This window comes from Salinarimonas sp. NSM (assembly GCF_052380005.1).
In the GTDB taxonomy this organism is placed as follows: domain Bacteria; phylum Pseudomonadota; class Alphaproteobacteria; order Rhizobiales; family Beijerinckiaceae; genus Salinarimonas.
The window spans coordinates 1-52,255 of record NZ_JBQTCJ010000034.1; the positions used below are offsets into that span (position 1 = coordinate 1).

The window sequence follows — 52,255 nt, forward strand, 5'->3', positions numbered from 1 at the left end:
GAGCCGGGCGGCGTAGCCGCCCGTCGTCGCCGGTGCGGGCTTCGCGGCGGGCGCCGGGGCAGGAGCGGGTGCAGGCGCGGGTGCAGGCGAGACGGGGCGCACGGGCTCCTCGACGCCGGTGGCGACGACGGCCGGAGCGACGACCGGCGACGGCTTCGCCGGGGCGGGCGCGGGCGCCGGCGCGGGCTCCATGGGACGCTCCGGCGCACGCGCGGCGGAGGGCTCCACCGACGGCTTCGGCTCAGGCGCCAGCACCTGCGCCTCCTCCGTGCGCGGCGGCAGCGCCTCGGCGACGGGGGCGAGCGTCGCGCCGTGGTAGACCGGCGGCTCGAGCGCCGCGAGGGCGTCGTCCGGACGCTGGTCGAGATCGCCGACGACCGAATCGACCACCGTCGTTCCCATCGCGCCGAGCACCTCCGGCGGCTGCTTCCATTCGAAGGCGTCGAGCCGTCCCGTGGCGGGCGACATCGGCGCCCAGCGGTCGGACACGATGCCGTCGGCGACCCAGGCCTTGTCGCGCGGCGCGTGGACGGCGCGGGCGAGCCACTCGCGCACCTTCACCGTCGGGCCGTGCTCGGCGCGCTCGATGTCGGCCATCAGCAGGCAGACGCGCACGCTCGGGCGCTCGCCGACGAGGGGCTCGATGGTCTGGCGGGCCTTGGCGAAATCGCGCGCGTCGAGCGCGGCGCGGCCGAGCGCGAGCCGGCCCTCGACCGACCAGGTCGAGAGCGTGGCGAGCCGCTCGGCGCGCTTGAGCCGGTCGTGGGTCGAATCGCCGATGCGCAGATGCGTGTAGACGTCCGCGATCTCCGGATGCGGGGTCGTCTTCCAGGCGGTCTCGAGGATCTTCGCCGCCTTGCGCAGCTCGAGGCGCTTGGACAGGATCCGCCCCGCGAGCGCGGCGGCGGGCGTCAGGTCCGGCGCGAGGCGCAGCGCCTCCTTGGCCTTCTGCAGCGCGGTCTCCTCGTCCTTCTCGCCGCGCGAGAGGGCGTCCGCCGTGAGCAGCACCGCGCGCTGGCGCTTGGCTCCGGCCTTGTCGACGAGGCCCAGCGCCGTGCGCCGCTCGACCACGTCGAGCGCGCCCGCCCAGTCGCCGCGGGCGACGTGGGATTCGAGCACCGCCTCGTTCGCCCAGGTGGCGGCGGGGGCGAGGCGGGCGGCCTCCTGAGCATAGGCGAGGGCCGCGTCGCGGTCGTTGCGCTGGCGCGCCTCGACGTGCAGGCCGCGCAGGCCGAGGACGCGGGTCTCGTCGTTCTCGGCCATGGCGCGGAAGGCGCTCTCGGCCTCGTGACGATCGCCGCTCATCTGCGCCGCCTGGGCGCGCAGCAGGAGCACGAGGGGCTCGTCCGCACGCAGGTAGCGCTGCGCCTCGCGGGCGTAGCGGCGCGCGGCGGCCTCGTCCCCGGCGCCGACGGCGACCATGCCGCGCGAGAGCGCGACGAGGCCCTTGCGGCGCTTCCGGTTCACGGAGGCCTCGGCCATCTTCTCCGGCGCCCGGAAGAGCCAGCGGACGACCGCCTCGAGCAGCAGGAAGACGAAGACGGCGATGACGAGCAGGATCGCCGCGACCGCGAGGCCGACGGAATAGCTCACGCCGTCCCAGACGAACGCCACCCGTCCCGGCTGGTCGGCGAGCCAGATGGCGCCGGCGGCGAGCGCGGCGACGACGGCGAGGTAGAGGAGAACGCGCCACATGATCGTGTCTTCCTTACTGTGCCTGCGGCGCGAGCGCCGCGCTGGCCGCCTCGACGGCCGCCCGGGCCGCCTCGCCCGCGGCGATGCGCGCCGCCAGCAGATCGGCGAAGTCCTGTGATGCGGCGCGTCCGGCCTCGGGGAGCTCGCGCCAGGCGGCGAGCGCCGCCTCGAGCTCGCCGAGCGCCAGGGCGCGCGCGACGGTCGCGGTGGGATCGAGCGCCGGCTCGCCGGGCGCCTCCAGCCCCTCGACGGGCTCGACGCGCACGGCGCGGGCGAACAGCCCCTCGAAGAACGAGCCGACGCCGTCCTGCGTCGGGTCCTCGGGGGTGAGCGCGCGGCGCACCAGCGGGCCCGCCTCGGCGAAGGCGGCACGCAGCGCGTCGGCGGTCGGCGCGCCCGTCTCGGCGAAGGGCGCGAGGTCGGCGACGATGGCCTCGTCGATGCCGGTTTCCCGCAGCGTGCCGAGCGCGCTCGAGTAGGGCGTGCCGGCGGGGAGGGCGCTGGCGATCGCGTTCGCCGCGGTAATGGCGAGGTAGGCCTGACGGGTGGCCTGTCCCTCCGCGGCGACGTTCTCGCGCAGCGCCTGCATCTCGGATTGCGCCTCGCCGACGGCGGCGCGCGCCTCCTCGGCGGCGGCGGTCGCCTCGTCGATGCGCCCGACCTCCGAGCCGAGGCTCTCGAGACGCGGGGCGATCTCCTCGTCGATGCGGGCGGCGAGGGCGGCGAGCCGCTCCTCCAGCTCCGCGACGCGCTCGATGCCGGGGGCTGCGGCGGCCACCTCCTCGGCGGCCTGGGCGGTCTCCTCGACGGCGGCCAGGCGCGTCTCGATCGCGGCGATCGCCTCCTGCGCGCCCGGCGCGGCTTGGGCGACGGACTCGGCGACGGACTCGGCCTGCTGCCGCGCGGCCTCGGCGCTCTCGCCGGCCTGCGTGGCCCGCGTCTCGACCGCGGCGATGCGCTCCTCGATCGCGGCCGTGTCGGCACCCTCGCGGAAGAGGGCGTCGTAGGCGACGAGGAGGCCGGCCACGACCACGGCCGCGACGACGGCCGCCACGAGGCCGCTCGAGCCGCCGCGCCGATCCTCGGCCGGAGCCCGCTGCGGCGCCTCGACGGCGGCGGACGCCGCGATCTCGTCGGTGGAGGCGCTCGGCGCGGAGCCGGCGCGCGACGCGTCCAGCACAGGCTCCGGCACGGCCGCGATCCGGGGCGTGGGCGCCCCCGCGGACGTCGGCGCCGCGGACGTCGCCTCGGCGGCCGTCTCACCGGCAGGCTCGGCCGTCACGGCAGCCGGCTTGGAAGCGGGAGGCGCGGGCGCGATGCGCTTCTCGTCCGTGACGATGACGGTCGAGGAGGGCGCGGACGCCTGCGCAGCCGGCTCGGCCGCGACGTCGCCGCCGGCGGGGGCCTGCGGCTCGCGCGACGCGTCGCCTTGGGACCGCTCGTTGCGGCCCGCTCGGGAGGAGGGTCTCTTCGTCACGTCGTCCTTCCGCCTGGTTTCACCGCGTGGGGAACGCGGCGGCTCGTCTCGTCGGTCTACACCGTCGGATGCCCGGGTGGCACCTCGAACCTTAGCATTGGTTCAACGCACGGCGCGACATCTTGCTCCAAAGGCCAAGCTCGCGGCGTCCGCAAAAACGCGAAGCAGCGCATCCTCCGAGGGTTCCGCGGCGATCGCGATCCGCGTCGCGCCCGCCGCACGCAAGGGTTCCGCGGCATCCGCGGAGATCGCCGCATGAAGGAGCGCGCGCCCGTGATCGGCGAGCCCGGCACCAGCCAGGCCCTCGACGAACAACGTCGCGCTGCGGTGGGAGTAGTGGAGCGCAGCGTCGACCGTGCCCGCCGCGACCGCGGCCAACGCGGCTTCGTCGAGCGGAATGCAGGCCGCCTCGTAGGCGGGCCAGGCGCAGACGCCGTGTCCCGAAGCGCGCAGGCTCGCATCCGGCTCCGCCTTGCGGTCGCGTCCTCCCACGTGGAGGAAGCGGGTGCCCGGCGCGAACGTCTCGCGCACCCGCGCGATCATCGAGACGGCGTCGCCCTCCGCGGTCGCCACGGCGACCCCGCCGGCGGCGCGAACGGCCTCGGCGGTCCGTTCACCGACCGCGAGGATCGGCGTGCGTGCGAGGTCGATCGGCGCCTGCGCCAGGAAGGGCGCCGCCTTCGCGCTCGTGACCAGGACGGCGTCGAACGGGCCGTCCGGCGGCGGCTCGCCCGTGGCGCGGGTCTCGATGAGCGGGGCGACGAGCGCGCGAAAGCCGTCCGCCTCGAGCCGCGCGGCGGTGCGGCGCGCGTCCTCGGCGGCGCGGCAGACGAGCACGAGCGGCGGCGCCGGCGTCTCACCCGTCACCCGCCGTGCCCCGCGAAGAAGCCCGCGGGCAGCCGCGCCTTGATTCGCGCGCCGAGGTCCGCACCCAGGCGCGCGGCGTCGGCGCGCGGCGCCTCGCCCTCGTCCTCCACCGCCTCGGACCCGTCCGGCCGCAGGACGAGGCCCTTCAGCCGGATGCGGTCGCCGTCGAGGCGCGCGTGCCCGGCGATCGGCGTGCGGCATGACCCGTCCAGGACCCCGAGGAAGGCGCGCTCGGCGGCGAGCTGCACGCCGGTCGGCGCGTCGCAGATCGCGGAGACGGCCGCATGGGCCGCCTCGTCGTCCTCGCGCACGATCAGGGCGATGGCGCCCTGCGCCACCGCGGGCAGGAAGTCGTCGATGTCGAGGGCGGCCGAGGCGTGGTGCGCGAGGCCGAGGCGATTGAGCCCGGCCATGGCGAGCAGCGTCGCGCCGTACTCGCCGGCCTCGATCTTGGAAAGCCGCGTGCCGACGTTGCCGCGCAGGAGCGCCACCTCGAGATCCGGCCGCAGCCGGCGCACCAGCGCCTGGCGCCGCAGGGACGCCGTGCCGACGACGGTGCCGGCGGGCAGCGCCTCGAAGGAGGTCGCGCCGGCGGGGCCGCCCTTGCAGATCAGGGCGTCGCGCACGTCCTCGCGCGGCAGGAAGCCGGCGATGACGAGGCCCGGCGGCAGGTCGTTCGGCAGGTCCTTGCCGGAGTGCACCGTGACGTCGACCCGCCCGGCGAGCTGGGCCTCGTCGATCTCCTTGGTGAACAACCCCTTGCCGCCGGCCTCGGAGAGCGCGCGGTCCTGGATCATGTCGCCCGAGGTCTTGATCACCTCGAGCGGGAAGCGCTCCGCCGCGATGCCCAGCGCCTCCGAGAGGCGCCTTTGCGTCTCGTGGGCCTGGGCGAGCGCGAGCGGGCTGCCGCGGGTGCCGATGACGAAGGCCGTGCTCTTGTCGCGCGCCGCGCCGGTGGTCATGTCGTGTATTCTCCCCTCGCGCGCGTTCCAATCGGCGCGGGCGGGGACTATAGGTGCGCCGCACCGGGTGCGGAAGTTCGGGGAAGGCACGATCCGCCGCCCCGCGACCGACCGGTCCGAGGCGAGCGAGAGAACCGGCGAGGCGAGCATGCGCGTTCTGGGCATCGAGACGACCTGCGACGAGACCGCGGCCGCGGTCGTCGGCCTCGCCGAGGGCGGGCGCGGGGCCGTGCTCTCGAACGAGGTGCTCTCGCAGATCGCCGAGCACGCGGCCTATGGCGGCGTCGTCCCCGAGATCGCGGCGCGCGCCCATGTCGAGGTCGCCGACCGGCTCGTCGCCCGGGCGCTGGCGAAGGCCGGCACCGATCTCGCCGGCATCGACGCCATCGCCGCCGCCGCCGGGCCGGGGCTGATCGGCGGTGTCATCGTCGGGCTGACCACGGCGAAGGCGCTGGCGCTCGTCGCGGGCAAGCCGCTCGTCGCCGTCAACCACCTCGAGGCGCACGCGCTGACGGCGCGACTCACCGACGGCATCTCCTTCCCCTACCTGCTGCTGCTCGTGTCGGGCGGCCACACCCAGCTCCTCGCCGTGCGAGGCGTGGGCGACTACGTCCGTCTCGGCGCCACGATCGACGACGCCATCGGCGAGGCCTTCGACAAGGTCGCGAAGCTGCTCGGCCTCGCCTATCCCGGGGGGCCGGAGGTGGAGCGCATGGCGCGCGGCGGCGATCCCGAGCGTTTCGCCCTGCCGCGCCCGCTGCTGGGGCGGCGCACGCCGGACTTCTCGCTCTCGGGCCTCAAGACGGCCGTGCGGCTCGAGGCCGAGCGCATCGCGCCCCTCTCGGACCAGGACGTCGCGGACCTGTGCGCCTCCTTCCAGACCGCGATCGTCGACGTGGTCGTCGACCGAACCCGCGTGGCGTTGCGGGCCTTCCAGGCGATCGCGCCGCGCCCCTCGGCGCTGGTCGTGGCCGGCGGGGTGGCTGCGAACGGCGCGGTCCGGCGCGGGCTGCAGCGGCTCGCGACCGAATCGGGGCTGCGGCTCGTGGCGCCGCCGCTCGACCTGTGCGGCGACAACGGCGCCATGATCGCCTGGGCCGGGCTCGAGCGCTTCCGCCTCGGCCTCACGGACGACCTCGACGCGCCGGCGCGCGCCCGCTGGCCGCTCGCCACCGCGCCCGCCCCCGACCTGCCCGCCCCCGACCTGCCAGAGGCGGGGCGCGCATGACCGGCGCGCCGCTCGGCATCGTCGGCGCCGGGGCCTGGGGCACGGCGCTCGCCAGCGCCGTCGCGGCGGCGGGGACGCCCGTCGTGCTGTGGACGCGCGACCCCGACCATGCCCGGGAGATGGCGCAGGCGCGCACCAACGTCCGCCACCTGCCGGGCGTCGCGCTCGCGGACGCCGTGCGCCCGACGAGCGCGCTCACCGAGCTCTCGGGCTGCGACGCGCTCCTCCTCGTCGTCCCGGCCCAGGCCGTGCGGGAGGTGACGACCGCGCTCGCGCTGGTGCTGCCGGTCCACGCGCCCCTCGTGATCTGCGCCAAGGGCATCGAGCGGCACTCGGGCTTCTTCCTCTCGGACGTCGTGGCGGACCTGCGGCCGGGCTCGCCGGTCGGCGCGCTCTCGGGCCCGAGCTTCGCGCACGACGTCGCGATCGGGCTGCCCACGGCGGTGACGCTGGCGGCGCCCGATCCGCTGCTCGCGTCCGGCATCGCGGCGCGGCTCTCCGGGCGGACGCTGCGGGTCTACCACGGGCTCGACCTGCGCGGCGTCGAGATCGGCGGCGCCGGCAAGAACGTGCTCGCCATCGCCTGCGGCGCCGCGATCGGCCGCGGGCTCGGCGAGAGCGCGCGCGCCGCGCTGACCGCCCGCGGCTTCTCCGAGCTGATGCGCTTCGCGCGCGCCTACGGGGGCCGGGCCGAGACCCTCATGGGCCTGTCGGGCCTCGGCGACGTGGTGCTCACCTGCGCCTCGCCGCACTCGCGCAACTTCGCCTTCGGCGAGCGCCTCGGGCGCGGCGTGCCGCCGGCGGAGGCCGCGGAAGGCAAGCTCGTCGAGGGGGCGGCCACCGCGGACGCGCTCGTCGCGCTGGCGCGGGCGCGCGGCGTCGAGATGCCGATCTGCGAGGCGGTCGCCGCGCTCGTCGCCGGGCGCGCGGGCCTCGACGAGACGATGGACGCCTTGATGAGCCGGCCGCTCAAGGCAGAGGATTAGGCCGAGGATCGAGACACGAAGAGGACGGGGGCGCGAGAGAGAGATGGCGTATTGGCTCTACAAGTCCGAGCCGGACGTGTGGTCGTGGCGGCAGCAGGTCGAGGCCGGCGCGGCCGGCACGCACTGGAACGGCGTTCGCAACCACGTCGCCAAGCAGAACCTGATGGCGATGAGGCTCGGCGAGCGCGGCTTCTTCTACCATTCCAACAAGGGCAAGGAGATCGTCGGCATCGTGGAGGTGATCCGGGAGTACTACCCCGACCACACCGACGCCTCGGGCAAGTTCGGCATGGTCGACGTCAAGGCCGTCGAGCCCCTGCCGCGCCCCGTGACCCTCGACGCGATCAAGGCCGAGCCGCGGCTGAAGGACATGATCCTCGTCAACAACTCCCGCCTTTCCGTGCAGCCGGTCACGGAGGCGGAGTGGGCGATCGTGCGGGAGATGGGGGGATTGTGAGGGGAGGGCGGCTCGGGTGAGCCGCCTCACGCCGGCTGCGGCTGGAGCGTGGGGATGCGATCGAGCGCGTCTCCGAGCTTGCGGCGCGCGTGCCAGAGGTCGTGGCTCTCCTGCATGCGGATCCACAGCCCCTCGCCGTTGCCGCAGAGCTTGCCGAGACGCAGCGCCATCTCGGGCGAGATGCCGGACTGCTCCGATAGAATCCGATGGAGCTGCTGGCGCGTGACGCCGAGATGCCCGGCCACCTCCGTGACCGTGAGGCCGAGCGCGGGCAGCACATCCTCGCGCAGGATGGCGCCGGGGTGGGTCGGCGGCCTGATGGAGCGGGAAGCGGTCTGGTCCATGTCTTTCTTTCCAGCCTTCGATGTGAAGGCGATTAGCTTAGTGATACTGCTCAAGGTCTACACGGTGTGCGTGACCATCGCTGAACTCGAAGGTAATGCACCAAGGACCATTGACGTGGATTGTATACATTGTCGGGGCGTAACCCTTCAGTGCATGGAAGTCGAAGCCGGGGACTTTCAGATCAGCAACGTCCTTGGCTTGGTCGAGCACGTCGAGCCGACGTACTATCCGAGCATGAAGCTTCTTGTCGATCTTTCCCGTCTTGCCTTCAGTGAAAAGTTCGCTCAACCCCTTATCAATAAAACTAACAATCATTCTCCGTCCTTCTTATCCATTTTCCATAAAATCGTCGCGCTATGTTTTCAGCACTATAGCTCAATGATAGCGCACGAGTTGTCGCGTGTCAAGCGACAAGTTACGAGCACGGCGGCTGTTCCGATGGCTCCGCGGACGCGTCAACGGCTGCTTTCGCGAGCCAGACTTAGGCGATGGCGAGCATGTCCAACCTAATCCGCGCATAGAACGGCGATCTCCATCCGCGCCCCCTTGGCCATCATCGCAAGAAACCCGTCCCCCTCCGCCGCCGTTGGTCCCCGTACACGCATCGAACCGCGAAGGAGGCCGCCATGGCCAAGGCCGGCAAGGGAATGGGGCACGACACCGTCCGCCACGCGCAGCACGTCGCGGACGTGCCCGAGAGCGTCACGCGCGAGGACGATCTCGCCTCGCGGCGGATGGGCGACAACCAGCTCCACGGAGAGGATCAGCTGCGCGAGCACAACGAGCGCCATGCGCAGGCCGGGGCGAGGTCGGACCGCCCGCAGACCGACGACTTCGTCGAGAAGCACAAGACCGGGGTGCGCTCGGACAAGGTCGCGCCCTCGAAGGAGGAGCTCGACAAGGAGATGCGCAAGCCCTGACGGGTCGCGAGCCTCGGGGCGCTCACGCCTGCGCGGCGGGCTCCACGACCACGCGCCCGTCGCGCAGGCCGAGCATCAAGCCGCCCTGCTTGAGCGCGAGCGCGCGCTCGCCGAAGAGCGTGCGCCGCCAGCCGTGGAGGGCGGGCACGTCGGCGTCGTCGTCTTCGGCAATGGCTTCGAGGTCGTCGACGGTGGCGACGATCTTGGTCGCCACGCCCTCCTCCTCGCACACCGCCTTGAGCAGCACCTTGAGCAGGTCGACCGTCGCCCCGGTCTGGCCGCGCCCGCCGCGGCGCTCGGGCATGACGATCGCGGCGGGATCGCGGTCGAGGCCCTGCTTCACGGCGGCGAGCACGGGCTCGGCGGCGCGCGAGCGCTCGAAGCCGTTCGGCAGGGCGCGCAGGCGCCCGAGCGCGGCGGCGTCGCGCGGCTGCGTGACCGCGAGCTCGACCACGGCGTCGTCCTTCATCACCCGCTGGCGCGGCACGTCGCGCGCCTGTGCCTCGCGCTCGCGCCAGGCGGCGACCTCGATCAGAACGGCGAGCTCGCGCGCCTTGCGCACGCGCCCGGCGAGGCGGCGATAGGCGGTCTCCGGCTCGGCGGCATAGGTGTCCGGCGAGGTGAGGACGGCCATCTCCTCCTCGAGCCAGGAGCGCCGGCCCGTCTCGGCGAGCTTGGCCTCGAGCGCGTCGTAGACGGCGACGAGATGGGTGACGTCCGACAGAGCATAGGCGAGCTGCGCCTCCGACAGGGGCCGGCGCGACCAGTCGGTGAAGCGCGAGGACTTGTCGATGCGCGCCTTGGCGAGATCGTTGGCGAGCTGCTCGTAGGAGACCGAATCACCGTAGCCGCAGACCATCGCCGCGACCTGCGTGTCGAACAGCGGAGCCGGGATCAGCCGCCCCAGGATCCAGACGATCTCCAGGTCCTGGCGCGCCGAGTGGAAGACCTTCACCACCGCCTCGTTCGCCATGAGCGCGAGGAAGGGGGAGAGGTCGAGGCCCGGCGCCAGCGGGTCGACGAGAATCGCCTCGTCCCGGCTCGCCATCTGGATCAGGCAGAGCTTGGGGTAATAGGTCGTCTCGCGCATGAATTCCGTGTCGACCGTGACGAACGGGCTCGCGGCGAGGCGGGCGCAGGCGGCGGCGAGGCCGTCGGTATCGGTGATCAGCTCCATGTACGCGTCATAGCGGAGAACGCGCGCCCGCGCCAAGGGTCGTGGTGGGCGGGAGGGTTGCGACACGCCGCCCTGGCGCGCCGCCTGCGGGCTCCGTCGGGGCCTTCCGGGACGCGTCTGCGCCGAGCACGAGGACGTTGCCGCCCACGATGACGGCCGTGCCGAGCACGACGAGCGGCGTCGGCTCGAGCCCCTCGAACAGCGCGGAGGCGACGATCGCCACGAGCGGCGCGAGCGCCAGCGTGTAGGCCGCCCGCGCCGGCCCGAGCCGGCGCACGAGGGCGAAGTACATCAGGAAGGCGAGGCACGAGGCCGCGAGCGCTAGGTGGAGCAGGCCCGCGACATAGGCCGTGCTCGGGTCGAAGAGCACGATCGGGCGATCCGCGGTCGCGCCCGCCCAGGCGCCGGCGAAGGCGGCGCCGGCGAGCGCGCCCCAGGTCATGGTGGCGAGCGTCGGCAGGCCCCGCGCCTGGTTACGGGCGCCGACCACAGTGCCGGCGGCGGTCGAGGCGGCGGCCACGAAGGCGAAGCCGAGCCCCGCGAGGCTCCCGCTCGCCCCCGTGTCGAGCCGGGCGAGCTCCGGTGCGAAGACGAGGCCGAGCCCGCTGACGCCGCAGGCGAGGCCGGCGAGCACGCGCCACGAGAGGGGCGCCTTCAGGAAGAGCCGCGCCAGCAGCGCCGCGACGATCGCCGACGTCGACAGGACGAGCGCCGCGATGCCGCTCGGGACGAGCCGCGTCGCTTCGTAGAAGGCGACGAAGTTCAGGCCGAAGAAGAGCACGCCCTGGAGGGCGACGAAGGGAACGTCCGGGGCCTCGAGCCGCAGCCGCGTGCGCGTCGCCGCCGCCAGCGCGAGCATGACGGCGAAGACGATCAGCATGCGCCAGGCGACCGAGAGCGCGGCGGGCACCGCCACGGCCTGCGTCGTCGTCACGATCGCGGAGGAGCCCCACAAGAGCGCGGTGGCGGCGAACATCAGGGCGGCGACGCGGCGGCCACGATCCTTCGGCATCGGCTTCTTCCTTGCCATAAGCTTGCGAATTGCAAATATATTGCAGGTTTCACGTAGCGCAAAGCGCGAATGATGTGCAGCCTCCGCCCTTGCGGTGGGCACACCTGCGGCGTCATGCTCGCGCGGCCCGCCGGGCGCGCGGGAAGGAAGCAGTCGCGGATCAGCACGACCGACGAGGCCTCATGACCGACGAGACACCGCCGCGGGGCGACGCCTCCCCGCTCGCGCTGGAGGCGTGGCTGCCCTACCGGCTCTTCATCGTCTCCGCCCGCGTCGCCGGCGTGCTCGAGAGCTATTACTGTCCGGCCTACGGCCTGACGCAGGCCTCGTGGCGGGCGCTCGCCGTGATCGGGGACAGGCAGGGGCTCAGCGCCGGCGAGATCGCGCGGGCGGCCGGGCTCGACCAGTTCGCGACGAGCCGGGCGATCGCCCACCTGATGAAGCTCGGACTGGCCGTTCGCACCAGCGCGAGCCGAGACCGACGCCGGGCGAGCCTCTCCCTGACGCCCGCCGGCGCTGGCGCCTTCGCGGACATCGCGCGTCTGGCGAGGCGCATCGAGGACACGCTCGAGTCGGGCCTCCCCGCCGCCGAGCGCCGGGCGCTGGACGGGGCTCTGGCGCGCCTCGACGAAGCCTCCGCCGCGCTCGTCGCCAAGGGATGGCGCGGGCTCGAGGCCGGCTGAGCACAAGCTGTTGCACTGCCACATATTTCGGCAGCGGAAGCAACATTTCGGCAGCGGGCGCGACCGATCAGGCAAGAGCGTTCGTAGAACGAAGCGGATCGAAAGTTCCCTCGGAGAACATTCACGAGCATTCCCCCCGCGCCGGTGACCCGCCGCTCATCCATTGGCGCGGGTGGATTTGCCTTTTGCGCTGCAGTGCTCTATCTAGACGTCCATCATCACGGATCGCGCATCGCAACGGGGCGCCACGACTATGTGGCGCCACATCCCGGCCGCGCGAGTCCGTTCCGGACGCGCGCCCGCCGGCGCGCCGATACCAGAGGAGATCCGCCTCTTGACGTTCGATCCAGCATCATCACGTCCCGCCGAGGACACGCGGCCCGCGGTCTTCGACACCATCGCCGTGATCGGCGGCGGATCGTGGGGCACCGCGCTCGCGCTCACCGCCTGGCGCGCCGGTCGGCGCGTCAGGCTGTGGGCGCGCGAGGAGCACGTGGTCGACGCGGTCGCCCGCGAGCGCCGCAACCCCTTCCTGCCCGACGCCGACATCCCCGGCGACGTCCTCGTCACCAACGCGATGGAGGAGGCGCTCGCGGGCGCCGACCTCGTCGTGCTGGTCAGCCCCTCGCAGCATCTGCGCACGGTGGCGAGCCGGGTCGAGCCGCTGCTTCCGGGGGACGTTCCCGTCGTGATCTGCGCCAAGGGCATCGAGCGCGACACCGGGCTCCTGATGGGCGAGGTGATCGAGGCGGTGATGCCCGGCCGCGAGATGGCGGTCCTGTCCGGCCCGACCTTCGCCGGCGAGGTGGCGCAGGACATGGCGACCGGCGTCACGATCGCCGCCGCACAGGAAGATTCTCGGGACGGCTTTCACGACGGCCACCTCGCCGCGCGGGTCGCCGTCACCTTCGCGAGCGAATCCTTCCGCCCCTACGTCTCCGGAGACGTCCGCGGCGTCGAGATCGGCGGGGCTGCGAAGAACGTCATCGCCATCGCCTGCGGTGTCGCCGAGGGCCTCGGGCTCGGCTCGAACGCGCGGGCGATGATCATCACCCGCGGTCTCGCCGAGATCACCGAGCTCGGCCTCGCCGTCGGCGCGCGGCTCGAGACGCTGCTCGGGCTCGCCGGCGCGGGCGACCTGATGCTCACCTGCTCGTCCACGCAGTCGCGCAACTTCAGCTACGGGAAGGCGCTCGGCGCCGGCGAGACGGCGGTGCGCCGCGCCGACGGGCCCGTGGTCGAGGGCGCGGAGAACGCCCATTCGGTCGTCGCGCTGGCGCGGCGGCTCGGCGTGCCGATGCCGGTCTGCGAGACGGTGCTCGCCATCCTCGACGGCGCCCCGGTCTCCGCGTCGATGAAGGAGCTCATGCTCGCCGATCTCCATCCGGAGGCCGTCGGCGCCCGCGACGACTGGACGACGCCGCACCCCGCCCGCATCGAGGAAGTAGAGGAGCGCCTCTCCGCATGAATGCCCCGACGACACCCGCCCCGTCCCTCGTCCTCGCGACGGACCTCGACGGCACCTTCCTCGGCGGCTCCGACGCCCAGCGCGCCGCCCTCTACGCGCAGCTCTCGGCCCGCGAGGACGCGCTCCTCGTCTTCGTCACGGGCCGCGACATCGACTTCATCGCCGAGCTGATCGAGACGCCCGGCATGCCGCGCCCGCACTTCATCGTCGGCGACATCGGCACGTCCGTCTACGACGGCGTCTCGCTGCAGCCGTGGGAAGAGTTCGAGGCGCCGATCCGCGAGGCCTGGGGCGATGCGGGCGAGCGCGTGCGCGCGCTTCTCGCCGGGGAGCCGGGCCTGACGATCCAGGACACGCCCTTCCGCTACCGCGTCAGCTACGATTACGACCCGGCGCACCTGACGCCGGCGAGCCGCGAGAAGGTGGAGGCGGCGGGCTTCGACTGCATCGTCTCCGCCGGGCGCTTCTTCGACGTGGTGCCCAAGGGCATCAACAAGGGCACGACGCTCTCGCGCTTCGTGCGCACGCTCGGCCTCGACCCCGCGACGGTGCTCGCCGCCGGCGACACGATGAACGACTACGCCATGCTGGCGGAGGGCTTCAACGCGGTGGCCGTCGGCAATTCCGAGGAGCCGCTGGTGCGGGCCATCGACGGGCTCGCCCACGTCTACCACTCGCCCCATCCCGGCGCGGCCGGCATCGCCGACGCGCTGCGCCACTTCCGCCTCGCGGGAGAAGCGGCAGGAGAAACGGCAGGAGAAACGGCATGAGCGGATCCCCCCTCGTCATCGTCTATCATCGCCAGCCCCTCGAGGAGGTGACGATCGACGGCAAGATCCACTACCGGACGAACAAGAGCCCCAACGGCATCGTCCCGACGCTCAAGAGCTTCTTCAACCACCTCGGCGACGAGGCCGGCTCCTGGGTCGCGTGGAAGACGTTCGATCCCGAGGTCGGCGTCGAGTTCGAGAAGGTCGTGACCGTCGAGGACCCGTTCGGCGACTACCGCGTCTCGCGCCTGCCGCTGACGAAGGAGCAGGTGGAGAGCTTCTACCACGTCACGTCCAAGGAGGCGCTGTGGCCGATCCTGCACTCGTTCCCGGATCGCTACCGCTACGACAATGTGGATTGGGACACGTTCCGCGAGGTGAATCGGGCCTTCGCCGAGGCGGCGGCCGAGGAGGTAGCGGACGATGGGCTCGTGTGGGTGCACGACTACAATCTCTGGCTCGTGCCGCTCTACCTGCGCCGCATCAAGCCCGACGTGAAGATCGCCTTCTTCCATCACACGCCCTTCCCGGGGCCGGACGTGTTCAACGTGCTGCCCTGGCGGCGCGAGATCGTCAACTCGCTGCTCGACTGCGATCTCGTCGGCTTCCATCTGCCGCGCTACGCCCGCAACTTCGCCGAGGTGTCGCGCTCGCTGATGGGCGCGACGATGGGCGAGGCGATCCCCGTCGACGCGGTGCTGGCAACGCCCGGGATGGCTCTCTCCGAGCCCGACGTGCCGGAGAAGGTGACGTTCGAGGGCCGCGACGTGCTGCTCGGCGTGGCGCCCGTGGGCTGCAACGCCGCGCTCGTCGGCTCGATCCTGGCCACGCCGGAGAACCAGGACCTGCAGAAGCAGCTCCTGGCCGAGCTGGACGGGCGTCGCCTGATCATGACGGTGGGCCGCACGGACTACACCAAGGGCATGGTCGAGAGCCTGTGCGCCTTCGAGCGCCTGCTCGAGCGCCGTCCCGAGCTGATCGGCAAGGTGAAGATGCTCGCGACGTCCGTGCGGGCCGCCGCGCAGATGACGGTCTACGAGGGCACGCAGCGCGATATCGAGGGGCTCGTAGGCCGAATCAACGGCCGCTTCTCGACGCTGGACTGGACGCCCGTCGTCCTGTTCGGCCAGGCGATCCCGTTCGAGAAGCTGGTCGCCTACTACGCCATCGCGGACGTGTGCCTCACGGCGCCCCTGCGCGACGGGCTCAACCTCGTCGCCAAGGAATACGTGGCGTCGAAGGCCGGGAATCCAGGCGTCCTCATCCTCTCGGAGTTCGCCGGCTGCGCCGTCGAGCTGCCTCAGGCGATGCTGACGAACCCCTACTCGAACCGCTCGCTCGACAACGCGCTCGACACCGCGCTCGCCACCCCGCCGGAGGAGGCCGCCGCCGCCATGGCCGCGATGGCCAAGGAGGTCGCGACCTACGACCTCGGCCACTGGGCCGCGGTGACCCGCGAGCAGTTCGCGAAGATCGACCGCATGCGCGGGCAGGCGCCGGCGGAAGCGGCGGCGTGACGCCGGCCGCGATGCGCGGCGGCGTTGCCGCGGGTGCGTTTCGAGGCTATATTGCGGTCGTGGAGTGGAGGAGGAGAGTTTCCTCTCCCCCTCCGTTTTCATCGCCCTAGCGCCAAGCGGAAGACGAGGGTCCAGCTCGTCTTCCGCGTCCGGCGCAGGGTGATGGACACGCTGACGCGTGGGAAGCCCCACATCATCGCACATCCTCCATCGATCGAGCGAGGCTGTCGCCCGCAGGCGGCGAGAGCCGATCTCCCGCCGCGGGACGCTGGCCCGTCCTTGGCGTTCCGCTCGACGAGGAGAGATTGGCCGCGCTGCTGCGGCTATGCCAGCCGAGAAGTTGCATTTCCGCGGTTCAGTCGACGAACAGGGGTTTCGACCGCTGTCTCCGACGGCGTGACCTGATTTGCGTTTTGCCGCGATCTGCCCCATCTGAGGCGTCACGTTCCCCGCAAGCCCGATCGCCCTTCCGATGACCGACGCCGCACGCCCCGCCGCCGCCGATCCCGTCTCGGCGCGCCGCACCTTCGCCATCATCTCGCACCCGGACGCGGGCAAGACGACGCTGACCGAGAAGCTCCTCCTGTTCGGCGGCGCGATCCAGCTCGCCGGCGAGGTGAAGGCCAAGCGCAACCGCGTCTCCACGCGCTCGGACTGGATGGCGATCGAGAAGAGCCGCGGCATCTCCGTCGTCACCTCGGTGATGACGTTCGAGTACGGCGGGCACGTGTTCAACCTGCTCGACACGCCGGGCCACGAGGACTTCTCGGAGGACACCTACCGCACGCTGACCGCGGTCGACTCGGCCGTGATGGTGATCGACGCCGCCAAGGGCATCGAGGCGCGCACGCGCAAGCTGTTCGAGGTCTGCCGGCTGCGCGACATCCCGATCGTCACCTTCGTCAACAAGATGGACCGCGAGACGCGCGACCCGTTCGATCTCCTCGACGAGATCGAGAAGACGCTCGCCCTCGACATCGCGCCGGTGACCTGGCCGATCGGTCGCGGACGCTCCTTCGCCGGCACCTACGACCTCGTGGCGAACACCGTGCGCCGCCTCGACGACGAGGTGACGCCGACCCCCGTCTCCGGCCCCGACGACCCGCTGTTCGACGCGCTCCTGCCGGATCCGGCCGAGCGCGCGGTCTTCCGCGAGGAGGTGGAGCTCGCCCGTGAGGGCCTGAAGCGCTTCGATCTCCAGGCCTTCCGCGAGGGGCACCTGACGCCGGTGTTCTTCGGCTCCGCGCTGCGGAACTACGGCGTGCGCGACCTCATCGACTCGCTCGGTGCCGTGGCGCCGCCGCCCCGCGCACAAGAGGCGGACGGGCGCGCGGTCGAGGCGAGCGAGCCGAAGATGACCGGCTTCGTCTTCAAGATCCAGGCGAACATGGATCCGAACCATCGCGACCGCATCGCCTTCATGCGGGTGTGCTCGGGCAGGCTCCAGCGCGGCATGAAGGCGAAGCTCGTGCGCACGGGCAAGCCGATCACGCTGTCCGCGCCGCAATTCTTCTTCGCGCAGGATCGCGCCGTGGCCGACGAGGCCTATGCGGGGGACGTGGTCGGCATCCCCAACCACGGAACGCTGCGGATCGGGGACACGCTCACGGAAGGCGAGGATCTCGTCTTCCGCGGCGTGCCGTCCTTCGCCCCGGAGATCATGCGCCGCGTGAAGCTGTCGGACGCCATGAAGGCGAAGAAGCTCAAGGAGGCGCTCCAGCAGCTCGGCGAGGAGGGCGTCGTCCAGCTCTTCGTGCCGCACGACGGATCGGGCGCCATCGTCGGTGTCGTCGGCGCGCTCCAGCTCGACGTGCTCAAGGAGCGGCTCCAGGCGGAATACTCCCTGCCGATCGACTACGAGCAGACCCGCTTCTCGGTGTGCCGCTGGATCGCGTCCGAGGACGAGCGCAAGCTCGACGAGTTCATGAACGCCAACCGCTCGGCCATGGCGGACGACCTCGACGGCGCGCCGGTCTTCCTCGCGCCCTCCGCCTTCTCGCTGCGCTACGACGAGGAGCGCTGGCCGCAGATCCGCTTCACGGACATCAAGGACTACCAGAAGAAGGCCGCCTGAGCCGCGCGCTCGCCTCGGCGGGAAAACGCGGAACGCCGCGCCCCGGGGGGGCGCGGCGTTCGTCGTTCGGGCCGAGGGCTCGGACGGGGTGCCGATCAGGCGCGACCGGCGCCCGCGAACTCGGGATAGGCCTCGACGCCGACCTCGAGCTTGTCGAGGCCCGCCATCTCCTCCTCCTTCGACACGCGAAGGCCCGTGGCCATCTTGAGCACGTACCAGACGATCGCCGAGGCGACGAAGGCGAAGGCGCCGATCGAGACCACGCCGATGAACTGGGTGACGAAGCTCGTGCCCTCGGTGGACAGCGGCACCACCATCGTGCCCCAGATGCCGGCGAGCAGGTGGACCGGGATCGCGCCCACCACGTCGTCGATCTTCAGCTTGTCGAGGAGCGGCACCGCGAAGACCACGATCGCGCCGCCGACGGCACCGATGAGGATGGCGAGCGGGACGGACGGGTCGAGCGGCCCGGCGGTGATCGAGACGAGGCCCGCGAGGGCGCCGTTGAGCGCGATCGTGAGGTCGACCTTCTTGTAGACGATCTGGCAGAGGATCATCGCGGCCACCACGCCCGCCGCGGCGGCGAGGTTGGTGTTCATGAAGATCTTCGAGACCGCCGAGGCGTCGGCGATCGTGCCCATGGCGAGCTGCGAGCCGCCGTTGAAGCCGAACCATCCGAGCCAGAGGATGAAGGTGCCCAGCGTCGCGAGCGGCATCGACGAGCCCGGCAGCGGCATCACCTTGCCGTCGGCCGAGTACTTGTCGGTACGCGCGCCAATGATGAGCGCGCCCGCGAGCGCCGCCCAGCCGCCGACCGAGTGCACCAGCGTCGAGCCGGCGAAGTCGGAGAAGCCCATCTCGGCGAGCCAGCCACCGCCCCACTGCCAGGAGCCGGTGATCGGATAGATGATGCCGGTCAGGATCGCGACGAAGATGAAGAACGGCCACATCTTGGTGCGCTCGGCGATGGTGCCGGACACGATCGAGGCGGTGGTGGCGCAGAACACCATCTGGAAGAACCAGTCGGAGGCCGCGGCGTAGCCGTCGCCCGCCGCCTCGGCGTCGGGCGACGGGATCGCCTTGGGCGTGAAGGAACCGAGGAAGCCACCGTCGACGCCGTCGTACATGAGGTTGTAGCCGACCACCCAGAACATCAGGCCGGCGATGGAGTACAGGCCGATGTTCTTGAGGCACTGCATGGAGACGTTCTTGGAGCGCACCATGCCGGCCTCGAGCATCGCGAAGCCCGCGGCCATCCACATCACGAGGAAGCCGCCGATCAGGAACAGCAGCGTGTTGAAGACGAAGGCCGTGTCGCCGGCGAGAGCGTACTCGACCGCCTCGGCGGCCTCGGGGGCGGCGTCCTGCGCGACGGCCGCGGTGGCGAGCACGACGAGCGCGAGCGTCGAGGCGGCCGCCTTGGTCAGGATGGAAGGCATCATTCGGAAAACTCCTCCGATCGAATGGAAAACGAGCGCGGGGCGCGCGCTCAGAGCGCGTCGCCGTCGGTCTCGCCGGTGCGGATCCGCACCGCCTTCTCCAGCGGCACGACGAAGATCTTGCCGTCACCGATCTGGCCGGTCCGGGCGGCGTTGGCGATCGCCTCGATGGCGGAGGCGACGAGGTCGGCGGACACCGCCACCTCGATCTTGATCTTGGGCAGGAAGCTCACGGCGTACTCGGCGCCGCGGTAGATCTCGGTGTGTCCCTTCTGCCGGCCGTAACCCTTCACCTCGGTCACGGTCAGGCCGTGCACGCCGAGAGCGGTGAGCGCATCGCGCACCTCCTCCAGCTTGAACGGCTTGATGACGGCCATCACGATCTTCATGGGCAAGCCCCCTTGGATCCCGACGGGACGTTCCCCGCCGGCCGGTTGCGCGAACCACGGGACGCGGCGGCCCCGTGTGGTCGGGGATCGTTAATCAAGGTGCGTGCCAAGTGCGCCGCGGCCTCCGGGAAAAACCGAATCCGAGCGTTGTGACCGAGCTTCGCGAGGGAGCGGGAGGGGCGCTGCGGGCGCCGACGGGCGCGCGCGGCGCCTGATGAAAACGAAGGCAGCTATCACTGCTCAACAAATAGGCAAAAGAACAGCCGGGCGCCAGGGATCCCGGAGGCGCACGGCAGGGCCGGGGCGCGCGGCGGCGCCCCGGCGCGTGGGCTCGATCAGAGGCCCTGCTGGGTCACGAACTTGGTGGTCAGGTAGGCGTCGAGCGCCTCGACGCCGCCCTCCGAGCCGTAGCCGGAGTCCTTCATGCCGCCGAAGGGGGTCTCCGGCAGCGCCACCCCGTGATGGTTGATCGAGACCATTCCGCTCTCGATCCCCGCCGCGAGCGCCGAGGCGGTCTGCGCGGAACTGGTGTAGGCGTAGGCGGCGAGGCCGTAGGGCAGGCGGTTGGCCTCCGCGATCGCCTCGTCGCGATCCTTGAAGCGGTTGATCGAGGCGACGGGGCCGAAGGGCTCCTCGTTCATGATGCGCGCGTCGCGCGGCACGTCGGTGAACACGGTCGGCTCGAAGAAGAAACCCTGGTTGCCGATGCGCTTGCCGCCGGTCCGCAGTGTCGCGCCCTTCTCGACCGCGTCGGCGACGAGCGTCTCCATCGCCTCGATGCGCCGGGCGTGGGCGAGCGGGCCCATCTTGGTCTGCGGATCGAGGCCGTTGCCGACGTTCAGGTTCTTGGAGATGTCGACGAAGCCGTCGACGAAGCGCTCGTAGACCGTCTCGTGCACGAGGAAGCGGGTCGGCGCGATGCAGACCTGGCCCGCGTTGCGGTACTTGTTGGCTGAGAGCACCGAGAGCGCCTTGTTGACGTCGGCGTCCTCGAACACGATCGCGGGGGCGTGGCCGCCGAGCTCCATCGTCGCGCGCTTCATGTGCTGGCCGGCGAGCGCGGCGAGGTGCTTGCCCACCGCCGTCGAGCCCGTGAAGGAGATCTTCCGGATCACGGGCGAGGGGATCAGGTACTCCGAGATCTCGGCGGGCACGCCGAAGACGAGCTGCAGCGCCTCGCCGGGAACGCCCGCGTCGAGGAAGCAGCGCACCATCTCCATGCAGGAGGCCGGCGTGTCCTCCGGGCCCTTCAGGATCACCGAGCAGCCGACCGACAGGCCCGCCGCAACCTTGCGCATGGCCTGGTTGATCGGGAAGTTCCAGGGCGTGAACGCGGCGACCGGCCCGACGGGCTCCTTCATGACGAGCTGGAGCACGTCGCCGGAACGCGGCGGGATCACCCGGCCGTAGGCGCGCCGGCCCTCCTCGGCGAGCCAGTCGCAGGTGTCGGCGGCGCCGAGCGTCTCGACGCGGGCTTCCGCGAGCGGCTTGCCCTGCTCCATCGTCATGATGGTGGCGATGGTCTCGGCGCGCTCGCGCAGGAGGTCGGCCGCCTTGCGCAGGATCTTGTAGCGGTCGAAGGCGCCGACCTTGCGCCAGGCCGCGAAGCCGGCGTCGGCGGCGGCCAGCGCCTCGTCGAGGTCGGCGGTGCCGGCCTTCGGCAGCGCGCCGATCGTCTCGCCGGTCGCCGGGTCGATCACGGGAAGCGTCGCCCCGTCGGCGGCGGGGCGCCAGGCGCCGGCGATCTGCAAGGCGAGCTTCGGATAGGCGACGTCGGGCATGGGTTCTCGTCCTCGGGCTCGTTCGGGATCGGGTGTCGCCTCCCTCCTAGCAAACGGGGCGCGCCGGCGCGAGGGTCCCACCGGCGCGTGGCGAGCACAGCGGACGTGCGTTCCTGCCCGATCCGGAGCGCGCGCGACGCGCGCTTGCCAGGCGCGCGGTTCGGCTCCACAACGACGAGGCTTCATCCCTCGGGAAGGACCCCCGATGCTCCGCGATTTCCAGGCCCCCGGCCGTTCCGCCGTCCTCGGCACCAACGCGATGATCGCCACGTCCCACCCGCTCGCGTCCCTCGTGGGCGTCGAGGCGATGAAGCGCGGCGGCTCCGCCGCGGATGCGGCCCTCGCCGCATCCGCGATGCTCTGCGTGGTCGAGCCGCACATGACCGGCATCGGCGGCGACTGCTTCGCGCTCGTCGCCCCGCCCGGCGCGCCGACCCGCGCGCTGATGGGCTCCGGCCCTTCGCCGAAGGGTGTGGACCGCGCGGCGGTGGCCGACACCGGGCTCTCGGCGATCCCCGACGACAGCCCGCACGCGGTCAACGTGCCCGGCGCCGTCGCCGCCTGGGTCGCGCTCCACGCCGCCCACGGCCGCCTGCCGCTCGCCGAGCTGATGGAGCCCGCCGCCCGCGTCGCGGAGGCCGGCTACGCGATCGCGCCGCGCGTCGCCTACGACTGGGCGGCACATGCGGCGCGGCTGGCTCGCCGGCCGGAGACCGCGGCGGCCTTCCTGAAGGACGGGCGACCCCTCGCGGTCGGCGACGTCCACCGCCAGCCCGCGCTCGCCGCGACGCTGCGCGCCATCGGGCGCGACGGCAGGGCCGGGTTCTACGAGGGCGCCGTCGCCGACGACGTGATCGGCACGCTGCGCGCGCTCGGCGGCACGCACACGCACGAGGACCTCTCCGGCTTCGAGCCGCGCTGGGTCGAGCCGATCCGAAGCCGCTTCGCCGGGATCGACGTGGTCGAGACGCCGCCCAACGGCCAGGGCGCCACCGCGCTCCTGATCCTGAAGGCGCTGGAGGGCTGGGACGTCTGGCGCGCGGCGCGCGGGCCCGAGCGGCTGCGGCTCTACGCGGAGGCGACGCGGGCCGCCTACCGTCTGCGCGACGGCGCGATCACCGATCCCGCGGCGATGCCGGTCGCGCTCGACGGCTTCCTCGGCGAGGCGGCGGTCGCCTTCGTGCGGCGCGCCGCCGCCGATCCCGGGCCGGGCGCCGGACCCGAGCGGGCGCGGCGCGACCTCGGCCCGATCCCGTGGGAGACCGACACGATCTGCCTGTCCGTCGTCGATCCCGACGGGCTCGTCGTCTCCTTCATCAACTCGCTGTTCCATCCCTTCGGCTCGACGCTGTACGCGCCGAGGAGCGGCGTTCTGCTCCATTGCCGCGGGGCGAGCTTCTCGCTCGATGCGGGGCATCCGAACGCGCTCGCGCCGGGCAAGCACACGATGCACACGATCATCCCCGGCCTGGTCGAGGCCGACGGCGTGCCGCTGATGCCCTTCGGCGTCATGGGCGGGCAGTATCAGGCGGCGGGCCACGCCCACCTGATGATCCGCCTGTTCGAGGAGGGGCTCGACCTGCAGGCCGCCATCGACGCGCCGCGGCTGTTCGGCTACGGCGGCCGCACGGAGGTCGAGGCCGGCTTCGACGGCGAGGCCGTGGGCTGGCTCGCCGCGCGCGGCGCCGCGCCCGAGGCCGCGGGGGCACCCATCGGCGGCGCGCAGGCGGTGTGGATCGACCGCGCCCGCGGCGTCCTCGTCGGCGCCTCCGACCCCCGCAAGGACGGCTGCGCGCTGGGCTGGTGAGCGTGCGGCTCGGTTTGGCACCGCGCCTCAGAGCACGCCCACCTGCGACACCCCGACGAGCAGCGCTAGCCCGAGCACCAGCACGAAGGCACCCGCGATCAGCTCGAGCCCGCCGATCGCCAACGTTCCGGCCATCCCGCGCCCCCCGGCCAGACCGAGCGCGAGGCGCTTGGCGAGAACCGCCAGTGTCGCGATGAGCCCGGTCGTCAGCGCGGTGCCGAGCGCCATCGCCAGCGTCGCCGCGACGCCGGCCCAGACGATCCCCTGCGACAGCGCGAAGACGAGGACGACGATCGCGCCGGCGCAGGGCCGCAGGCCCGCCGCGAGGACGACGCCGGCCTGCTCGCGCAGGCCACGCATCCGCGAGAGCGTCTGCGGGTCGGGCAGGTGCGCGCAGCCGTCGCCGCAGCCGGGTGCCGGCGCCCGGCCGCGCGCCGCGGCGAGCAGCGTCGCGAGCGCGCCGGACTTGCGCCACACGACGAGCGCGCCCATCAGCGCGACCGCGGTGAAGCTCGCCGTCTCGATCAGCCGCGTGGCCGTGTCCATCTCCCGCGCGGTGGCGGCGAGGAGGAGGCCGGCGGTCAGCACGAGGGCGATCGCCACGAGCGCCTGCAGCAGTGCCGCTGCGAGCGAGAGCGAGAAGCCCTTCCAGGCGGCGCGCCCGTCGGCGACGAGGTAGGCCGCGATCACCGCCTTGCCGTGCCCCGGACCGGCGGCGTGGAAGACGCCGTAGGCGAAGCCCAGCCCGACCAGCGCCGGGAAGGCTGCGCCGCTCTCCTTCAGCGCGCTCACCGCCCCGCGCAGCCCGTCGTAGAACGTGCTCTGGAAGACCGCGAGCACCCGCGCGAGCGCCCCAGTCCGCGGCGGCGCCTCGGGGACGCCGACGCCGAACGGCGAGGGGCGCGGCGGCGGGGCGGGGGGCAGCAACGCCCAGATCAGCAGCGCGCAGGTGCCGGCCACGAGGACGACGGCGCCGATCGCGAGCGCGATCCGCAGCCAGGGGCGCGCCGCGGCGGGCGCGAGCGGGAGCGAGGTGGCGGGCGCGGGAGAGTGCGCGGGCATCGCTGCGGCCTCAGGGACAGGCGACGAGTGCGCGGTTGATGAAGTCGTCCTGCGTCGCCTCCGCCGCCGTGATCGCCTCGAAGAGCGCCTCGCTGAGGTTCACCATATCCATCGTGTCCGGGATTCCGAGCTCGGCGGCGCGGGAGACGTCGACCGCGCAGCCCTGCGGGCCGCCCGCGAGTGCGACCGCGTCGGCTCCGTCCGCGATGCGGAAGGAGATGAAGAACTCCGGATCGTAGAGCTCGAGCACGAGGGCCGTCTCCGCCCGCGCCGGGGTCTCGAGCGGAAGCGTGAAGTGCAGCGTGAGGGCCGTGCCGTCGTGCGTCAGGTAGTAGTCCTTCGGCGCACCGAAGGCCTGATCGACCCCGTCCGCCACGAGGTAGGTGAAGTAGCCGAAGTCGCCGAGGCTGGTGGCGTTGATCTCCGCCATCTCGGCGAGCTCGTCGCGCGCGTAGCGGCCGTCCCCGTTCGCGTCGAGGCCGAAGACCATGCTGGCCGAGTTCGCCTCGTCGAAGGTCCAGGCGTGGGTGAGGGCGGCGACGCGGCCGGCATCGTCGTAGGCGATCCGCGTCTTCGTCTCCACCCAGACGTGGGGATGCGCCACGGCAGGCGCCGGCGCGAGCGCCCACGCTGCGCTGAGCGCGACGAGGGCTGCGGGGGCGCGGGCCTGTCTCTGGCGGAGCGTCATCGGCGGGTATCGTCCTCGGGGCGCGGCGTCCTCGGCGGGAAGACCGGAAGGCTGCGCCGCCATGGTTAACGAACGCTGAAGACGGGGTTGCGCCCGCCCTCGCCCTGCCGTGCACCGGGAAGGTGGCGAAAGCCGGGCGAGGCGCACCGCGCTCACCGCGGCAGCGTCGAGGCCCCCATCAGGAACGTGTCGATCGCATGGGCCGCCTGGCGCCCCTCGCGGATCGCCCAGACGACGAGCGACTGGCCGCGGCGCATGTCGCCGGCGACGAAGAGCTTCTCGCTCGAGGTGCGGTAGTCCCGGTCGTCGGCCATGACGTTGCCGCGCCGGTCGAGCGCCACCTGCGTCTCGGCGAGCAGCCCCTCCGTAACCGGCCCGGCGAAGCCGATGGCGATGAAGACGAGGTCCGCCTTGATGACGAACTCGGTGCCGGGGATCGGCTGGCGCTTCTCGTCGACGCGCGCGCAGCGCACGCCCGTGACCTTGCCCTTCTTGCCCTCGATCGCGAGCGTCGCGGCCTGGAACTCGCGCTCCGCGCCCTCCGCCTGCGAGGACGAGGTGCGATACTTCGTGGGCCAGTAGGGCCACACGGTGAGCTTGTCCTCGATCATCGGCGGCTTGGGGCGGATGTCGAGCTGCGTCACCGCGAGCGCGCCCTGGCGGAAGGAGGTTCCGATGCAGTCCGACGCCGTGTCGCCGCCGCCGATCACGACGACGTGCTTGCCCGCCGCCGTGACCTGCTCGACCTCCTCCGGAATCCCCTCGTCGTTCACCCGCTGGTTGGACTGGGTGAGGAAGGGCATGGCGTAGTGCACGCCGTCGAGCTCCTGGCCCGGCAGCTGCGGGTCACGCGGGTTCTCGGCGCCCGCCGCCAGCAGCACGGCGTCGAACTCGTTGTGCAGCGAGGCGAAGGAACGCGTCTTGCCGATCTCGACGTTGCAGTGGAAGACCACGCCCTCGGCCTCCATCTGCTTCACGCGCCGCTCGATGTGGTACTTCTCCATCTTGAAGTCGGGGATGCCGTAGCGCAGCAGCCCGCCCGGCTTCGCCTGGCGCTCGAAGACGTGCACCTCGTGGCCGACGCGGGCGAGCTGCTGGGCGGCGGCGAGGCCGGCCGGCCCGGAGCCGATGATCGCCACGCGCCTGCCGGTGAGGTGCTTGGGGGGCTCGGGCTTCACCCAGCCCATGTCCCAGGCCTTGTCGGCGATCGCCTGCTCGATCGTCTTGATGGCGACCGGCTGGTTCTCGAGGTTGAGCGTGCAGGCCTCCTCGCAGGGCGCGGGGCAGATGCGGCCGGTGAACTCCGGGAAGTTGTTGGTGGAGTGCAGGTCGCGCGCGGCCGCTTCCCAGTCGCCCTGGTAGACGAGGTCGTTCCAGTCGGGGATCTGGTTGTGCACGGGGCAGCCGTTCGGCCCGTGGCAGAACGGGATGCCACAATCCATGCAGCGCGCCGCCTGCTTCTTCAGGTCGCCCTCGTCCAGGGGCAACGTGAACTCCTTGAAGTGGCGCACGCGATCGCCGGCGAGCTCGTACTTCTGCTCGGCGCGATCGTACTCGAGAAAGCCCGTGACCTTGCCCATTCGTCCCTCGTCCTCGTCACCCGCGCGATCGGCGCCCCGGCCACGCTGTCTCTTTCTCGCTCACGCCCGCTCGGGGCGCGTCTCGGTATCGTCCGGCCGGCGGCCGCGGACCGCGGTCTCGCCCCTCACTCCGCCGCGGCCGGCATCCGCGCTCGCTCCATCTCCCGCAGCGCCCGGCGGTACTCCACCGGCATCACCTTCACGAACTTCGTCCGGTACGTCGCCCAGTCGTCGAGGATGGCCTTCGCCCGGGCGGAGCCCGTGTACTGGAGGTGGTTGGCGATGAGCTGCATCAGGCGCTCCTCGTCCTTGCCGGACATGTTCGCCATCACGTCGATGCGGCCCTTGGTCTCGAGGTCGCCGCCGTGGTGGTGCAGGCGGCGCATCAGGTCCTCCTCCTCCTCGACGGGCTCGAGGTCGACCATGGACAGGTTGCAGCGCTTGCCGAAGTCGCCGGCCTCGTCGAGCACGTAGGCGATGCCGCCCGACATGCCGGCCGCGAAGTTGCGCCCGGTCTGGCCGATCACCACCACGACGCCGCCGGTCATGTACTCGCAGCCGTGGTCGCCCACGCCCTCGACCACCGCGATCGCGCCGGAGTTGCGCACGGCGAAGCGCTCGCCGGCGACGCCGCGGAAGTAGCACTCGCCCGAGATCGCGCCGTAGAGCACGGTGTTGCCGACGATCATCGAGCGCTCCGGCACGGCCTTGGTCTCGGCCGCCGGCTTGATGATCAGCTTGCCGCCGGACAGCCCCTTGCCGACGTAGTCGTTGGCCTCGCCCTCGAGCTCCAGGGTCACGCCACAGGCGACCCAGGCGCCGAAGCTCTGGCCGGCGGTGCCCTTCAGCTTCACGGTGATCGTGTCGTCGGCCAAGCCCTCGTGGCCGTAGCGCCTGGCGACCTCGCCCGAGAGCATGGCGCCCACCGTGCGGTCGACGTTCTTGACGCCGGCCTCGATCGTCACCGCCTCGCCGCGGGCGAGCGCCGGCTCGGCCTCGGCGATCAGCCGGCGGTCGAGCACCTCGGCGATCGGGTGGACCTGGCGCTCGACGTGGCGGACGGCGACGTCGGGGCCGACGTCCGGCCTCGTCAGCATGCGGGCGAAGTCGATCCCGCGCGCCTTCCAATGGCTCACGCCCTCGCGCTTCGTCAGGAGGTCCGCCTGGCCGACGATCTCCGCGAGCGAGCGGTAGCCCATCTCTGCGAGCAGCTCGCGCACCTCCTCGGCGACGAAGAAGAAGTAGTTCACCACGTGCTCGGGCAGGCCCTTGAAGCGCTTGCGCAGCACCGGGTCCTGCGTCGCGACGCCGACGGGGCAGGTGTTGAGGTGGCACTTGCGCATCATGATGCAGCCGGCCGCGATCAGCGGCGCCGTCGAGAAGCCGAACTCGTCGGCCCCGAGCAGCGCGCCGATGACGACGTCCCGACCGGTGCGCAGGCCGCCGTCGACCTGCAGCGCCACGCGCCCGCGCAGGCGGTTCATCACGAGCGTCTGATGCGTCTCGGCGAGGCCCATCTCCCAGGGCGAGCCCGCGTGCTTGATGGAGGTGAGCGGGGACGCGCCCGTGCCGCCCTCGAAGCCCGAGATGGTGATGTGGTCGGCGCGCGCCTTGGCGACACCCGCCGCGACCGTGCCGACGCCCACCTCCGAGACGAGCTTCACCGACACGTCGGCCGCCGGGTTGACGTTCTTCAGGTCGAAGATCAGCTGCGCCAGATCCTCAATCGAGTAGATGTCGTGGTGCGGCGGCGGCGAGATCAGGCCCACGCCCGGCGTCGAGTGCCGAACCTTGGCGATCTTCGCGTCGACCTTGTGGCCGGGCAATTGCCCGCCCTCGCCGGGCTTGGCACCCTGCGCCACCTTGATCTGCATCATGTCGGAATTGACGAGGTACTCCGTCGTCACCCCGAAGCGGCCGGACGCCACCTGCTTGATCGCCGAGCGCTTGGAGCGCCCGTCCGGCATCGGCCGGTAGCGCTCGGGCTCCTCGCCGCCCTCGCCGGTGTTCGACTTGCCGCCGAGCTCGTTCATGGCGAGCGCCAGCGTCTCGTGCGCCTCCTTCGAGATCGAGCCGTAGGACATCGCGCCCGTCGAGAAGCGCTTGACGATCTCGACGGCGGGCTCGACCTCCTCGAGCGGCACGCGCCGGCGACCGGTCTCCTCCGCCTGCTTGATGCGCAGCAGACCGCGCACCGTCTTCAAGGCGTTCTCCTGCTCGTTCACGAGCCGCGCGTAGTCGCGATAGCGGTCGTCCGCCTTCAGGCGCACGGCGTGCTGGAGGGGCGCGACCGTGTCCGGGTTCCAGGCGTGCGCCTCGCCGCGCAGGCGGAAGGCGTACTCGCCGCCGACGTCGAGGCTGTCGCGGTAGATCGGCGCGTCGCCGAACGCGTCCCTGTGGCGGATCACCGCCTCCTGGGCGACCTCGGCGAGCCCGACGCCCTCGATCGTGGTCGCCGTGCCGAAGAAGTACGTCGCGACGAACTCCGAGGAGAGGCCCACGGCGTCGAAGATCTGCGCGCCGCAATAGGACTGGTAGGTCGAGATGCCCATCTTGGACATGACCTTGAGCAGACCCTTGTCGATCGCCTTGATGTAGCGCTGAACGACCTCGGCGGAGTCCACCTCCGCCGGCATCTCGTCCATCATCGAGGCCAGCGTGTCGAAGGCGAGATAGGGGTTGATCGCTTCCGCGCCGTAGCCCGCTAGGCAGGCGAAATGGTGCACCTCGCGCGCCTCGCCGGTCTCGACGACGAGGCCCACCGAGGTGCGCAGCCCCTTGCGGATCAGGTAGCTGTGCACGGCCGCCGTGGCGAGCAGCGCCGGGATCGGGATGCGATCGGGACCCAGCTGCCGATCGGACAGGATGATGATGTTGTAGCCGCCGCGCACGGCCGCCTCGGCGCGGTCGCACAGGCGCTCGAGCGCGCCCTCCATGCCGTGGGCGCCCTGCTCGGCGGGATAGGTGATGTCGAGGGTCTTGGTATCGAAGCGGTCCTCGAAATGGCCGATGCAGCGGATCTTCTCGAGGTCCTGGTTGGTCAGGATCGGCTGGCGCACCTCGAGGCGCTTGCGCCGCGCGGTGCCCTCGAGGTCGAGGATGTTCGGCCGCGGTCCGATGAAGGACACGAGGCTCATGACGAGCTCCTCGCGGATCGGGTCGATCGGCGGGTTCGTCACCTGGGCGAAGTTCTGCTTGAAATAGGTGTAGAGCAGCTTCGCCTTGTCCGAGAGCGCCGAGATCGGCGTGTCCGCGCCCATCGAGCCCACCGCCTCCTGGCCGGTGACGGCCATGGGCTGCATGAGGATCTTCAGGTCCTCCTGCGTGTAGCCGAAGGCCTGCTGCCGGTCGAGCAGCGACACGTCCGTGCGCGACTGGCGCGGCTGGACGGGGTTGAGGTCCTCCAGCACGATCTGGGTGTGCTTCAGCCACTCGCGATAGGGGTTCGCCGCGGCGAGCTCCTTCTTGATCTCCTCGTCGGCGATGATGCGGCCCTGCTCGAGGTCGATGAGCAGCATGCGCCCGGGCTGCAGGCGCCACTTCTCGACGATCTTCTCCTCGGGGATCGGCAGGACGCCCATCTCGGAGGCGAGCACGACGAGGTCGTCCTCGGTGACGAGGTAGCGCGCCGGGCGCAGCCCGTTGCGGTCCAGCGTCGCGCCGATCTGGCGGCCGTCGGTGAAGGCGATCGCGGCCGGGCCGTCCCACGGCTCCATCAGGGCGGCGTGGTACTCGTAGAAGACGCGCCGGTCCTCGTCCATGAGCGGGTTGCCCGCCCAGGCCTCGGGAATGAGCATCATCATCGCGTGGGCGAGCGAGTAGCCGCCCTGCACGAGGAACTCGAGCGCGTTGTCGAAGCAGGCGGTGTCGGACTGGCCCTCGTAGGAGATCGGCCAGAGCTTGGAGATGTCGTTGCCGAACAGCTCCGAATCGACGCTCGCCTGGCGCGCCGCCATCCAGTTGACGTTGCCGCGCAGCGTGTTGATCTCGCCGTTGTGGGCGACCATGCGATACGGGTGCGCGAGCTGCCAGGTCGGGAACGTGTTCGTGGCGAAGCGCTGGTGCACGAGGGCGAGCGCGCTCTCGAAGCGCGGGTCGACGAGGTCCTTGAAGTAGGCGCCCAGCTGCGTGACGAGCACCATGCCCTTGTAGACGATGGTGCGCGAGGACATGCTCACCGGGTAGTAGCCGGCGCAGCGCGGGTCCTCCAGCCGGTAGACGGCATTCGAGATCACCTTGCGCGCCAGGAAGAGCCGGCGCTCGAAGGCGGCCTCGTCCTCCTCCTTGGTCTTGCCGACGAAGACCTGCCGGTGCAGCGGCTCGGTCTGCTTCACCGTCTCGGACAGGTCGGCGGGGTCGACCGGCACCTCGCGCCAGCCCAGCAGCGCCAGGCCTTCGTCGTGGATTGCGCGCTCGACGATCTCGCGGACGATCTCGTAGCCGTCCGGGTCGCGCGGCATGAACAGCATGCCCACGCCGTACTCGCCCGGCTCGGGGAGCCAGATGCCGAGCTTGGCGCACTCGCCGGCGAAGAAGCGGTGCGGGATCTGGGTCAGCATGCCGCAGCCGTCGCCCATCTTCGGATCGGCGCCGACGGCGCCGCGATGGTCGAGGTTGCGCAGGATGTCGAGGCCCATCTCGACGATCCCGTGCGTGCGGCGGTTCTTCATGTCGGCGACGAAGCCGACGCCGCAGGAATCCTTCTCGTGACGGGGATCGTAGAGGCCCTGCGCCGCAGGCAGGCCGGGGTCGCGGACGGCGCGCAGCCAGTCCGCCGCGTGCGTCTTGCCGCTGCCGAAGCCCATCGTGATGTTCGTCATCGCTCGATCCTCGCTCGGACCGGGGCCGCCGGAGCGCCCCGTCGCCGCCACCCGCCATACGGCGGAAACCTGCCGCCCGGATCGTACCTGCCGGGCGGGCCGCTCGTCTCGTGGAGGCGCGGAAGCCGGGGGAGGGGGCGCCCGCACCTCAGGCGGGCGTCCGGCGGCTGGAGCTCAGCCGCGGCGCGCCCGCGTCGCCCGCGTCGTCGCGCGGGCGGTGGGTTTCTGATCTCGATCGCGCGGGGCGCGGGCGTCCATCGTCGTTCTCGCCTTCGAGAAAGTGTTGCCTTCGAGACGGGATGACGGCGAGCGCCGTCGGATGGGACAGCCTTGCTGTCCTAGTTGAGCCGGACGTTGCCAGATTTCGCCCCGCTGCACAAGTGCATTTTGGAGGCGTTCGAGAACGATCGTTGCCGTGCGACGATGACGCGCGCAACAATGCATCGAACGGCGGCGGCGCCGGGCAAGTTTGCGGACGCGGGCGCATTCCCCCGTCCGATGCTCGGCAGCTGCGCGCTTGACGCGCGGCCGCCGACCCTGTCCCGTGCCGGCGGGAGGAGACCCGATCCATGAACTTCGCCAGCGACAACATCGTCGGCGCGAGCCGCCCGGTCCTGGAGGCGCTCGTTTCTGCCAACGCCGGCGCGCAGCCCGCCTACGGGGGTGACGACGCGACCCGGGACGTCCGTGAGCGGCTGTGCGCCATCTTCGAGCGCGACTGCGCCGTCTTCCTGGTGGCGACGGGCACCGGCGCCAACGCGCTCGCCCTCTCCGCGCTGGTGCCGCCCTACGGGCTGACGATCTGCCACGCCGAGGCCCACGTCATCGACGACGAGTGCGGCGCGCCGGAGTTCTTCACCGGCGGCGCCAAGCTCGCGGGCCTCCCGGGCGTCGGCGGCAAGATCGCGCCGCGCACGCTCTCCGACTGGCTCGCCGCCCGCTCCGGCCACGAGAAGGAGATGCCGGCGCGCGCGCTGTCGATCTCGCAGGCGACGGAAGGCGGGCTCGTCTACGACGCGTCCGAGATCGGCGCGCTCTGCGACATCGCCCGGGAGGCGGGGCTCGCCGTGCACATGGACGGCGCGCGCTTCGCCAACGCGCTCGTCGCGAGCGGCCTCACGCCGGCGCAGATGACCTGGAAGCTCGGCGTCGACGTGCTCTCCTTCGGCGCCACCAAGAACGGCTGCCTCGCGGCGGAGGCGGTGGTGTTCTTCGACCCCGCCCGCGCCGAGCCGATGCGCTTCCTGCGCAAGCGCTCCGGCCACACGCTCTCGAAGGGGCGGCTCATCGGCGCGCAGCTCCAGGGCTACCTCGCGAACGACCATTGGCTCGCCAACGCCCGCCACGCAAACGCCATGGCCGCGCGGCTCGCGCAGGGTGTCGCCGCGCTGCCCGGCGCACGGCTCGGCTTCCCCTGCCAGGCGAACGAGATTTTCCCGATCCTGCCGCGCGAGACCGTGACGCGGCTGAGGGCGGCGGGCGCGCTCTTCCACCCGTGGTCCGAGCGCTCTCTGCCGGCGGGCGAGCGGGTCGAGCCGCACGAGATGCTGGTGCGGCTCGTCACCTCCTTCGCGACGACCGAGCGGGAGATCGAGGCCTTCCTCGCGGCCGCGCGGGGCTGATCGCCGGGGCGCGGCGCTGTCCGTGTTCCCCGGGTCAGGCGCCGCCGACCACCGGCACGCCGATGAGGATCGGGTGGAGCCAGAAGGCGAAGGCGACGTAGGCGGCGAGGCCGACGCCCACCGCGATCGCGTCGTTGCGCCAGCCGGCGGGCTTCGCGGCCGCCGCCTGCGCCGGCGCGAGCGGCGAGACGGGGCGGCGCTTGAGGGAGATGCGCGCGGCGACCGCCCAGGCGAGGAACGACAGGAAGAGGATCAGCGACGCGAGATCGCCGTTGGCCAGGAGGTGCGCCAGCGCCCAGATCTTCACCGCCGCCAGCATCGGATGCTTCGCCCGCGCCTTGATGTGCCCGGGCAGGTAGGTCGCCACGAACAGGATGAAGGCGAAGACCATCAGCAGCAGCGACAGGTGCGACAGCCCGTTCGGCGGGTCCCAGATCTGCACGTTGGCGGGATCGTACCGGAACTCGCCGTAGCCGATGCTCACGAGCACGATGCCGACGAGCGAGGAGACCGAGTAGGCGATCTTGTAGCCGTTCTCCCCGAGCCGCGCGACGAGGCGCGCGCGCGGACCCCGCGCCATGGTGAAGGCGTGCGTGCCGAGGAAGAGGACGAGGCCGAGAATCAGGATGAGCATGGTCGGTCTCCGCGAGGGGCTGGCGCACCCCTCCTAGCGCAGCCGTAGCCGAAACGCACGCCCGCGCTCACGCGCTCATGTGCCTCAGCCACATCACCAGGTAGACGGCCAGCGTGAAGGCCGTGAGCACGGCGATGCCGATGGAGAGCACGTCGTCGAGGGGACCCAGCGTGAAGGCGAAGGCGTTCGCCGCGAGCACCGTGACCGCGTAGATGATGAGCAGCGCCGTGTTCACCTTGGACGCGAAGATCGGCTTCACCGAGATCGGCCGGTCCATGATCCAGGAGACGACGTAGGCGATGACGATCATCACGTCGCGCGAGACCACGAGCACGACGAGCCATTCCGCCATTGCGCCGACGATCGCGAGCGTAACGTAGATCGACACGAGCAGCGCCTTGTCGGCGAGCGGGTCGATCACGGCGCCGAGCTCCGAGCGCATGTCGAAGCGCCGCGCGATCCAGCCGTCGATGCCGTCCGAGACGCCCGCGACGAGGAAGAGCACGAAGGCCGCGAGCCAGTTCCCCTGCAGGATCGCCACGATGACGATCGGCACGAGGAGCAGGCGGAACACGCTGATGAGGTTGGGGATCGTCACGGCGCGGCTCCCGGGGCGGCCGGTTGCGGTCGCCCGTGCCTGGGGTACGAAGGCGCGCTCGCGTGGTCAAGCGTCTCCCCGCTCGTGCCGCTCCGCTCTGCCGGCTTGCGCCGTCCCTCCGGGAGCTGTAACCCGCGGGAGCCCGAGGGCGCGGGCACGAGGCGGGAGACGGACGCATGGTCGAGGACAAGGCCGGGGACCGGCGCCAGGGGATGACCTACGCGCAGGCCGGCGTCGACATCGACGCGGGCAACGCCATGGTCGAGGCGATCAAGCCGCTCGTGCGCGCGACCCGCCGGCCCGGCGCGGACGCCGAGATCGGCGGCTTCGGCGGCCTTTTCGACCTCAAGGCCGCGGGCTTCGTCGACCCGATCCTGGTCGCCGCGAACGACGGCGTCGGCACCAAGGTCAAGATCGCCGTCGAGACCGGGGTGCACGACACGATCGGCATCGACCTCGTCGCCATGTGCGTCAACGACCTCGTCGTGCAGGGCGCCGAGCCGCTGTTCTTCCTCGACTACCTGGCGACCGCGAAGCTCGACGCGGCGACGGGCACGGCGCTCGTCGCAGGCATCGCCGAGGGCTGCCGCCGGGCCGGCTGCGCGCTCATCGGCGGCGAGACGGCGGAGATGCCCGGCGTCTACCAGGGCGCGGACTACGACCTCGCCGGCTTCGCCGTCGGGGCCGCCGAGCGCGGAACGCTGCTGCCGCGCGGCGTCGCGGCGGGCGACGTGCTCGTCGGTATCGCCTCCTCGGGCGTCCACTCGAACGGCTTCTCGCTGGTGCGCCGGATCGTGGCGGCGAGCGGGCTCGGCTGGGGCGACGCGGCCCCCTTCGCGCCGGGCGAGACGCTCGGGCGCGCGCTGCTCGAGCCCACGCGCATCTACGTGCGCCCGCTGCTCGCGCTCCTGCGCGAGGGGCTCGCCCTCAAGGCGCTCGCCCACGTTACCGGCGGCGGGCTGCCGGACAACCTGCCGCGCGTCCTCCCGGACGACCTCGGCGCCCGCATCGATCTCGCGACGATCGCCCCGCCGCCGGTCTTCGGCTGGCTCGCGCGCACCGGCGGCGTCGCCGAGGGAGAGATGCTGCGTACCTTCAATTGCGGGATCGGCATGGTCTGCGTCGTCGCGCCGGACGCCGCCGAGGCCGTCTGCGCACGCCTCGCGCAGCTCGGCGAGCGCGCGGTGCCGATCGGCCGCCTCGAGCCCCGCGGGGAGGGGGCGTCCGTGCGCTTCGACGGCGAGCTCGCGTCGTGAGCGGCGACGCGCGCGTGGCGACCGCCATCCTGATCTCGGGGCGCGGCTCCAACATGGCCGCGCTGCTCGCGGCCGCACAGGACCCGGGCTACCCCGCGCGCATCGTCCTCGTGCTCTCGAACCGGCCGGACGCCGCCGGCCTCGAGCGCGCGCGCGAGGCCGGCATCCCGACCGCCGTCGTCGACCACGCCGCCTTTCCCGATCGCGAGAGCTTCGACGCCGCGCTCGATGCGCGGCTGCGCGCGGCGGGCGTCGAGCTCGTGGCGCTCGCGGGCTTCATGCGCATCCTCACGGAGGGCTTCGTGCGCGCCTGGGAGGGGCGGATGATCAACATCCATCCCTCGCTCCTCCCGGACTTCCGCGGCACGCGGACCCACGAGCGCGCGCTCGCGGCGGGCGTGGCCGAGCACGGCTGCACGGTCCACCATGTCGTGCCCGAGCTCGATGCCGGGCCGACGATCGCACAGGCGCGCGTGCCCGTGCTGGCGGGCGACACGCCCGAGACGCTCGCGGATCGGGTGCTCGCGCAGGAGCACGTGCTCTATCCGCGCGCCCTCGCCGATGTCGCCCTCGCGCTGCGCGGCACGCCCTCGCGCCAACATATGTAAAGTCGCAGCTAAAACCATTTCTGAACGAATGAACGGGATCATGCGCCGTCGAAACCCGGACGGCCATGCACGCACCGACCCTCCAGCCTTCGCCGGCGACCCGCGTCTTCCTCCCGCGCCTGCTCTGGCCGCTGGTGGCGCTGCTCGTGGTCATCGTGGCGGTCGCCACCGGCGCCCTGCTGTGGCTGAGCCGCGACGCGGGCCGGGCCGCGGCCATCGCCGCACGCGACCGGATGCAGGCCGTCATCGGCATGCAGCTCGAAGCCTATGCACAGACGATGGAGGCGAGCCTCAGGGCCGCCACCGGCCACGAGCCCATCGGTCCGGCCCAGACCGGCGCCTTCCTGGCCCTGGCGCGCCCGCACTTCGACGCGACGGGGGTGTTCGCGCTCGACGCCGAGGGCCGGATCGTCGGAGCCGAGGTGGCGCGCGGCGCAGGGCTGCGGCCGGTACTCTCCCTCGACACGGCGATCGTGGCCGATCTCCTCGGCCGTGCACTCCTCGATGCGCAGGTCGGCGGGGCGTCGAGCGTGAGGCGCATGACGCCGCCGAAGCTCGCGGCCATCGATGGGCGCATCGTGGCCGTCGTCGCCATATCCGAGCGCCACGCCGACGGCGGAGCCCTCGCGGTCGGGCTGCGGGCGATGAACCGCGACGAGCTCGCCGCGCTGGCCATCGACCAGGCGATCGGCAATTTCATGGTCGGCGAGGGTCCGATCGACGACCCCACCCGCGGCTTCGACATCGCCGCCGTCGACGGGCAGGCGGTCTACCACGTCGCCTGGACCCCCGAGCGCGCCGGCACGAGCCGGAGCGGCGAGGTGACGATGCTCGTGGTCGGCCCGGCCGTGCTGGCGCTCCTCCTCCTCGGGCTGGCGATCCTGCACGCGCGGCGCGTCTCGACCGAGCTCGCCAAGACCCAGGAGCACGTCCAGGCGCTCGCGGTCTCAGACCCGCTGTCCGGCCTGCCCAATCGTCTCCTGTTCGCGCAGCGCCTGGAGCAGGAGCTCGCCCGCGTCGGCCGCACCGGCGAAGGCCTCGCGGTCATGTTCCTCGACCTCGACCGCTTCAAGGAGGTCAACGATTCCTTCGGCCACCAGGCCGGCGACGAGCTGATCAAGGCGGTGGCGCGGCGGCTGATGACGCATCTGCGCGGCACGGACGTGCTCGCACGCTTCGGCGGCGACGAGTTCGCCATCATCCAGCCCGGCCTCAAGAGTGCCGACGGAGCCGAGGCGCTGGCGCGCCGTATCCTCGAGGCGATCGCCGAGCCGTTCGAGATCGAGCACAACGCCGTCACCATCGGCGTCTCGATCGGCATCGCGCTCGCGCCCGAGGACGCGCTCGACCGCGAGACGCTGATGCGGCTCGCCGACACCGCGCTCTACCAGGCCAAGAACGACGGTCGCAATCGGCACTCGTTCTTCGAGCGGCGCATGGACGAGGCGATCCGCATGCGAAAGCTCGTCTCCGACGACCTGCGCGACGCGATCTCCGGCAACCTGCTCGACCTTCACTACCAGCCGATCTTCGCCGCGGACCGCGACGAGGTCGTGGCGCTCGAGGCGCTCGTGCGCTGGCGCCACCCCGAGAGGGGGCTGATCCCGCCCGACCGCTTCGTCGCCATGGCCGAGCAGAGCGGCCTCATCCTGCCGTTGGGCGACTGGGTGCTGCGCCGCGCCTGCCTCGACGGGCGCCGCTGGCCGGGTCTGCGGATCGCCGTCAACGTCTCGCCGATCCAGTTCCGCCAGCGGGACTACGTCGAGTCGGTCGTGCGCATCCTCCAGGAGACCGGTTTCGAACCGACGCGGCTCGAGCTCGAGCTGACCGAGGGCGTCGTCGTCGAGGACGCCGACGCCGCGGAGGCGGCGATGATGCGGCTGAGGGGCCAGGGCGTGAACCTGGCGCTCGACGATTTCGGCACCGGCTATTCCTCGCTGATCTACCTGCGCCGGTTCGCCTTCGACAAGATCAAGATCGATCGCTCCTTCCTGGAGAGCATGGAGGCGACCGGGGAGAGCGCGATCCTCGTCCACTCGATCGTGCATCTCGGCCGTGCCCTCGGGCTCACCGTCACCGCCGAGGGCGTCGAGACGAAAGAGCAGCAGCGGTTCCTGCAATCCCTGGGCTGCCACCAGCTCCAGGGCTACCTCCTCGCGCGGCCCATGCCCGCGGCGGAGATCGACGTCCTGATGCGTGCGCGTCGGCAGGCCGGCGCCGCCTGAGCGATCCCTCGGAACCGCGGCGGCGGCTGCCCGGTTCTCTCCTTCGACCGGATGCCGCCCCGGGGAGGAGATTCATGCCCACGACCGTCGCCCGCGACGGCGCGCCGCCCGCGCCCGACCGAATCCTGCGCCCCGGCGACACCTGCTGGCGGATCGCCCACGCCGACCGGGCGGGCCTCGTGGTCGACGCCCAGGACTATTTCAAGGCCGTCAAGGAGGCGATGCTCGCCGCCCGCGACACGATCATGCTGATCGGCTGGGACTTCGACCTGCGCATCAAGCTGGAGCCGGAGGGCGCCACGCTCGAAGGGCCCAATACACTGGGAGCGTTCCTGCGCTGGATCGGCAAGACGCGACCCGACCTGCGGATCTACGTGCTCAAGTGGGACCTCGGCGCGATCCAGGCGCTCGGCCGCGGCTCGACGCCGCTGATGATCCTGAATTGGACGACGAGCGACAACATCCGTTTCCATCTCGACGGTGCTCATCCGCCCGGCGCGGCGCACCATCAGAAGATCGTCGCGATCGACGACGTGTTCGCGTTCTGCGGCGGCATCGACATGACGGACGACCGCTGGGACACGCGCGGTCACTTGGACGAGGACCCGCGCCGGCGCCGCCCGAGCGGGCGCGCCTACGGCCCCTGGCACGACGCGACGATGGCGCTCGACGGCGAGGCCGCGAAGGCGCTCGCCGAGCATGCGCGCCAGCGCTGGAAGCTCGCCACCGGGGAGGATCTCGAGCCGCCGCCGCCCCGCGCGCCGATCTGGCCCCGGACGGTGGCGCCGACCTTCGTCGATGTCGAGGTGGGCATCGCGCGCACGGCGCCCCTGTTCGGCAACCACCCGCGCGTGTTCGAGGTCGAGAGCCTGCTCCTCGCCTGCATCCGCGATGCGCGCGAGACGATCTACTGCGAAAGCCAGTACTTCGCCTCGCGCACGGTCGCGGAGGCCATCGCGGCGCGCCTGCGTGACCCGGACGGGCCGGAGATCGTCGTCGTCAACCCGATCTCGGCGGACGGATTTCTCGAGGCGGCGACGATGGACACCGCCCGGGCGCGGCTGCTCAAGCTGGTGCGCGACGCCGACGCGCACGACCGCTTCCGGATCTACACGCCCGTGACGCATGGAGGCGCGGACATCTACGTCCATGCCAAGATCCTGATCGTCGACGACCGGCTGATCCGAATCGGCTCGTCGAACCTCAACAATCGCTCCATGGGCTTCGACACCGAGTGCGACGTCGGCATCGAGGCCGTGGCGGGCGCGCCGGAGGAGGCGCGGCTGAAGGAGCGCATCCGCGAGGTGCGTGCCGACCTCATCGCCGAGCACCTCGCCTGCGCGCCGGAGGATGCCCACGCCGCCATCGCCGAGGCGGGGCTCGTGCGCGGGATCGAGCGTCTGCGCAAGGCCGGGCGCGGCCTCGTCCCCTACGAGCCCGACCCGATCGGCCCGGCGGAGGAGCTGCTCGCCGAGAACGACCTGCTCGACCCGGAGCGGCCTCCGAAGTGGCTCCAGCGGGCGAAGGCGACGCTGCTCGCGCCGCTCAGGTGAGGGGCGCGGGGGGCGGTCCGGCGTCGACGTGCGCGGACAGCCCCACCGGTTCCACCCCCCGCCATTCCCCCCTACAATGCGGCCCGCATCACCAATCGGGAGAGCGGCGTGAGCATGCTGCTGGGTTTCGGGTTCGGGTACAGTGCGGCGCGGACGGCACGGCGGGGTGGCTTCTCGGACGTGGTCGGGACGGTGCGCACGCGGGAGAAGGCGGCCGCGCTCGAGGCCGAGGGCGTCTCGGCGCGCCTCTTCGGGCCGGACGGCACCGATCCGCGCATCGCCGACGACCTCGCGCGGGCGACGCATCTCCTCCTCTCGATCCCGCCACGGGGAGGGGCCGACCCCGCGCTCGACGCCTTCGGCGACGCGATCGCGGATGCGCCGCGGCTCGAGAGCATCGTCTACCTCTCCACCATCGGCGTGTATGGCGACGCGCAGGGCGGCTGGGTCGACGAGGACACGCCCACCGCCCCCAAGCACGGGCGTGCGGAGGATCGCCTCGCGGCCGAGGAGGCCTGGTGCGCCCTCGGCGCGCGGGCGGGCAAGCGTGCGTGCGTGCTGAGGCTCGGCGGCATCTACGGCCCCGGGCGAAACCCCATTGCGCAGCTGCGCGCGGGCACCGCCAGGCGCATCGTCAAGCCGGGCCAGGTCTTCAACCGCATCCACGTGGCGGACATCGCGCAGGCCGTGCTCGCGGCCTTCGCCCGCGGCCGTCCGGGGGGCGTCTACAACGTCGTCGACGACCTGCCGACCCCGCCGCAGGACGTAATCGCCCATGCCGCGGAGGTGGCGGGCATCGCCCCGCCGCCGGAAGTACCCTTCGACGAGGCGGAGCTGAGCCCGATGGGCCGCAGCTTCTGGTCCACCTCGAAGCGCGTCTCGAACCGCCGCCTGCGCGAGGAGCTGGGTGTGGAGCTGCTCTACCCGACCTATCGGGAGGGTATCGCGGCGCTGCTCCGGGAGGACGCCTGAGCGCCGCCCCCGCTCACGCCGCGTGCCGTCCCGCGTCGGCGCCGAAATGCGCGACGTAGCGCGGGTTGATCGTCGAGACCGGCAGCACGACGAGGACGTCCGTCGTGCCGAACTGCGCATCGACCACGGCGCCGTCGCCGAAGCGGGCGCCCAGCCGCAGGTAGCCCTTGATCAGCGGCGGCAGCGCGTGGAGCGCGACCTTGGCGTCGATAGCCGAGGCGGGCAGGCGGTCCATCGGCACGTAGCGATCGGGGACGGCGCGGGCGCGCCATCCCTCTTCGGCGGCGGCGTGGTGGTGCAGGAACGACAGAGGCACCGCCAGCGCCTCGGGGTCCGTTCCCTCGATGCTGGCGCAGCCGAGCATCACGTCGATGCGGTGGTGCAGCACGTAGGCCCAGATCCCGTGCCAGAGCAGCTCGACCGTGCGCTTGGTGCGATAGCTCTCCAGCACGCAGGACCGGCCGAGCTCGAGGAAGCGCTTGCCCGGGTGCATGGCGACGATCGGCGCGATGTCGTACTCGGCCTGGGTGTAGAAGCCGAAATGCCGCTCGGCCACGTCCTGGCGAAGCAGGCGGTAGGTGCCGACGACCGCCGGCTGCTTGGTGCGCGCGGGGATGCCGCGCAGCTTGCGGGCCGGCTCCCCGAGGTTCGACGGCGCCGCGTGGTCGAGCACGAGAAGGTGATCGCAGATCGCGTCGTATTCGTCGAAGTCGCGCCGGGCCAGCGCGGAGGCCGTCTGCGGCAGCGCCCGCCCGGCCTCGTAGAACACCTTGTAGCGCAGGCGCTGGGCGGCGCGGATCTCCCGCGGCGTGGTGGCGAGGCGTACCTCCAGCGAGCCGATGCGGCCGAGCGTCGGGTCGAGCCGGCGCAGCACGGGCGCGCGGTCGACGTTCGCGCCCCGCAGGAAGGCGATCGCCGCGGAGCCCTTCTTGCGGAAGGGCCGGACGAAGCTGGTGATCTGGGGAGAGGTCAACAAGAAGCCGAAGCGGCTCGGAAGCCGGCTCGACGTCGTTTCGACTGCGGGAAACGGCGCCATCACATCCTCGTCGGGCGGTATCCTCCGCGTCGCGATTCTCTCGCCGCGTCCGCCTTTCGGCTCTTGAACCATAGCGTTTCAACACAATTGTGACAGAAAGGTTGCGCCTGTCACCGTAGCCGGCGCAGCAAAATGCGCAATGGCGGGACGCATTCCGCGCTCAGCCCGTCCGTGCGAGCCCCGCCTCGCCGAGGAGCCGCTCCAGCATCCGCGGCTCGAAGGGCTTGGGTAGGAAGCCGTCGAGCCCGGCCTCGCGGGCCGCCTCCTCGTCCTCCTTGAGCACGTTGGCCGTCAGCGCCACGATCTGGCGCGGCTGGCGGCGGCCGAGCGCGCGCTCGAGGGTGCGGATGCGCCGCGTCGCCTCCAGCCCGTCGAGGCCGGGCATGCGGATGTCCATGAAGACGACGTCGTAGTCGGGCCGAAGGCCCGCGAAGGAGGCCTCCGCAAGGGCCACCGCCTCGTGCCCGTCCTTGGCCCAGTCGACGACGGCGCCGCGCTTCTCCAGCGCCTTGAGCGCGAGGAGCGCGTTGATCTCGTTGTCCTCGGCGAGCAGCACGCGCGGCGCGCCGGGCCGCGGCGCGTTCCCGCGCTCGCCGGGAAGCCGGCGGCGTGCCGGCTGGGGCGCGAGCGCCACCGAGGTCGTGCCCGGCTCGGCACCGTCCGGATCGACGGCGCCCGGCGCGGCGCGCGGCGCCAGCGGCTCCGCCAGCCGCTCGACGAGGGATCGCGCCCGCACGGGCTTGACGAGATACCCGTCGTAGCCCGCCGCGGCCGGCGAGCCGAGGTCGCGCCGCTCGAAGGGCGAGAGCAGCACGATCGCCCGCGACACGCCCGCCTCGCGCGCCGCCGCCGCGACGTCACGGGCGAGGTCGTCACCCAGCGCGCAGTCGACGATGAGCGAATCGAAGGCGGCGCCCTCGCCGGCCATGGCGATCTTCGCCAGCGTCTCGCCCTCGGTGGCGACGACGTGAACCCGCGCTCCGGCCTGCTCCAGCCGGCGCGCGACGAAGGGAGCCTCGAAGGGCGAGCGGGCGAGGACGAGCATGCGGCGCCCGGCGAGGGAGGGGGGAGGGGGAGCCGCCGCGTCGGAGGTGACGGGGGCCTGCGCCGCGGGGAGGGGAAGGGTCACCGTGAAGCGTGCGCCGGCGCCGGGCGTGCTCTCCACGGCGATCGTCCCGCCCATCCCGGCGACGAGGCGCTGGGTGATGGCGAGGCCGAGCCCGGTGCCCGGGTGGCGGCGTGCCGCCGAGCCGTCGCCCTGCTCGAACTCCTCGAAGAGCGCGGGAATGCGCTCGGGCGCGATGCCGGGCCCGGTGTCGGAGACGCGCAGCACGATCCCGCCGCCAGCCTCCGCCAGCGCCTCGACGCCCACGCCGCCGGTGTCGGTGAACTTCACCGCGTTGCCGGCGAGGTTGACGAGGATCTGGCGGATGCGCGCCTCGTCGCCGACGACGCGCGCGGGCAGGTCCGCGGCGGAGAAGCCGGCGATCTCGATGCCCTTGCCCTGCGCACGCGGCGCGAGGAGCTCGACCACGCCCTCGACGCAGGCGGCGAGATCGAAGGGGGCGGGGGCGAGCGTCAGCTTGCCGGCCTCGATGCGGGAGAAGTCGAGGATCTCGTCGATCAGCGACAGGAGCGCGGCGCCCGAGGTCTTGATCGCCTGGGCATAGGTCGTCTGCTCGGGGTCGCAGCGCGTGTCGAGGATGAGGTCGGCCATGCCGAGGATGCCGCCGAGCGGGGTGCGGAACTCGTGGCTGACGGTGGCGAGGAAGCGCGACTTCGCCTCGCTGGCCGCCTCCGCGCGGGCGCGGGCCTCGGCGAGCGCGGCCTCGGACGAGACGCGCTCGGTGATCTCGCGCCCGGCTCGGAGGGTCTCGGGCGCGCCGCCGCGGCCGGGTGCCGTCGTCTCGATCCAGCCGATCCAGCGCACGCCGTCCCGCATCTCGATCGCCTCGTCGACGAGGCGCGCGCCGTCGCCGCGCAGCCGCGGCGGCCGGCTCTCCAGGACGCGCGGTGCATGCGCGCGGCCCAGGACCTCCGCCCGCGGCAGGCCGACGAGCGTGGCGAAGCCGTCGTTGGCCCAGGTGACGCGCCCCTGCGCGTCGCGCTGGACGATGGCGTCCACCTGCGATTCGGCGAGGGCGCGGAAGAAATGCTCGCTCTCCTCGGCACGCCACAGCCTGTCCTGGAGCGCTTCCGCGTCGGCCTCGAGCCGACGCGTGCGCGCCTCGAGCCGCATGTGGTCGCGCAGGATCAGGACCGCCGCGAGCGTCGCCGCGACCGCGACCGCGCCGGCGAATGCCAGCGCGGCGGCCACAGGTGTGATGATGAAGAGACCGTCCATCGCGCCGCCCCGTCCTCGTTCGCGCATCCTGCGCCGCACGGGCTGAAGGTCGGCTTGAGAAAGACGGTGAACGTTCCTTTGCGGAATCGGCGCGCATCGGCGCGTTCGGTGCTCCTCGGCCCGCGGTCGCGGGCCGAGGCCGCCTCACGACAGCGAGGCGCGGCGGTGCTCGAGCACGGCCTCGATCAGGCGCAGGGCGAGCTTTCGCTCGGCCTCCGTCAGCATGACGGCGGTGTCGACGATCTGGTCGACGTAGGGTTCGCGCACGAAGTAGAGCGAGCGCACGTCGCGCGGCGAGAGCTCGAGCGGCCCGTCTCCCGACGGGTTGCTTCGCCGCGACTTGAGCTCGATGGTGACCTTCGACATCGGAGAGCCTCTGTTTCTTCGTCGTTCACGCGGCGTCGGAACGCGCCGTCTGGTGCCCGGCCTCGAGCACGGGGCCGGTGATGCCGCTAGCCTTGCGCAGGGCGGCCTCCATCTCGTCGCCGATCTCGAACAGCGCCGCGAAGGCGATCGTCTTGCCGATGCGGATCGGGCTGGAGATCGGCTCGCCGCGGCAGTCTGCGCGGCGCAGGATCCTAGCGATGAAGGCGTCGTACACCGTGACGATGTGCGACAAGCCCAGCTCGCGCCCGAACTCGTTCATGCCCAGGATCAGCTCCGCCGTGGGGCGGCTGAGACGATTGCGGGTCAGCTCGACGTCGGCATCAGGATCGATAGAGAACCGGCTCGATTCCCAGATCAGCGGGCTCTCGACGCGCGTCCCGTCCGGCAGCAACTCGGGGAACACGTCGTTGAGCATATTGTAGCCGATGGTGGGCAGCAGGCGAATGCTACCCAGGACGCGCTCCTCGTCGTCGACGCAAATCAGGTAGACGCAGTCGAGCGCATCGAAGCCGTCGACCTCCCAGTCGCGAATGATCGACACATCCCAGCCGAGGCGGTCGTGAAAGACCTTTTTGCGGATGCGATGCATGGCATCGATCTCTCGGGGAAACTGCCCTCGCTGGTGGCTCTGGATGACGCGGATCATTGTGTTTCTCCCGTTGATTGTGGGACACAGCCAACGGAAAGAAACTTGCATGAACATCGTAGAAATGAACCTGTCGGAAACGACAGGTAATCTAGCTAGGGTAGAGGTATTACGCCATAAGAAATTGCTTTTGACACGGCGTGCGTCGTCGAGAGAGCGTTGAGTTTCGACCGTGCGTTTTCCAGATGAAACCTGACGGTTCGTTCGCTCAACCCAAGGATGGCAGACGTATCCCAAATCGTCTTCCCGGCAGCCGACCAGCGCAGGCACTCCTTCTCCCGCTCCGACAGCTTTCCAGCGTAATCGTTCTGCTCGATCTGCTCCACTTGCAAGGCCCACGAGTGGAAGTAGTAGGAAATGACCATGAACTCCTTGATGAGCATCTTCTTGAGAGACGGCCAGTTTCTCGCGGGCACATCGGCGTTGATCGAGAACAGCGCGAACTCGCCGTAGCGACCGCGGATCGGGAACGACAGCCCCTGCATGCCCACGTCGAACTCCTGCGCTTCGCCGAACACCTTGCGGATGGTCGAGCGGGACCGGTCGATCTCCGTCCAGTCGATGGGCAGAATGCCGCCGAGCCCGGCGCTGACGACAGGATCGATATTGACGTAGTCGCTCTGTTCGTAATGACGCTGCCATTCCGGAGAGTACGTCACGGCAACGAGCGGCTTGCGTCGCCGTTCCGAGGGGATGTTCAGGCCCAGATAGGCCACGTGCTTGAGGTCGTAGCGATGCATGTTCTCCCGCAGGACCGCATGCCCCTCGTCCAGCTTGGCCGCGGCGCTTATGCGATCGATGATCTCGAAGGACAGATTGCTCTCGGGGGAGGTATTTCTCATCGAAACGGTCTCGCGATGCCTCCAGGCTCCGGAGCCGGACATTCGCGCACCGACGCGCCCGGACCCGAGCCGCCACAATATGTACGAAACCTCCCGGAGAGGCAACACCCCGGATATTTTTCGACCCAAGAGGATCGTGTCCCATTCTCGTATTTGCCGAGCGTGTTCTGAGTTCAGATCGACTTCTTGTTGCTCAGAATTGTTACGATGAGGTCGAATGCAAGCTTTCGCTCCTTTTCCTCCATCATGACCGCCAGCTCGAAGATATCTTCTACAAGCGGCTCTTCTAGTAATTTCAGGTATCTCGCGTCTTGTTCATCCATGGTCATGCGATTCGACGGTGTATTCCCGCCAGCTCGATGTGGATCGCGATCGGCATCGTTCTCGTTACGCATTCCAGCCTCGTCGGCCTCCCGAAACACCGTTCCGCCCCGACACCGGGGGACACGGTTCGACGCTGTCGATAATGGGCCAGCAGCGTCACGTGCGATATCGTCAGAAATTCCGATGTGCCGGATCGAACAAGTTGCGTCCGATTGCAACGGCGACCGCCGCCGTCTTGTTCGGAGCGTCGAGCTTCCGGCACGCACTCGTCATGTGAGACGTCACGGTTCTTTCGGAGATGCCCAGGGTCGCGGCTGTCCCCGCCGCCGAGAGCCCTCGCGCGGCGAGGCACAGGACGTCGCGTTCACGCCGCGTGAGGCGTGATGGAGCACGAGAATTCGCCCTCAACGCCATCTCGCGGCACCGTCCAAAGACTTCGCGCGCGACGACCTCGAGCACGGGTTGCACCCTCGGGGCGACGTCGAGCCACGAACCGCTCACCGAAACGCATCCTTCGAGCCCCCGCCGGCTGTGGATCGGCATGCACAAGCCTTCGGCCATTCCGTGGAGACGGGCGGCAGCCATGACTTCGTCTGACCGATCGTTGGTCGCGAACGCCCGCGTCGCTTCCGACCACGCGAACGAACGGCTCGTTCGCGTGCAGAGCCGCAGGACCGGATCGTGCCGCCCGTACTCGCGCTCGACGTATGTCCGAAGCCAGTCCTTCGGGAGCTTCTGCAGAAGCATCGCGTCGACACCGAGCGAGCCCGCGCGCTCGAACGTGGCGACCACGATGTTCTCGACGCCGAACCGGCCAAGTGCCACCCCCAGCTCGAACAGCATGGCTCCGGGGTCGTCCACCTTCGACACCGCGGCCAGCATCGCACGGGCATCGCTAGAGAGGTCGCCGGTGTGGAGATGCGCGCTCATCACCAACCCGTTCCTGGTGATCTAATTTCGAGACGATAGCAACCATAGCCTAGTCGGTGGTGCGAGACAAATCCGAGATGCTGCGATGCGAACATGCCCCTATGCGGCAACTCTACGGCGATCAAGATGCGATCTGTACGAGAGCGCCTCGGCCACGTGGATGCGGCCGAGCCGGCTGGAGCCGTCGAGATCGGCCAGCGTGCGGGCGACGCGCAGGACGCGGTGGTAGCCGCGCGCGGAGAGCTTCATCGCCTCGGACGCGTCGCGAACCAGCGCGAGACCCTGCGCGTCGGGTGTCGCGACGTCGTCGAGCACGGCGGCGGGGCAGGCGGCGTTCGTCGTGCTGGCGGGTAAGCCGAGGGCGGCGTAGCGTCCGCTCTGAACGGCGCGTGCGGCGGCGACCCGGCGGGCCACGTCGGCCGAGCCTTCCCCCGGCGGCGGGAGGATCAGGTCCGCCGCGCGCACGGCGGGCACCTCGATCGTCAGGTCGATGCGGTCGAGCAACGGGCCGGAAAGGCGCGCCTGGTACTGCGCCATGCAGCGCTCCACTTGACCGCGCCGGCAGGCGTAGCCGGGCTCGGTCGCCTGTCCGCAGCGACAGGGATTCATCGCGGCGACGAGCTGGAAGCGGGCGGGGTAGGTGCATCGGGCGTTGGCGCGCGCGATCATCACCTCTCCCGTCTCCATCGGCTGGCGCAGGCTGTCGAGCGTCTGCGGCTGGAACTCGGGCAATTCGTCCAGGAACAGCACGCCCCGGTGGGCCAGCGAGATCTCGCCCGGGCGCGCGGTGACGCCGCCGCCCACCAGCGCCGCCGTCGACGCCGAATGGTGCGGGGCGCGGAACGGCCGCCGATCGGAGAGCTGGCCCTCCTCGATCAGCCCGGCCACCGAGTGGACCATCGAGACCTCGAGCAGCTCGCGGGGCGAGAGAGCCGGCAGGATCGAGGGCAGGCGCTGGGCGAGCATCGACTTGCCGGCGCCGGGCGGGCCGGACATGAGCAGGTTGTGTCCGCCCGCGGCGGCGATCTCGAGCACGCGCTTGGCGTTCTCCTGCCCCTTGATCTCCCTGAGGTCCGGCAGGCTCCCGCCGCGCACGGCGACCGCGGGCTCGGGCCGCGAGAGGACCTGCGTTCCCTTGAAGTGGTTGGCGAGCTGGATGAGGTTCTCCGGCGCGATCACCGCCATCTCCTCCGACGCCCACGCCGCCTCCGGCCCGCAGGCCCGCGGGCAGATCAGCCCCTGGCCGCGCCCGTGCGCGGCGATCGCGGCGGGCAGCACGCCCGCGACCGGCGTGATCGAGCCGTCGAGCGCCAGCTCGCCGAGAACGGTGAAGCCCTCGAGCGCGTCCGAGGGGATGGCGCCGAGCGCCGCCATCAGGCCGAGCGCGATCGGCAGGTCGTAATGGCTGCCCTCCTTGGGCGTGTCCGCCGGCGCGAGGTTCACCGTGATCCGCTTCGACGGCAGCGCCAGGCCCGACGAGATCATCGCCGAGCGCACCCGCTCGCGGCTCTCGCCCACCGCCTTGTCCGGCAGGCCGACCACGTTGAACTTCAGCTCCCCGGGCGCGACCTGGACCTGCACCTCCACCGCCCGCGCCTCGACGCCCTCGAACGAGACGGTGAAGACGCGCGTGACCATTGAGACCCTCGACGGCTCGGGAACGGAGCGCGATCAAGGTTGCATATGCGATCGTCGATGACAAGCGGGGAGGTTACACCTGGTCGGGATGCGGCAACCGAGGGCCGATCAGCCGGTCGATACGGCCGGGGTTGCCCCCACCAGCCCTCGCAGCCGCGCCAGCGTCGCCTGCGCGGCGCGGTCGGGCGGGAAGACGGGGTAGTGCACGTCTCGGATCGTGCCGCCCGCGCAGATCAGCGTCACGCGGCGCAGGACGCGGCTGCCGGCGACGGGGACCTCGTGCAGCGGCAGGGCGAGCGCCCGCTGGAAGGCGAGGGCCTCGTCGGAGAGGAGCGGGAAGGGCAGGTGCAGGCGCGCCACCTCGCCCGCGAGGTAGGCCGGCGGCTGCGTCGCGAGGCCGAAGACGCGCGCGCCGAGCGCCGCGAGCTCGGCGGCGTGGTCGCGGAAGGAGCAGCTCTGCGGCGAGCAGCCGCGGGCGCCGGGGATCAGGTCCCAGCCGTCGGGGAGGATCGAGTCGTCCTCGCCCGAGATCGGGTAGCAGTAGACCACGCTCCAGCCGGGCATTCGGGCGAGGACGACGTCCTCCCCGTGCGAGCCGGCGAGCGCGATGTCCGGCAGGGCGCGGCCGGGAAGATGCGCGCAGGCGCCGTCGTCGACGGGCTCGGGCAGGCCGGCCGGGAGGACGGGGCGCGGCGGCGCGGCATCGGAGACGGAGGGGGCGGGGTGGTGGGTCATGGTGGCCGAAGGCTCCCGGGTGGAGGTCGATTCGGCTGCATTATAGTTCGACGGACGACGGTTTAGATATGCTCTGGTTGAGGACGACTGTAGGTGTCGCCACGCTCCGCGCCGGCGGCGCACGTCGCCCGCCGTCTGTGGCGCGGGCGCGACAGCCGTGCCGTTCGCGCGGTGCTACGGGAGGTCTCCACCGCGCCCGTTCGCTGTCCCTTCCGGAGCCGCCCCGTGCCGACGATCCGCCCCGCCCGTGCCGAGGACCTGCCCCGCATCGCCGAGATCCGCCTCGGCGTGTCCGAGAACCGCCTCGCGGACCCGACCGCGATCAGCGACCAGGAGGTGTTCTGGTACCTCGACGAGGGGATCTTCCTGGCCAGTGCCGACGCCGACGGCACGCTCCAGGGCTTCGCCTGCGCGAACCCGCTCAACGGCTACGTCTGGGCCATGTTCGTGATCGATCCGGCCCAGGGGCAGGGACACGGCACCGCGCTGCACGAGGCGCTGACGGCCGCCCTGAAGCAGGCCGGCCACGCCCAGGCCTGGCTCGCCACCGGCCAGGGTACGAAGGCGATCGACTTCTACCAGCGCCGCGGCTGGCGGATGACGGGGGTGGGCCTCGACAAGCAGGCGGTGCTGGTGCGGGGTTTGTGAGCGGAGGCGCGGTCGCTCAACCGATCTTCTTCTCCATCCAGACCTTCCGCATCGGCGGCTCCCCGGTCTCGTGCGTCGTGCGGTAGCCGTGGCGGGCATAGAGCGCGATGTTCTCCGCCATCAGCGCATTCGTGTAGAGCCGCAGCCGGGGAAGCGCGCGCCGGCGGGCCTCCTCCTCGGCGAAGGCGAGGAGCGCGCGGCCGAGCCCAGTGCCGCGCAGGTCCGGGCGCACCGCGATCGTCTCGACGAGGAGCGCGTCGGGCTCGGGGACGAGGCGCGCCACCGCGGCGAGGGCGCCCGCTTCGTCTTCGAGGACGCTCACCTCCCCCGCGGCGACGCAGGCCGGCCAGTCGTGCCCCATCGGACCGGGCTCGCGCCCGAGCGTCGGCACGTGCACGGCGAAGGCGGCGCGCACGAGGGTGCGCACGGCCTCGCCCTCGTGGGGCAGGGCGGGGCGCAGCCCGGTCACGACGGCTTCCCCGCTGCCGCCTTCAGCGCGTAGAGCGCCTCCAGCGCCGCCTTCGGCGTCATCTCGTCCGGGTCGAGCGCGGCCAGCGCCGCGCGCAGCGGGTCCGGCGTCGCCTCGACCTTCGCCGGCGCAGGCGGCGGCGCGGTGCGCACCGGGGCGGCGAAGAGCGGCAGGTCGTCGAGGCGCGCCGCGCGGGGGTGCTCGCGCTCGGTGCGCTCGAGCTCGCGCAGGATCTCGCCGGCCCGCGCCACCACCGGCGCCGGGAGCCCCGCGAGCTTGGCGACCTGGAGGCCGTAGGAGCGGTCGGCGGCGCCCTTCACCACCTCGTGCAGGAAGATCACCTGCCCCGCGTGCTCGGCCACGCGCAGCGTCAGCGTGTCGATGCGTGCGAAGCGCTCGGTGAGGCGGGTGAGCTCGTGGAAATGGGTGGCGAACAGCGCCCGGCAGCGGTTCTCCTCGTGCAGGTGCTCCACCGCCGCCCAGGCGATGGAGAGCCCGTCGAAGGTGGCGGTGCCGCGGCCGATCTCGTCGAGGATGACGAGCGAGCGGCGCGTCGCCTGGTTGAGGATGGCGGCGGTCTCGACCATCTCGACCATGAAGGTCGAGCGCCCGCGCGCCAGGTCGTCGGCGGCGCCGACGCGGGAGAACAGCCGGTCGCAGACCCCGACATGCGCCCGGGCGGCGGGCACGAAGGCGCCCATCTGGGCGAGCACGACGACGAGCGCGTTCTGGCGCAGGAAGGTGGACTTGCCGCCCATGTTCGGGCCGGTGACGACGGCGATCGCGCCGGCTTCGTCGCCCGACAGGTCGCAGGAATTGGCGATGAACGGCTTGCCGTCGCGCGCGAGCGCCGCCTCGACCACCGGGTGGCGGGCGTCCTCCACGGCGAAGGCGAGGCTCTCGTCCACGAGCGGGCGCGTCCAGGCGCGCTCGGCGGCGAGGTCGGCGAGCGCGGCCGCGACGTCGATGGCGGAGAGCGCGTCCCCGGCGGCGAGGATCGCCGGGCGGGCGCCGGCGAGCATCGCGGCGAGGTCGGCGAAGATCGCGTGCTCGATCGCCACCGCCCGCTCGGACGCCGACGCGATGCGCCGCTCGAGCTCGCCGAGCTCGAGCGTGGTGAAGCGCATCGCGTCCGACATCGTCTGCCGGTGGATGTAGCCGCCCTTGAGCGGCCCGCGCAGCAGCTCCTCGCCGAAGGCGGCCGGCACCTCGAGATAGTAGCCGAGCATCGCGTTGTGCTTGATGCGCAGCGTGCGGCAGCCGGTCTCCTCGGCGTAGCGGGCCTGAAGCCCCGCGATGAAGCGGCGCGAATCCGAGCCGAGCGCGCGCGCCTCGTCGAGGGCGGGGTCGACGCCAGCGGCGACGAAGCCGCCGTCGCGCTTCGACAGCGGCAGGTCCTCGGCGAGCGTCTCGGCGAGGCGCACCTCGAGCGCCGACGGGAGATCGGCCAGCGCGGCGCGGGCGGCCTCGATCTCGGCGGGGAGATCGCCCGCCTCGGCGAGGAGCCGGGCGACCGCGCCCGCCGCGGCGAGGCCGTCGCGCACGGCGGCGAGGTCGCGCGGCCCGCCGCGCTCGAGCGCGAGG

General features: G+C 71.7%; 45 protein-coding genes. 17 read left to right on the forward strand and 28 right to left on the reverse strand.

Annotation, left to right across the window (positions count from 1 at the left end):
• The 4 genes from ACTZWW_RS13255 to hemC form a co-directional block, all read right to left on the reverse strand.
• On the reverse strand, nucleotides 1–1,695 hold a 1,695-nt coding region (locus tag ACTZWW_RS13255), incomplete at its 3' end, for a heme biosynthesis protein HemY (RefSeq protein ID WP_444781434.1).
• A 13-nt stretch (nucleotides 1,696–1,708) separates the two neighbouring features.
• Nucleotides 1,709–3,172, reverse strand: a complete 1,464-nt coding sequence (locus ACTZWW_RS13260; protein ID WP_444781435.1) for a hypothetical protein — start codon at nucleotides 3,170–3,172, stop codon at nucleotides 1,709–1,711.
• Between the two features lie 102 nt (nucleotides 3,173–3,274).
• Nucleotides 3,275–4,039, reverse strand: coding sequence for a uroporphyrinogen-III synthase (locus tag ACTZWW_RS13265; RefSeq protein WP_444781436.1), 765 nt, complete (start codon nucleotides 4,037–4,039; stop codon nucleotides 3,275–3,277).
• A complete protein-coding gene (gene hemC / locus ACTZWW_RS13270) occupies nucleotides 4,036–5,001 on the reverse strand; it encodes a hydroxymethylbilane synthase (protein WP_444781437.1) in 966 nt (321 codons plus the stop codon). The genes ACTZWW_RS13265 and hemC overlap by 4 nt, the downstream gene beginning before the upstream one ends.
• A gap of 148 nt (nucleotides 5,002–5,149) precedes the next feature.
• On the opposite strand from hemC, the gene tsaD reads away from it, so the two are divergent.
• From tsaD to ACTZWW_RS13285, 3 genes are read left to right on the forward strand one after another with little or no spacing between them, the layout of a single operon-like run.
• Nucleotides 5,150–6,229, forward strand: coding sequence for a tRNA (adenosine(37)-N6)-threonylcarbamoyltransferase complex transferase subunit TsaD (gene tsaD, locus ACTZWW_RS13275; RefSeq protein ID WP_444781438.1), 1,080 nt, complete (start codon nucleotides 5,150–5,152; stop codon nucleotides 6,227–6,229).
• Nucleotides 6,226–7,215, forward strand: coding sequence for an NAD(P)H-dependent glycerol-3-phosphate dehydrogenase (locus tag ACTZWW_RS13280; protein ID WP_444781439.1), 990 nt, complete (start codon nucleotides 6,226–6,228; stop codon nucleotides 7,213–7,215). Before tsaD ends, ACTZWW_RS13280 begins: the two co-directional genes overlap by 4 nt.
• Before the next feature lie 43 nt (nucleotides 7,216–7,258).
• Nucleotides 7,259–7,672 (forward strand): EVE domain-containing protein, encoded by a 414-nt coding sequence (locus ACTZWW_RS13285; RefSeq protein WP_444781440.1) that lies wholly within the window; start codon nucleotides 7,259–7,261, stop codon nucleotides 7,670–7,672.
• Between the two features lie 26 nt (nucleotides 7,673–7,698).
• Here ACTZWW_RS13285 and ACTZWW_RS13290 read toward each other — a convergent pair whose 3' ends face one another.
• On the reverse strand, nucleotides 7,699–8,016 hold the full coding sequence (locus ACTZWW_RS13290; protein WP_444781441.1) for a HigA family addiction module antitoxin: 318 nt from the start codon (nucleotides 8,014–8,016) through the stop codon (nucleotides 7,699–7,701).
• A gap of 37 nt (nucleotides 8,017–8,053) precedes the next feature.
• On the reverse strand, nucleotides 8,054–8,332 hold the full coding sequence (locus ACTZWW_RS13295; RefSeq protein WP_444781442.1) for a type II toxin-antitoxin system RelE/ParE family toxin: 279 nt from the start codon (nucleotides 8,330–8,332) through the stop codon (nucleotides 8,054–8,056).
• 311 nt (nucleotides 8,333–8,643) lie between these two features.
• On the opposite strand from ACTZWW_RS13295, the gene ACTZWW_RS13300 reads away from it, so the two are divergent.
• The gene (locus ACTZWW_RS13300; RefSeq protein ID WP_444781443.1) at nucleotides 8,644–8,937 is read left to right on the forward strand and encodes a hypothetical protein; all 294 of its coding nucleotides are present in this window, start codon (nucleotides 8,644–8,646) and stop codon (nucleotides 8,935–8,937) included.
• 22 nt (nucleotides 8,938–8,959) lie between these two features.
• On the opposite strand, the gene rnd is transcribed toward ACTZWW_RS13300, so the two are convergent.
• Together rnd and ACTZWW_RS13310 are read right to left on the reverse strand one after the other, a co-directional pair.
• Nucleotides 8,960–10,114 (reverse strand): ribonuclease D, encoded by a 1,155-nt coding sequence (rnd, locus tag ACTZWW_RS13305; RefSeq protein WP_444781444.1) that lies wholly within the window; start codon nucleotides 10,112–10,114, stop codon nucleotides 8,960–8,962.
• Between the two features lie 7 nt (nucleotides 10,115–10,121).
• Entirely contained in the window at nucleotides 10,122–11,126 is a 1,005-nt protein-coding gene (locus tag ACTZWW_RS13310) for a DMT family transporter (protein ID WP_444781445.1), read from the reverse strand.
• Nucleotides 11,127–11,308: 182 nt separating this feature from the next.
• Here ACTZWW_RS13310 and ACTZWW_RS13315 point away from each other — a divergent pair, with 182 nt between their 5' ends.
• The 5 genes from ACTZWW_RS13315 (at nucleotide 11,309) to ACTZWW_RS13335 (ending at nucleotide 17,638) form a co-directional block, all read left to right on the forward strand.
• Entirely contained in the window at nucleotides 11,309–11,809 is a 501-nt protein-coding gene (locus tag ACTZWW_RS13315; RefSeq protein WP_444781446.1) for a MarR family winged helix-turn-helix transcriptional regulator, read from the forward strand.
• A gap of 334 nt (nucleotides 11,810–12,143) precedes the next feature.
• Entirely contained in the window at nucleotides 12,144–13,277 is a 1,134-nt protein-coding gene (locus ACTZWW_RS13320) for an NAD(P)H-dependent glycerol-3-phosphate dehydrogenase (RefSeq protein ID WP_444781447.1), read from the forward strand.
• A complete protein-coding gene (locus tag ACTZWW_RS13325) occupies nucleotides 13,274–14,047 on the forward strand; it encodes an HAD-IIB family hydrolase (protein WP_444781448.1) in 774 nt (257 codons plus the stop codon). Before ACTZWW_RS13320 ends, ACTZWW_RS13325 begins: the two co-directional genes overlap by 4 nt.
• A complete protein-coding gene (gene ggpS, locus ACTZWW_RS13330; protein WP_444781449.1) occupies nucleotides 14,044–15,564 on the forward strand; it encodes a glucosylglycerol-phosphate synthase in 1,521 nt (506 codons plus the stop codon). The genes ACTZWW_RS13325 and ggpS overlap by 4 nt, the downstream gene beginning before the upstream one ends.
• Before the next feature lie 472 nt (nucleotides 15,565–16,036).
• Nucleotides 16,037–17,638, forward strand: a complete 1,602-nt coding sequence (locus ACTZWW_RS13335) for a peptide chain release factor 3 (protein WP_444781450.1) — start codon at nucleotides 16,037–16,039, stop codon at nucleotides 17,636–17,638.
• Nucleotides 17,639–17,733: 95 nt separating this feature from the next.
• On the opposite strand, the gene ACTZWW_RS13340 is transcribed toward ACTZWW_RS13335, so the two are convergent.
• From ACTZWW_RS13340 to ACTZWW_RS13350, 3 genes are all read right to left on the reverse strand, one after another.
• Nucleotides 17,734–19,077, reverse strand: coding sequence for an ammonium transporter (locus ACTZWW_RS13340; protein WP_444781476.1), 1,344 nt, complete (start codon nucleotides 19,075–19,077; stop codon nucleotides 17,734–17,736).
• 50 nt (nucleotides 19,078–19,127) lie between these two features.
• Entirely contained in the window at nucleotides 19,128–19,466 is a 339-nt protein-coding gene (locus tag ACTZWW_RS13345) for a P-II family nitrogen regulator (protein WP_444781451.1), read from the reverse strand.
• A gap of 335 nt (nucleotides 19,467–19,801) precedes the next feature.
• Nucleotides 19,802–21,247, reverse strand: coding sequence for an NAD-dependent succinate-semialdehyde dehydrogenase (locus ACTZWW_RS13350; protein WP_444781452.1), 1,446 nt, complete (start codon nucleotides 21,245–21,247; stop codon nucleotides 19,802–19,804).
• 205 nt (nucleotides 21,248–21,452) lie between these two features.
• On the opposite strand from ACTZWW_RS13350, the gene ACTZWW_RS13355 reads away from it, so the two are divergent.
• Nucleotides 21,453–23,054, forward strand: coding sequence for a gamma-glutamyltransferase family protein (locus tag ACTZWW_RS13355; protein ID WP_444781453.1), 1,602 nt, complete (start codon nucleotides 21,453–21,455; stop codon nucleotides 23,052–23,054).
• Between the two features lie 27 nt (nucleotides 23,055–23,081).
• On the opposite strand, the gene ACTZWW_RS13360 is transcribed toward ACTZWW_RS13355, so the two are convergent.
• The 4 genes from ACTZWW_RS13360 to gltB form a co-directional block, all read right to left on the reverse strand.
• On the reverse strand, nucleotides 23,082–24,116 hold the full coding sequence (locus tag ACTZWW_RS13360; protein ID WP_444781454.1) for a nickel/cobalt transporter: 1,035 nt from the start codon (nucleotides 24,114–24,116) through the stop codon (nucleotides 23,082–23,084).
• 10 nt (nucleotides 24,117–24,126) lie between these two features.
• Nucleotides 24,127–24,804, reverse strand: a complete 678-nt coding sequence (locus tag ACTZWW_RS13365) for a DUF1007 family protein (protein ID WP_444781455.1) — start codon at nucleotides 24,802–24,804, stop codon at nucleotides 24,127–24,129.
• A 152-nt stretch (nucleotides 24,805–24,956) separates the two neighbouring features.
• Nucleotides 24,957–26,384, reverse strand: coding sequence for a glutamate synthase subunit beta (locus ACTZWW_RS13370; protein ID WP_444781456.1), 1,428 nt, complete (start codon nucleotides 26,382–26,384; stop codon nucleotides 24,957–24,959).
• A 125-nt stretch (nucleotides 26,385–26,509) separates the two neighbouring features.
• The gene (gene gltB, locus ACTZWW_RS13375; RefSeq protein WP_444781477.1) at nucleotides 26,510–31,189 is read right to left on the reverse strand and encodes a glutamate synthase large subunit; all 4,680 of its coding nucleotides are present in this window, start codon (nucleotides 31,187–31,189) and stop codon (nucleotides 26,510–26,512) included.
• Nucleotides 31,190–31,773: 584 nt separating this feature from the next.
• Here gltB and ACTZWW_RS13380 point away from each other — a divergent pair.
• On the forward strand, nucleotides 31,774–32,826 hold the full coding sequence (locus tag ACTZWW_RS13380) for a threonine aldolase family protein (RefSeq protein WP_444781457.1): 1,053 nt from the start codon (nucleotides 31,774–31,776) through the stop codon (nucleotides 32,824–32,826).
• A 34-nt stretch (nucleotides 32,827–32,860) separates the two neighbouring features.
• Here the strand turns inward: ACTZWW_RS13380 and ACTZWW_RS13385 are convergent, their stop codons facing one another.
• Entirely contained in the window at nucleotides 32,861–33,460 is a 600-nt protein-coding gene (locus ACTZWW_RS13385) for an NnrU family protein (RefSeq protein WP_444781458.1), read from the reverse strand.
• 67 nt (nucleotides 33,461–33,527) lie between these two features.
• Entirely contained in the window at nucleotides 33,528–34,058 is a 531-nt protein-coding gene (locus ACTZWW_RS13390) for a CDP-alcohol phosphatidyltransferase family protein (protein ID WP_444781459.1), read from the reverse strand.
• A 176-nt stretch (nucleotides 34,059–34,234) separates the two neighbouring features.
• Between ACTZWW_RS13390 and purM the strand changes: the two genes are divergently transcribed.
• The 5 genes from purM (at nucleotide 34,235) to ACTZWW_RS13415 (ending at nucleotide 40,672) form a co-directional block, all read left to right on the forward strand.
• Nucleotides 34,235–35,314 carry a phosphoribosylformylglycinamidine cyclo-ligase gene (gene purM / locus ACTZWW_RS13395; RefSeq protein WP_444781460.1) on the forward strand — a complete coding sequence of 360 codons (1,080 nt, stop codon included), beginning with the start codon at nucleotides 34,235–34,237 and terminating at the stop codon, nucleotides 35,312–35,314.
• Nucleotides 35,311–35,922 carry a phosphoribosylglycinamide formyltransferase gene (gene purN / locus ACTZWW_RS13400; protein WP_444781461.1) on the forward strand — a complete coding sequence of 204 codons (612 nt, stop codon included), beginning with the start codon at nucleotides 35,311–35,313 and terminating at the stop codon, nucleotides 35,920–35,922. The genes purM and purN overlap by 4 nt, the downstream gene beginning before the upstream one ends.
• Before the next feature lie 65 nt (nucleotides 35,923–35,987).
• Complete coding sequence (locus ACTZWW_RS13405) at nucleotides 35,988–38,147, forward strand: putative bifunctional diguanylate cyclase/phosphodiesterase (RefSeq protein WP_444781462.1); 2,160 nt, start codon at nucleotides 35,988–35,990, stop codon at nucleotides 38,145–38,147.
• Between the two features lie 74 nt (nucleotides 38,148–38,221).
• The gene (locus ACTZWW_RS13410; protein WP_444781463.1) at nucleotides 38,222–39,700 is read left to right on the forward strand and encodes a phospholipase D-like domain-containing protein; all 1,479 of its coding nucleotides are present in this window, start codon (nucleotides 38,222–38,224) and stop codon (nucleotides 39,698–39,700) included.
• A gap of 114 nt (nucleotides 39,701–39,814) precedes the next feature.
• The gene (locus ACTZWW_RS13415) at nucleotides 39,815–40,672 is read left to right on the forward strand and encodes an SDR family oxidoreductase (RefSeq protein ID WP_444781478.1); all 858 of its coding nucleotides are present in this window, start codon (nucleotides 39,815–39,817) and stop codon (nucleotides 40,670–40,672) included.
• A 13-nt stretch (nucleotides 40,673–40,685) separates the two neighbouring features.
• Here ACTZWW_RS13415 and olsB read toward each other — a convergent pair whose 3' ends face one another.
• From olsB to ACTZWW_RS13460, 9 genes are all read right to left on the reverse strand, one after another.
• The gene (olsB, locus tag ACTZWW_RS13420) at nucleotides 40,686–41,708 is read right to left on the reverse strand and encodes a l-ornithine N(alpha)-acyltransferase (RefSeq protein WP_444781464.1); all 1,023 of its coding nucleotides are present in this window, start codon (nucleotides 41,706–41,708) and stop codon (nucleotides 40,686–40,688) included.
• Between the two features lie 160 nt (nucleotides 41,709–41,868).
• Complete coding sequence (locus ACTZWW_RS13425; RefSeq protein ID WP_444781465.1) at nucleotides 41,869–44,052, reverse strand: ATP-binding protein; 2,184 nt, start codon at nucleotides 44,050–44,052, stop codon at nucleotides 41,869–41,871.
• A 144-nt stretch (nucleotides 44,053–44,196) separates the two neighbouring features.
• Nucleotides 44,197–44,418 carry a hypothetical protein gene (locus tag ACTZWW_RS13430; protein WP_444781466.1) on the reverse strand — a complete coding sequence of 74 codons (222 nt, stop codon included), beginning with the start codon at nucleotides 44,416–44,418 and terminating at the stop codon, nucleotides 44,197–44,199.
• A 25-nt stretch (nucleotides 44,419–44,443) separates the two neighbouring features.
• Nucleotides 44,444–45,085 carry an acyl-homoserine-lactone synthase gene (locus ACTZWW_RS13435; RefSeq protein ID WP_444781467.1) on the reverse strand — a complete coding sequence of 214 codons (642 nt, stop codon included), beginning with the start codon at nucleotides 45,083–45,085 and terminating at the stop codon, nucleotides 44,444–44,446.
• A 95-nt stretch (nucleotides 45,086–45,180) separates the two neighbouring features.
• A complete protein-coding gene (locus ACTZWW_RS13440) occupies nucleotides 45,181–45,927 on the reverse strand; it encodes a helix-turn-helix transcriptional regulator (RefSeq protein ID WP_444781468.1) in 747 nt (248 codons plus the stop codon).
• Between the two features lie 173 nt (nucleotides 45,928–46,100).
• On the reverse strand, nucleotides 46,101–46,322 hold the full coding sequence (locus tag ACTZWW_RS13445; RefSeq protein WP_444781469.1) for a hypothetical protein: 222 nt from the start codon (nucleotides 46,320–46,322) through the stop codon (nucleotides 46,101–46,103).
• Between the two features lie 100 nt (nucleotides 46,323–46,422).
• Nucleotides 46,423–47,181 carry a LuxR family transcriptional regulator gene (locus ACTZWW_RS13450; protein WP_444781470.1) on the reverse strand — a complete coding sequence of 253 codons (759 nt, stop codon included), beginning with the start codon at nucleotides 47,179–47,181 and terminating at the stop codon, nucleotides 46,423–46,425.
• A gap of 99 nt (nucleotides 47,182–47,280) precedes the next feature.
• Entirely contained in the window at nucleotides 47,281–48,819 is a 1,539-nt protein-coding gene (locus ACTZWW_RS13455; RefSeq protein ID WP_444781471.1) for a YifB family Mg chelatase-like AAA ATPase, read from the reverse strand.
• A 108-nt stretch (nucleotides 48,820–48,927) separates the two neighbouring features.
• Complete coding sequence (locus ACTZWW_RS13460; RefSeq protein WP_444781472.1) at nucleotides 48,928–49,554, reverse strand: peroxiredoxin; 627 nt, start codon at nucleotides 49,552–49,554, stop codon at nucleotides 48,928–48,930.
• 225 nt (nucleotides 49,555–49,779) lie between these two features.
• On the opposite strand from ACTZWW_RS13460, the gene ACTZWW_RS13465 reads away from it, so the two are divergent.
• Nucleotides 49,780–50,202 (forward strand): GNAT family N-acetyltransferase, encoded by a 423-nt coding sequence (locus tag ACTZWW_RS13465; RefSeq protein ID WP_444781473.1) that lies wholly within the window; start codon nucleotides 49,780–49,782, stop codon nucleotides 50,200–50,202.
• Nucleotides 50,203–50,218: 16 nt separating this feature from the next.
• On the opposite strand, the gene ACTZWW_RS13470 is transcribed toward ACTZWW_RS13465, so the two are convergent.
• Together ACTZWW_RS13470 and mutS are read right to left on the reverse strand one after the other, a co-directional pair.
• Complete coding sequence (locus ACTZWW_RS13470; RefSeq protein WP_444781474.1) at nucleotides 50,219–50,671, reverse strand: GNAT family N-acetyltransferase; 453 nt, start codon at nucleotides 50,669–50,671, stop codon at nucleotides 50,219–50,221.
• On the reverse strand, nucleotides 50,668–52,255 hold a 1,588-nt coding region (mutS, locus tag ACTZWW_RS13475; protein WP_444781475.1), incomplete at its 5' end, for a DNA mismatch repair protein MutS. The genes ACTZWW_RS13470 and mutS, both read right to left, overlap by 4 nt.

Bases quoted from the DNA above. Each gene is read 5' to 3' on its own strand.
- hemC (WP_444781437.1), bottom strand. From the start codon at position 5,001: ATGACCACCGGCGCGGCGCGCGACAAGAGCACGGCCTTCGTCATCGGC.
- tsaD (WP_444781438.1), top strand. From the start codon at position 5,150: ATGCGCGTTCTGGGCATCGAGACGACCTGCGACGAGACCGCGGCCGCG.
- ACTZWW_RS13280 (WP_444781439.1), top strand. From the start codon at position 6,226: ATGACCGGCGCGCCGCTCGGCATCGTCGGCGCCGGGGCCTGGGGCACG.
- ACTZWW_RS13285 (WP_444781440.1), top strand. From the start codon at position 7,259: ATGGCGTATTGGCTCTACAAGTCCGAGCCGGACGTGTGGTCGTGGCGG.
- ACTZWW_RS13290 (WP_444781441.1), bottom strand. From the start codon at position 8,016: ATGGACCAGACCGCTTCCCGCTCCATCAGGCCGCCGACCCACCCCGGC.
- ACTZWW_RS13295 (WP_444781442.1), bottom strand. From the start codon at position 8,332: ATGATTGTTAGTTTTATTGATAAGGGGTTGAGCGAACTTTTCACTGAA.
- ACTZWW_RS13300 (WP_444781443.1), top strand. From the start codon at position 8,644: ATGGCCAAGGCCGGCAAGGGAATGGGGCACGACACCGTCCGCCACGCG.
- rnd (WP_444781444.1), bottom strand. From the start codon at position 10,114: ATGGAGCTGATCACCGATACCGACGGCCTCGCCGCCGCCTGCGCCCGC.
- ACTZWW_RS13310 (WP_444781445.1), bottom strand. From the start codon at position 11,126: ATGCCGAAGGATCGTGGCCGCCGCGTCGCCGCCCTGATGTTCGCCGCC.
- ACTZWW_RS13315 (WP_444781446.1), top strand. From the start codon at position 11,309: ATGACCGACGAGACACCGCCGCGGGGCGACGCCTCCCCGCTCGCGCTG.
- ACTZWW_RS13325 (WP_444781448.1), top strand. From the start codon at position 13,274: ATGAATGCCCCGACGACACCCGCCCCGTCCCTCGTCCTCGCGACGGAC.
- ggpS (WP_444781449.1), top strand. From the start codon at position 14,044: ATGAGCGGATCCCCCCTCGTCATCGTCTATCATCGCCAGCCCCTCGAG.
- ACTZWW_RS13335 (WP_444781450.1), top strand. From the start codon at position 16,037: ATGACCGACGCCGCACGCCCCGCCGCCGCCGATCCCGTCTCGGCGCGC.
- ACTZWW_RS13340 (WP_444781476.1), bottom strand. From the start codon at position 19,077: ATGCCTTCCATCCTGACCAAGGCGGCCGCCTCGACGCTCGCGCTCGTC.
- ACTZWW_RS13345 (WP_444781451.1), bottom strand. From the start codon at position 19,466: ATGAAGATCGTGATGGCCGTCATCAAGCCGTTCAAGCTGGAGGAGGTG.
- ACTZWW_RS13350 (WP_444781452.1), bottom strand. From the start codon at position 21,247: ATGCCCGACGTCGCCTATCCGAAGCTCGCCTTGCAGATCGCCGGCGCC.
- ACTZWW_RS13355 (WP_444781453.1), top strand. From the start codon at position 21,453: ATGCTCCGCGATTTCCAGGCCCCCGGCCGTTCCGCCGTCCTCGGCACC.
- ACTZWW_RS13360 (WP_444781454.1), bottom strand. From the start codon at position 24,116: ATGCCCGCGCACTCTCCCGCGCCCGCCACCTCGCTCCCGCTCGCGCCC.
- ACTZWW_RS13365 (WP_444781455.1), bottom strand. From the start codon at position 24,804: ATGACGCTCCGCCAGAGACAGGCCCGCGCCCCCGCAGCCCTCGTCGCG.
- ACTZWW_RS13370 (WP_444781456.1), bottom strand. From the start codon at position 26,384: ATGGGCAAGGTCACGGGCTTTCTCGAGTACGATCGCGCCGAGCAGAAG.
- gltB (WP_444781477.1), bottom strand. From the start codon at position 31,189: ATGGGCTTCGGCAGCGGCAAGACGCACGCGGCGGACTGGCTGCGCGCC.
- ACTZWW_RS13380 (WP_444781457.1), top strand. From the start codon at position 31,774: ATGAACTTCGCCAGCGACAACATCGTCGGCGCGAGCCGCCCGGTCCTG.
- ACTZWW_RS13385 (WP_444781458.1), bottom strand. From the start codon at position 33,460: ATGCTCATCCTGATTCTCGGCCTCGTCCTCTTCCTCGGCACGCACGCC.
- purM (WP_444781460.1), top strand. From the start codon at position 34,235: ATGGTCGAGGACAAGGCCGGGGACCGGCGCCAGGGGATGACCTACGCG.
- ACTZWW_RS13405 (WP_444781462.1), top strand. From the start codon at position 35,988: ATGCACGCACCGACCCTCCAGCCTTCGCCGGCGACCCGCGTCTTCCTC.
- ACTZWW_RS13410 (WP_444781463.1), top strand. From the start codon at position 38,222: ATGCCCACGACCGTCGCCCGCGACGGCGCGCCGCCCGCGCCCGACCGA.
- ACTZWW_RS13415 (WP_444781478.1), top strand. From the start codon at position 39,815: ATGCTGCTGGGTTTCGGGTTCGGGTACAGTGCGGCGCGGACGGCACGG.
- olsB (WP_444781464.1), bottom strand. From the start codon at position 41,708: ATGGCGCCGTTTCCCGCAGTCGAAACGACGTCGAGCCGGCTTCCGAGC.
- ACTZWW_RS13425 (WP_444781465.1), bottom strand. From the start codon at position 44,052: ATGGACGGTCTCTTCATCATCACACCTGTGGCCGCCGCGCTGGCATTC.
- ACTZWW_RS13430 (WP_444781466.1), bottom strand. From the start codon at position 44,418: ATGTCGAAGGTCACCATCGAGCTCAAGTCGCGGCGAAGCAACCCGTCG.
- ACTZWW_RS13435 (WP_444781467.1), bottom strand. From the start codon at position 45,085: ATGATCCGCGTCATCCAGAGCCACCAGCGAGGGCAGTTTCCCCGAGAG.
- ACTZWW_RS13440 (WP_444781468.1), bottom strand. From the start codon at position 45,927: ATGAGAAATACCTCCCCCGAGAGCAATCTGTCCTTCGAGATCATCGAT.
- ACTZWW_RS13445 (WP_444781469.1), bottom strand. From the start codon at position 46,322: ATGCGTAACGAGAACGATGCCGATCGCGATCCACATCGAGCTGGCGGG.
- ACTZWW_RS13450 (WP_444781470.1), bottom strand. From the start codon at position 47,181: ATGAGCGCGCATCTCCACACCGGCGACCTCTCTAGCGATGCCCGTGCG.
- ACTZWW_RS13455 (WP_444781471.1), bottom strand. From the start codon at position 48,819: ATGGTCACGCGCGTCTTCACCGTCTCGTTCGAGGGCGTCGAGGCGCGG.
- ACTZWW_RS13460 (WP_444781472.1), bottom strand. From the start codon at position 49,554: ATGACCCACCACCCCGCCCCCTCCGTCTCCGATGCCGCGCCGCCGCGC.